Here is a 57003-nt window from a genome sequence, read left to right on the forward strand (position 1 = left end):
GTTGGCGAACAGGATCTGCGCGTCGTGGCTGAACGTGGGGCCGGTGAACTCGCTGTCGTTGAGCTCGTTGCGCGCCAGCGTGTACGGCTTGCCCTGCTCGGTGACGCCGACCAGGTGGGACAGGCCCTCGCCGTCCTCGGCCAGGATGACGCCGCCGTACGGTGAGACGGTGATGTTGTCCGGACCGTCGTAGTGGGTGTCGGCCTCCGGGTCCGGGTTCACGCCGAAGATCGTCTTGAGCGTGATCGTCTCCGAGCGGGGGTCGTAGAACCAGACCTGCCCGTCGTGCTCGTTGCGGCTGCCGTCGTCGTGGCGGGCGTAGCTGGCGACGAAGTAGGCGCCGCCGTCGCCCCACCAGGCGCCTTCGAGCTTGCGGCTGCGGGTGATCTGGTCGTCGGTGAACTGCTTGCGGACCGAGACCGTCTCGGCGACCGGGTCGGGCACGTCCACCCACGTGACCTTGTAGCGCGTCCCAGGCGTGGTGGCCTCCGACAGGTCGCCGATGTGCCTGCCGCCCTTGGAACACTTCATGGCCTGCAGGGTGCCCGCGGTGTCGCCGCCCCTGCCGAGCGCGAGTTCCCGCAGTTCGCCCTTGCGGCCGTGGAAGTGCTTCGGGGGGAGCCAGCGGAAGTACAGCCCGTTCGGGCCGCTCGCGTCCTCGGTCAGGTAGATGGCCGAGGTGTGCGGGTCGACGGCGACCGCCTCGTGGGCGTACCGGCCGAGGAACTTCAGCGGGACCGGGTTCTGATTGGCCTTCCGGTCGAACGGGTCGACCTCGAAGACGTACCCGTGGTCCTTCTGGAAGACGCCGCCCACACGCTGCTCGGTCTCCTCACACGTGAGCCACGTGCCCCACGGCGTGATGCCGCCCGCGCAGTTGTTGTGCGTGCCGGCCACGCTGACGTACTCGCGGACGCGGTTGCCGTGCCGGTCGACCTCGATGGTGGTGGTGCCGCCCTGGGCGCCCGGGTCGTAGGTCAGGCCGGGGAGGGGCGGCACGCCGTACGGCTCGCCCCCGCCGATCTCGTGGTTGTTCACCAGGACGAAGCCCTTGGGCCCGCGGAAGCAGCCGGTGCCGTCGGCGTCGCTGGGCGTGGGGTGGCCCGACTCGAGGAGGGTCGTGCCCGCCTGGGCGACGATCTTGTAGGAGAAGCCCCGGGGGAGTGAGAGAAGGCCCTTCGGGTCGACGACGACGGGCCCGTAGCCGACGGTCCTGCCCGCGCCCGCCTGGGCGGCCTGTGCCGCCGCGGGCCCGGCGATCGCCTCGATGCTGCCGGCGATGGCGATGCCCAGACCGCCGACCGCGCCGGAACGGAGTAGGTTTCGACGAGAGATGGGAGAGTTCACACGTGCACCTTTCTGGACATAAAAGTTCAGATTTGTGATGCAGATGATGAAACCCAATTCCGTCTGACTTAACGGTTACTTCCGTGTTCGGTACACAAGGGTGAACGGGCGGCCAACGATCGGCCTCCGGAGGGCCGGGCCGGGTTCCGGCGGGTGAGGAAGGGTTCCCGGAAAGTCGCCGATTCGAACTGCCGGGAGTTCCTCGATATGGGCGCACGAGGATGCCTGTTTCAGGGAGCCCGTTGCCGGCGAAGCGCCCTACGGTGACGGATTCGCTCTGCCGTCGAACTCTGCGCGGGCCTCGTCGATCGCCTCGATGTTCTGGAGGCTCCATCGGACCAGGGGCCTCGTCGCGTCGAGGAGCGTCCGCCCCATGGCCGTGAGTTCGTAGGTGACGTTGGGCGGCATCACGGCATACACGGTGCGGGTGAGGATCCCGTCACGCTCGAGGCCGCGCAGTGTGACGGTGAGCATCTTCTGGCTGATGCCCACGATGGAGCGTTTGAGCTCACCGAATCTCATCGGGCCCGCTCCGAGCGTGTCGACGACGCCGAGAGACCACTTGTCGGCGACGAGGTCGAGGACCTCGCGGGCCCGGCAGCCTTGAGCGCCGGACAGCTGCCCGGGCGGCTTCCCGGGCGGTGTGGTCGCGGAAGCGGCGGACGCGCTGTCGGTCATCAGTTACCTCTGGGGAACCCGGGCACCGGAAGGTGCCTGATTGACGCGACTTCCGAGGTTACCTCAAGGTACTAGGGAACCTTTGGTAAGTACCCAGGTAGAAGGGGGTTCCCCGGATGAACGCAGACGAGGTCGCCGCCGATCCGGTGGTGAACGCATGAAGTTCGAGCTCGGCGTCTACAGCTTCGGTGTCGCGGGACGGGACTCCGCGGGCGACGTCGTCACCACCGCGCAGGCGGTGCGGAACGTCCTCGAGCAGATCCGTGTCGCCGAGCAGGTCGGCCTCGACTTCTTCGGAGTCGGCGAGCACCACCACGAGCAGGTGCCGGTGTCCTCGCCGACCTCGGTCATCAACGCCGCGGCGGCGATGACGTCGGCGATCACGCTGTCGACGGCGGTGAGCGTGTTGTCGACCGACGACCCGATCCGCCTTTACCAGCAGGCGGCCACCGCCGCGATCGTCAGCGGCGATCGGGTGGAGATCATCGCCGGTCGTGGCTCCTCCACCGAGTCGTTCTCGCTGTTCGGCCATGACCTGGACGACTACGACCGCCTTTACGCCGACAAGTTCGGCCTGCTGCTGGCGGTCAACGCCCGGGAGCGTGTCAGCTGGGAGAGCCCTCTTCGGCCGCCGCTGGAGGACGCGCTGGTCGTCCCGCGCCCCGACAGACCTCTCAAGATCTGGCTCGGCACCGGCGGCAGCCCCGGCTCCTCGATCCGCGCCGGTTCCTCCGGACTGCCCGTCTCCTACGGCATCCTCAACGGCACTCCCGAGTTCTGGGGCCGGATGGGCGAGCTCTACCGTCACAGCGCGCATGAAGCCGGCGTGGCCCAGGAACGCCTGGAGATCTCCGTCGCGAGTCACGGCTTCGTCGGCCGCGACGGCCTCACCGCCAAGCAGCGGTTCCACCGCCATGAGGCCGCGTCGTTCGCCCTCGCCGGTCGGTCCATACCGACGCGGTGGGAGCAGGTCCAGGCGAATTACTCACCCGGCGGGATGGTCTTCGCCGGCGACCCCGTCGAGATCGCCGAGCGGATCGTCGACCTCCACCGGCGCCTCGGCCACCGACGGCAGTTCTTCCAGATGGACGTCGGCGGCATGCCGCACCGCGAGGTGCTCGCCTCCATCGAGTTGCTCGGCGGCGAGGTCGCCCCGCTCGTGCGGGCCGAACTCAACGGCCGGGACGACTGACCGCCGAGCAGCGCCTGTCTCGCGCGGGCGGGCCCGACCGTCCCGGCCGGTGGTTCCGTCCAGTGTTTCTCGGCTGGTGGGAGCCTCGTCAGTCGGCGTCGCGGGCCTCGTCGGCCGCGAGGTTGGCGAGGGCCTCGTCGAGGTCTTCGTCCAGGGGGTCGTCGAGTTCGGCCTCGCGGTCCGCGTCCTCGTCCGTGACATGCACGGCCGCCTCCTCGGCGCTCGACGCGCCGGCGTCGATGCCGACGTCACGGCCCAGGAGCGAGCCGGACCGGTCGCCGTCCTCGCCGATCAGCCGTCCGCTGCGCGGCTCCGCCTCGTCCCAGCGCCCGGCGAGCAAGGCCGGGTCGGGCTCGGGCTCCTCCTCCGCCAGCAGCTGGTCGAGCGACTCGCCCTCCACCGCCTCGGCGGCCGTCGTGCCGAAGCGCTGACCGGCCGACCAGCGCTCGGCCGCGGTCAGGCCGGTGTCGAGCGGATCGTCGTCGAGGTCGTCGGTCAGCAAGGAGTCCGAGGGCTCCAGGACGCCGTCGTCCTCCAGAACGTCCTCCTGGAAGTCGTCGTCGAAGTCGTCGTCTCGGTCGGCCATCGGAAAGTCCCCTCCGCGCTGATGATCGGTGTAACCCTGGTCGGTGGCGGCCGATCATGTTCTAGTCGCCTGCGCGCCGCCGGACGCCGTCCGTGCCCGCGCGCTTTCCTTTCGTCTCGCAAGATAGTGCCGTCTCCGTCCGGGCCGACCGGCAGGTGCCGCCTGCGGGCGGGGTGATCTCCGGGAGGCGGCGCGCCTTCGCCGAGTTGTGGGGGAACCGGGGCGGGCCCGTGCCGTGCCGTACCGCCTCCGGGAGCGTAGGTGATCATAGGATTGCGCCGCAGGTCAGGGCAGGTTCTACGGAGGAGGGGCGGGCCCGATGAAGGCGAACCCGCGGATCCTGGTGACCGGTGCGGGCGGCGGAGCCGGGGGTGGCGGCGTCGGCCGCATGGTCGTCGAGACGCTGTGCCGGCGGGACGTCCCGGTGCGCGCGATGGTGCACCACGACGACGAGCGCGCCGCTCATCTGCGTTCGATCGGCGCGGACGTGGTCGTGGGCGACCTGACCCGGCCCGACCAGGTGGCCGAGGCGCTCGACGGCGTCAGCAGGATGTTCTTCAGCCTGAGCGTGTCCTCCTCCTACCTGGAGGCGACGGCGACCGTCGCCACCGTGGCCCGGGCGACGGGCGGCCTCGAGGCGCTGGTGAACATCTCCCAGATGACGGTGTCCCAGATGACCGCGGTGAGCACCGAGGAGTCCAGCCAGCAGCGGTTGCACTGGCTCTCCGAGCAGGTGCTGGAGTGGTCCGGGCTTCCGGTCGTGTACGTCCGGCCCACGGCGTTCCTGGACAACGTGATGTTCACGAGCCTGGTCGCGCGGCCCGTCGGGGAGAGCGGGATGCTGCCGCTGCCCTTCGGCGAGGGCCGAACGTCGCCGGTCGCCGCGGCCGACGTGGCCCGCGTGGTCCTGACGGTCCTGGACGATCCGGGCCGCTACATCGGCCAGGTGCTCGAGCTGACGGGGCCGCGGTCGCAGGACATGAACGGCGTCGCCGCCGAGTACGCCCGGGCGCTCGGCAGGACGGTCACCTACGTGGACGTACCTCCTGACGTGTGGGCGCAGCGGCTCGCGGCCCACCCGGAGTTGCCTCCGCACGTGACCCAGCACCTCATCACGATGGCCCGGCTGCATCGTGAGAACCGGTACGACCGGTCGACGGGCACCGTGGAGGAGGTCACGGGAACCCCCGCGCAGTCCGTGGAGCGGTTCGTCGCCGAACACGCCCACCTGTTCGCCGGGCCGGAAGGCCCGCGGAATGCACACTGAGCACACTGAGCCGCTCGACGGGCCGATCCGCCGGCACGTGCGGGTGGAGGGCGTCGTCCAGGGTGTCGGCTTCCGGCCCTTCGTGTACGGCCTGGCCACCCGGCTCGGCCTCGCCGGACGGGTGGGGAACGACGCGGGCGGCGTGTTCGTGGAGGTCGAGGGGATGCGCGCCGGGATCGACGCGTTCCTGGCCGCCCTCCGACGAGACGCTCCTCCGCTGGCCGAGATCGAACGGGTCACGGTCAGGCCGGGCGACCCCGACGGCGCCGGCGGGTTCACGATCGTGGACAGCGACGGCTCGGGGCCGCGGCAGGCCCTCGTCTCCCCGGACTCCGCGACGTGCGGCGACTGCCTGACCGAGCTCGCCGATCCCGCCGACCGCCGGTTCCGGTATCCGTTCATCAACTGCACCAACTGCGGCCCGCGGTTCACGATCGTGCGCGACGTGCCGTACGACCGCCCGAACACGACGATGGCGGCCTTCCCGATGTGCTCGGCCTGCGCCGCGGAGTACGGAGATCCGGGCGACCGCCGCTTCCACGCGCAGCCGATCTCCTGCTGGGACTGCGGCCCCCGGCTGCGGCTGACGGCCGCGGACGGGACCGAGCTTCCCGGAGATCCCGTACGGGAGGCCGCCGCGTTGCTGCGGGGGAGCGGGGTCGTGGCGATCAAGGGTCTCGGCGGCTACCACCTGGCGGTCAGAGTCGACGACGAGACGGCCGCCTCGACGTTGCGGGCACGCAAGCACCGCGAGGACAAACCGTTCGCCGTCATGGTCCCCGACGTGGAGACGGCGGCGGCCCTCTGCGAGGTCGACGAGAGCGCCGTGGCGTCGCTCACCGGCAGGGCCCGGCCCATCGTGCTGCTCCCGCGCCGGGACGCCCCGGCCGGACGGCGCCGGGTCGTCCCGTCCGTGGCCCGGGCGGTGGCTCCGGGCGACCGCCGGCTCGGGCTCATGCTGCCGTACACGCCTGTCCACCACCTGCTGCTCGCGGAACTAGGCACCCCCATTGTGCTGACCAGCGGGAACGTGTCCGACGAGCCGATCGCCTACGACGACGCCGACGCGCTGGGGCGGCTCGCCGGCATCGCGGACGCCTTCCTCGTCCATGACCGGCCCATCCACATCCGCACCGACGACTCAGTGGTGCGCCCCTTCCTCGGCCGGGAGTCCGTGCTGCGCCGCTCCCGGGGCCACGTGCCCGATCCCGTACGGCTCAGCCGGCCGGCCAGGAGGCCGATCCTCGCGTGCGGCGCCGAGCTCAAGAACACGTTCTGCCTCGTCAAGGGGAGGCACGCGTTCGTCTCGCACCACATCGGGGATCTGGAGAACTACGAGACGATGCGGTCCTTCGTCACCGGGATCGACCACTTCACCAGGCTCTTCGACGTCCGGCCCGAACTGGTGGCGCACGACCTGCATCCCGAATACCTGTCGACCAAGCACGCGCTGGCGATGACCGGCGTCGACTCCACCGGAGTGCAGCACCACCACGCGCACATCGCGTCCTGCCTCGCCGACAACGGGGAGGAGGGACCGGTGCTCGGCGTGGCCTTCGACGGCCTGGGCTACGGCGCCGACGGCACCATCTGGGGCGGCGAGTTCCTCCTCGCCGACCTGGTCTCCTTCCAGCGGCTCGGCCATCTCGCGCCGGTGCCGATGCCGGGCGGGACGGCGGCGATCCGTCAGCCGTGGCGGATGGCGGCCGCCTACCTCGACGCGGCGTACGGCGGGAGGCCGCCGCAGGGGCTGGACGTGGTCGGCCGCAACCAGGCGGCGTGGGCGGACGTCCTCATGCTCGGCCGGACCGGGATGAACTCCCCGGCGACCTCCAGCGCGGGGAGGCTGTTCGACGCGGTGTCCGCCCTGCTCGGCCTCCGCGACACGATCAACTACGAGGGCCAGGCGGCGGTCGAACTGGAGCAACACGCCGACCCCGCCGAACGCGGCGCCTACCACGCGGGGATCTCGGCCGGACGCCCGGTTGTCGTGGCCGGCGCGGATCTGGTCAGGGCGGCGGCGCAGGACGTGCTCACGGGTGTGGAGCCCGGGGTCGTCGCCGCCCGGTTCCACAACGGGGCGGCCGACGTCGTCGTGCGGGTCTGCGAGATCCTGCGCGAGGAGTCCGGCGTCTCGGTTGTGGCGCTCTCCGGCGGGGTCTTCCAGAATCAGCTGCTGCTCGTCCGGGTCGCCGGAGGACTCACCGCGAGCGGCTTCCGGGTGCTCACGCACGCCCGGGTGCCGCCGAACGACGGCGGGATCAGCGTCGGCCAGGCGGCCGTCGCCGCGGCGCGGGACCGTCTGGCGTAGTCCGGGCACGTGAGTCCGGGTGCGCGACCTCGGACGGGCGGTCGGCGCGGATCCTTTGCGCCGGGTGTCCGCCGCCCTACGGTGCGTGTATGGCGGTACCAGGACGACATCAACGGATCGGCCCCGACTACGGCACGCTGGTCCTGAAGACCTCGCGGCAGGGCTTCGCCGGGCGGATGGGGCACGACCTCACCATCGAGGTGACGCGGTGGACGGGTGAGGTCTTCATCGCGGAGGACGACCTCGCCGCGAGCACGGTGACCGTCACGGCCGAGATGGGATCTCTCCGGGTCGTGGAGGGCGAGGGAGGCGCCGTACCCCTCACGGAAGGGGACAAGCGGGAGATCGCGCAGACCGCCGGGAACCTGCTCGACGCCGAGCGGCATCCGGAGGCGAGGTTCGTCTCCACCGGGATCACCGTCACGGGTCCCGAGGAGGGCGTCATCGACGGCACCCTGTCCGTCCGCGGCGTGGAACGCCCCTTCCGGCTTGAAGTCACCCGGACGGAACTCGGTCGTCACCGGGCGACGGGGACGGTCGTGCAGTCCGAGTACGGCGTCAAGCCGTACAGCGCGTTCTTCGGCGCGCTGCGGCTGGCCGATCCCGTCGGCGTGGAGGTCGAACTCGACCTGGAGTGAGCGGCGAAACCCGGCCGGTGTTCCGGGGCAGGCACGGTGGCCCGGGGGTCAGTGTTCCGGGGGGCTCAGTGTTCCGGGGCGGGCATGGAGACGAAGGCGACGTCGTCCAACTCCACCGCGCCGCCCGACTCGTCGACGAACGCCACCGACAGTCGCCCGCCGGTGGTGCGGCTGCGACGTTCCGCGGACGGAGCGTCGTCGCCGAGACGGTGCCGGTCACCCCACTGTTGCAGCGCGCCGAGAACGAGGAGCAACTCCTCGCCCGTGGAGGTGAGGTGGTAGCTGTGCCGGGAGCGCCTGCCCGGCTCGGTGTACGGGCGTCTTTCCATGACACCGGCCTCGACCAGAGTCGTCAGACGGTCGGAGAGCAGATCGGTCGAGATGCCGAGGGCGGTCGCGAAGTCGCCGAATCTCGTGACCCCCATGAACGCCTCGCGCAGGACGAGGACCGTCCAGGGGTCTCCGATGACCTCCAGGCTGCGCTGGATCGAGCACGCGGAGTCCAGCAGGGCGTGCCGGGTGGTCCTTCTCACGCGTCCACCCTACCCCCTGACTTGATTTATCCAAGCAAGACTGGCTAGCTTTGGATTCCGGACCCAGTCGGTCGACTGCTTCAAGACGACCGGTCACCTTGGGCGTTACGCGTGGCCGAGTCGCCTGCCGGCGATCCGCGCCCGCACTATGAGAGGAACACGATGAAGATCGAGAATTCCGTGGCGATCGTGACCGGCGGCAATCGCGGGCTCGGCCGTCAGTTCGCCGCCCAGCTGATCGACCGCGGCGCGAAGGTGTACGCGGCCGCGCGCAGGCCGGAGACGGTCGACGTGCCAGGGGCCGTGCCGCTGCGGCTGGACCTCACCGAGCCGGAGTCGGTGGCGGAGGCCGCGCGGATCGCGACCGACGTGACGCTGCTGATCAACAATGCGGGCATCTCAACGCACACGCCGTTGATCGACGGTGATTTCGACACGATCCGGCTGGAGATGGAGACGCACTACTTCGGAACCCTCGCCGTGGCCCGGGCGTTCGCGCCGGTCATCGAGTCCAACGGCGGCGGCGCGATCCTCAACGTGTTGTCCATACTCTCGTGGGCCCACCCGGTGAACTACGGCGCCTACTCCGCCGGGAAGGCGGCGGGATGGGCGATGACCAACGTGATCCGGCAGCAGTTGACCCCGCGGGGCATCCAGGTCGCCGCCCTGCACGTCGGCTACATGGACACCGACATGGCCTCCTATGTGGCTCCGGGGGACAAGACGGACCCGGCCGTCGTCGCCGCGGCGGCCCTCGACGGGATCGCCGACGGCGCCGTCGAGATCATCGCCGACGAACCCACCCGGTTCGTCAAGCAGAACCTCTCCGCGCCGCTGACCGCCTGACCGCCTGACCGCCCGACCGCCGGTGGGCGGGCCCGGCCCTGCCCGCCCACCGATCGGCCGCGATCGGCTAGGGACTTTCCCCGCCCTCCTCGCGTTCCCCCGGGCCACTGACGATGCCGGAGGCCATCTTGGCGGTCAGCTCGATGACCGTGCCCTTGGGGAACCGGAGCGGGTGGGCCGGGTCGGAGTCGGGCGCGATGCCGGGCGGATGCGACGGTTCGGTCCAGTCCTCGGTGAAGATCGCACGGGTGCCCAGATACCGGTAGGTCCGACTGTCAATGATGATCTCCGACCGGACCGACTGGCTGTCGGTGATGCCGAACGCCTGGCCGTGCCGTCCGGCCGCGTCCGCGACGTCGTCGATCACCGTGACGCCGGGGATGTAGGCGAGCGCGCCGTACAGGGCCGCCTGCTGGCGAGGAGTGACATAGAAGCTCAACAGCACCTGCTTGACCAGGGTGAACGCCGCGACGTCCCGCCCCCGTGAGGTGTCCACGCCAATCTCGCCCCGGATCGTGTGGTCGCGCTCCCCCTGGATGATCCGGTCGACCTCGGCGTAGACGTGCCGCGCCATGCCCTCCGCGTCGTTCGGCGCGTCGAGGAGGAAGGCCTGCGACGGTACGTCCCGGAGGGGTTCACCATTGAACACGGTGATCCGGCCGCTGTCGTCCACGCCCGCGTAGTGCAGGCCGTCGAGGGTGTACCAGTCTGACAACGTCGACATCTCGTGCGACTGGCTTTCCCGCTGCAAGGTCTCCACGTACGCCCAGGCTGTCGGGTCGAGGCTGTCGGCGGGCTCTCTGTCGGCGACGGTGCGAGCGCGGTCCGCCACCGCGGCCACGGCGGGTTGGGCGGCCGACAGCATGCCGGTGAAGCCGGGGCCACGCCCGGGGCCCGGGCCGTCGCCTTCGGTGACGACGGTGCCCGTGACGATCGCGGCGGCGAGGGCCGCGACGAGTCCCGCTCGCCAGGCGACGGGCCCGACCTGTCGAGTCGGGCGTTCGGGTGTCTCCATCGCCTCGATCAGTCGTGCCCGGGCGGCCGTCGTCGCGGCCGGGCTGATGCGGGGCGTGTCCCTGCGCAGCTCGGCGAGCAGGTCCAGCTCATCCATCGCGGGCCTCCTTCATCGGGTCGATTCCGCCGAGTCGCTCGCGCAATTTGCGGCGTGCGCGGTTGAGGCGTGACCGTACGGTCCCGACAGGGACGCCGAGGGCCCGCGCCGCCTCCTCATAGGTCAGCTCGCCCCACACCACGAGCAGCAGGGTGTCCCGGTCGCCGCGGCCCAGCGTCGCCAGCGCCCCCGCCAGCTTGCGCATGTGGTCCTGTGCGGTGATCCGCTCGACGACGCCGTCCGCCGGGGACTCCGGCAGGGGGTCCACGCCCGTACGGCTCAGCGCCCGCAGATACCGCACCTCCGAACGGTGATGCCGGGCGACGAGCGTGGTGGCGATGCCGTAAAGCCACGGGCGGGCATCGGGACGCTCAGGGTCGTAGGACGACCGCTTGCGGAACGCCGTCAGGAAGGTCTCGGCGACGATGTCCTCCGCCGCGTCCGTCCCCACTCGCCGGGCGACGTAGTGGTGGATCCGTTCGGCGTGCCGGTCGAAGATGGCGGCGAAACGCTCGGTGTCCGTGAGGGACGCCACGATCAGCTCGGCGTCGTCCGCGGCGGGCGACGCCGTCGCGAGGTCGCTCGTCATCTCAGGTGGCACCAGTGGGGCTCTTTCGTCACGTCGGCCTCTTCTCGGTCGGGGATGCTTCAGCGGGTTATCTCCCGCAGGCCGCTGGAAGTTCGCACGAATCCGCGGCGGGTCTCCGGGTCGTGGCCGGCATCGGACCCTACCCGGCCGGGGTGTGTGCCGGGACCGACCCGATTCGCTGCCGGACGAGAACGGTGACGAGTCGTTCAACCCGGTCCGCGTCGGCCCGTCGCGGCTGAATGATCGCCGCGGTTGCGCAAAGGTGACATATCCCTAATAAGGGACATATTGAAATCGGATATAAATGACATTTCAGATCAAATGGATCTTTATAGGGCCAATAGAGTCAATAAAGCGATAAGTGCATGACAAAAGGCGATGTTCGTCGTTTGTTAGGCCGAGTGGTGCGGAAAATAGCCATTGCAGGCAGGTCCTATCGAAGGTCGTAAAAACGACATTTTCCGCTTCGCTTGGGAAACGTCAGAGCATGCATATAAGGGCGGCAGTCCTTAAAGGGAGAAATGAAATGCCCAACTTCAAGAGCCTCGTCGGCGCCCTCGCCATCAGCACCGCGCTCACCGGCGGGGCCGTCGCCCTCGGCGCGACCGTCACCACCAGCGCAGCGAACGCCTCGACCGTCATGGGCTGCGGCGGTGGATGCGGCGGCGGTGGATGCGGCCGGAGCCACAACCGCAACCACAACCGGAACCACAACCGGCAGTGGCAGCAGGAGCACCAGCGCCAGCACCAGAACCAGCACCTGATGCGCGACTTCACGCTCATCGTGTCGCCGTTCCAGAACGCCGACACCAAGGCCAACCCGTGGCAGAGGCAGGACGGCGACTCCACGGCCAAGGCGTTCGACTAGGGCGGGACCCTTTCCGGCGGAGGCCCCGCGCCGCATCCGGCGCGGGGCTTCGGCGTGCGGGCGAGCGCGCGGAAACGGCGGCGCCGGTTCACGCGTCGCTATCCGTGCTGCCCGCGAATCCCGGTGAGGTCGCCGTTCGCCACTGTTCGCAGTGCCTGTGTGCTCAAGGCGGTGAGCGTGATCCCGCTTGCCAGTAGCAGGGCGATTTGCAGCCCTCCGACGAGGTTGATCGTCTCGGTGATGGAATCGGCCGCACCGGGGTGCAGCGTGGCCGCTCGGGAGAGCACCGCAGGCACGGTCAGGATCGCTGCGGCCAACGCCGTCGGCCCCGACGTTCGGCGCCGGGCCAGACACCACACCGTCACGATGAGCAGCGAAACGCACGCGAGACCGGGGACGTCGACCCACAGCGATGCCTGTACCAGAAGCGTCACCGGGACGGTCGCGGCTCTGGAGAGCGAGCTGAGCGCAATGACGACCAGGGAGAGCAGGACGCCGGGAACGGCCGCAAGCGCGACCATGCGCAGGGCCTGCCCCCGAGGCAGGGGCGGCGGCAGTGCGTCGCGGTGGAATCCGATCACCAACGCCGGCACCGTCACCGCGGCCGGCAACACCATGCAGACCCAGCGGGCCACGATCTCCCACCCGCCGGGGAACACGGGGGGGACCAGCATGTGCGGCAGGACCAGTGCGGCCACGGCCACCGCCTTGGCCGTGCGGGGGCGGCCGAGGACGAGCGCGCCGAGGCTCCCCGCCCACAGCAGTGGCAGGAGATCCGCCAGCACGTGCCGCAGGCGATCAGCCGACCCGGCGTGGCCGATTCCCATGGTCACGTCGTCGGGCAGGGCATCGGCGAGGATGCCGTACGCGATCAGCGCCTGTGCGGCGGACAGGAAGCCGATCATCGTCCAGAAGACGAGGCCGAGCAGAGCGGCCCGGCGGACCGCCTCTCCCCAGAGGAACGACCTCGGCGGGGCCCCCGGACCCCCGAGTCGCAGCCGCACCGCGAGCGCCACCACGCTGGCGATCTCCATCCAGCGCGGGCGCTGGTCGTCGAGGCCCGCCTCTCCGTGCTGGGCGCCTTCGAGGAAGGCCGAGACCATCTCCTCCTCGCGCTCGGCTCGGTAGGGCGCGGGCAGCAGCCGCAGGACCCACCGGTAGCTGTCCTCGAGGACGCTCATGTCAGACCTTCCGCCCGCCTGAGGCGCAGCCGTTCGACGGCGCGGCGCGCGTTGTCGGCCAGCCGCACGGCCTCCTCCTCCAGGGCCCGCGCCCCCTCGTCGGTCAGCCGGTAGTAGCGGCGCAGCCGTCCCTGCCACACCTCCTCCCGGTCGGGCTCGACGAACGCGTCGGCCGCGAGCCGGTCGAGCACGCCGTACAATGTGCCGATCTTCAACTGGACCCGGCCGCCGGAGATCCGCTCGACCTCCTGCGCGATGCCGTAGCCGTGCCGCGGCTCGTCGACCAGTGCGGTGAGGACGAGGAACGCGGGTTCTGTCATCGCCCGCGGTGTCATGCGTCCATGATATATCGGCAGACATGATATTCAAGTTTGCAGAGTAACGATGCGCCGGAGTAGGCAGGCGGCCGTCCAGACCGGCGACCGCGGGTGATCGGGCCGGCTCTTTCGCCGCCCGGACTACGGCGAGGGAACGGAGGCGGCGCTCACCGCCTCGTCCCAGGTCGCCTGGGCCGAGATGCCACCCGCCGCCCGGGTCGACAGCGAACCGCAGGCCGCGGCGATCCGCAGCGCGGCGTCCAGCGGCAACCCGCGCAGTCGTGCCGCGACGAACCCCGCGTCGAGGCTGTCCCCCGCCCCCACCGTGTCGACCGGGTCGATCTTCATGGCAGGGGCGTGTACGGCTCCCGCGTCCGTCCACGCGAGCACGCCGTCCCGCCCGAGCTTGACGACGGGAAGCACCCCCCGCGCGCCCAGAGCGCGCGCGGCCGCCTCGACGGGGGAGCCGGCAGGGGAGACGTGCGGTGAGGGGCCGGAGGGTGTGCCCCCGGCGCCGGCGATCGCCAGCACTTCGGCCTCGTTGGGCAGCAGCACGTCGGTCACGGCGACGACCTCCGCCAGCCCCTCCCAGCGGCCCGCCGGGTCGTCGTTGGTGTCGAGCGACGTGGTCGCCCCGTGAGAGCGGGCGGCGGAAAAAAGGGAAGGCAGGTCGGCGGCAAGGCGAGGCTGGAGGAAGAACGACGCCGCGTGCACGTGACGGGCCGAGGCGAGCAGGGCGCGGGGGACGTCCGTCCCGGACAGAAACGGCAGGCAGCCGGGAGCGGTCAGGATGGCCCGGTCACCGTCCCCGTCGACCAGGACGACCGTCAGCGCCGTCGGCAGCGTGGGGTCCACGACACAGGCCGACACGTCGACCCCCCGTGCCTCCAGTGAGGTCAGCATGAAGCGGCCCGCCTCGTCGTCGCCCACCCGGCCGACGAACGCCGTGCGCAGACCGAGACGCGCCGCCCCGCACGCCATGATCGCGCCGGAGCCGCCGACGGTGAGGACGCCGGCGTCGACGAGTTCCTCACGCTGGCCGTACGCGGGACGCCGGGGCGCGCTCGCGAGGATCACATCGGGGTTCGCGTCGCCGAGGACCAGGAGATCGAACATCCGGACTCCCATACCGTGCGAATTTGTGCTCGAAAGCATTGCGAATCGAGCTAAAACGCGCAACTCTTGAGCCAGCCGGGAGGAAGGAAGCCGATCGAGGCGTGCTGACATGGTCCTGCTGATCACTATGGGTCATGTCACTCCCACCGCATCGTGGGCCGGGCGGCGAGGAGAGTGAGGAACAGCACGCATGACGCCCCTTGCCTGAACGCCAGTCATGCGAGGAGTGCACATGCGCCGTCTCAAGGCGTTGTTCGCCGCCGTCTTCACGGTCGGCCTGCTCGTCACCGCGAGCCCCGCGCAGGGCGCAGCCCTGCCCGCCCCCATTGCCTGCCCCGACTGCCGGCACCCCGATCTGCGGACCAGCTGGCAGTGGCAACTGTCGTCGCTGCCCACGGCTCCCTATCTAAATGTCGATATGTACGACATCGATGGGTTTGATGCCTCGGCCGGCCTGGTCTCCGACCTGCACGCCACGAAGCAGGGCCGCATGGTCGTCTGCTACATCAGCGCCGGTTCGTACGAGGACTGGCGGCCCGACGCCGCTCAGTTCCCTGCGGCGGTGCTGGGCAGGAACCTGGACGGCTGGGCGGGCGAGCGGTGGCTGGACATCCGCCAGTACGGCGGGCCGCTCGGCGCGATCATGCGGGCCCGGCTCGACATGTGCAAGGCGAAGGGCTTCGACGCGGTCGAACCGGACAACGTCGACGGCTACACCAACAAGACGGGTTTCCCCCTCACCAAGGCCGACCAGCTCGCCTACAACGCATGGCTGGCGAACGAGGCGCACAAGCGAGGTCTCTCCGTGGCCCTCAAGAACGACGTCGCGCAGATCCCCAAGCTGCTGCCGTACTTCGACTGGGCCCTCAACGAGGAGTGCTTCACCTACGAGGAGTGCACGACCGCGGACAACGGGTCCTACGGCTACGACCAGTTCATCGCCGCAGGCAAGGCCGTCATGCAGGTCGAGTACACCCTCGCCACGTCCAGGTTCTGCGCGAAGGCCAACGCGCAGAACTTCAACTCACTCAGGAAACACCTGGAACTGGACGCCTACCGCGTGGCCTGCCGCGGCGTCTGAACCCCCCGGGGTGGGCCCTCATCAGGGCCCACCCGCAAGGAGCGACCCATTGAAGATTGTTTTCATCGGCGCCGGCAGCGTCGTGTTCACCCAGGGCCTGATGGCCGACCTGGCGAGCCTCCCGGAGCTCGCGGGAAGTGAGATCGCCCTCCACGACATCTCGGCCGAACGGCTCGCGGTCGCGGAGACCGGCGCACGCCGGATCGTGGGCGGGAGCCGTACCGGTCTGGTCGTCACCACCCACCTCGACCGGCGCGCGGCGCTCGCCGGAGCCGACTTCGTGATCAACATGGTGCAGATCGGCATGCACGCGGCGACGGTGACCGACTTCGCGATCCCCGCGCGGTACGGCCTGCGCCAGACGATCGGCGACACGCTGGGCGTCGGCGGCGTCTTCCGTGCGCTGCGCACCTTCCCCTTCCTGGACGCGCTGGCGGACGACATCACCGACGTCTGTCCCGGCGCCTGGCTGCTCAACTACACCAACCCGATGGCCATGAACATCACGTACCTGGCCCGCAGGCTGACCCGGGTGGTCGGCTTGTGCCATTCGGTCCACTGGACGATGGACGGCCTGGCCGACCTGGTCGGGGTGCCGTTGGACGAGATCGACTACCTGTGCGCCGGAGTCAACCACCAGTCCTGGGTGCTGCGCTTCTCCGCGGACGGCGAGGACCTCTACCCGCGCCTGGACGCCGCCATCGACAAGGACCCCGGGCTGCGGCGGCGCGTCCGGGTGGAGATGTACCGGCGGCTCGGCTACTACCCGACGGAATCCAGCGAGCACTCCTCCGAGTACGTGCCCTGGTTCCTGCGCCACGACGAGGAGATCGAGCGGTTCCGGCTGGACGTCGGAGAGTATCTGCGGATCAGCGCGGACAACGTGGCCGTCTACGAGCGCGCCCGCGCGGGGGAGTTCGAGCCGCCCGACGCCACGATGGAGTACGCCCCGCAGATCATCCACGCCATGGTGACCGGCCGGCCCCGCGTGGTGTACGGCAACCTGCCGAACCACGGGCTGATCTCCAACCTGCCCTCCGGCTACGCCGTGGAGGTGCCCTGCCTGGTGGACCGGCTCGGCGTCCACCCGATGGCCGTCGGCGACCTCCCGCCGCAGTGCGCCGCGCTGAACCGCTCATTCGCCGCCGTCGGCGAACTCACCGTCCGGGCCGCCGTGGACGGCAGGCCCGAGCACATCCGCCATGCCGCGATGGTCGACCCGAACACCGCGGCGACCCTCACTTTGGAGCAGATCTGGGATCTGTGCGACGAAATGGTGCGCGCACACTCCGACCTGCTGCCCGAGCCGCTCCGAGAGGAGATGAAGCCATGATCCGCAAGCTCGCCATCGTCCTTGCCATCGTCCCCGCGCTCGGCTTCGCGACAGCGTGCGGCGGCCAGTCCGGCGACGAGGGCGGCAAGGTCAAGGTCGTGTGGTGGCACGGCCAGACCGAGGCCGAGGGCCAGACCCTCAAGGCCCTCGCCGACGAGTACAACAAGACCCACCCCGGCGTGGAGGTCGACCCCGAGGTCGGCACGACCAACGTCGACGAGATGCTGCAGAAGGTCCAGGCCGCGCTGGCCGGCGGCGAACCGCCGGACGTCGCCTACATGTACGGCTCCTGGTCCTCGACGCTCGCCCAGACGCCCAAGGTCGTCGACCTGTCCTCCATGGTCAACGACCCGTCGTTCGGCTGGGACGACTTCTGGCCCGCCGCGCGTGAGGCCGCCACGGTCGACGGCAAGGTCATCGGCGTCCCCTCGGTCGTGGACAACCTCGCGCTGATCTACAACAAGAAGCTCTTCGACGCCGCCGGCCTGCCGTACCCGACCAAGGACTGGACCTGGGACGACTTCCGCGCGGCGGCGAAGGCGCTGACCGATCCCGGCAAGGGCGTCTTCGGCACGTCGTACGTGGTCACCGGTGACGAGGACACGGTGTGGCGGTTCTGGCCGATGCTCTGGCAGCAGGGCGGGTCGATCCTCGGCGCCGACGGCAAGACCGCCGCCTTCTCGACGCCGCAGGCCGTGCAGAGCCTCGACCTGTGGCGGGCCATGGCCGTGGAGGACAAGTCGGTCTACCTCGACCAGAACGGCGAGAAGTTCCTGCCGCTCTTCTACAGCGGCAAGGTCGGCATGGAGATGGCCGGCCCCTGGGCGATGCGCGACCTCGCCGACCACCAGGTCGACTACGGCGTCGTGCCGCTCCCGGGCTACGGAGGCGACCACCAGACGATCTCCGGCCCGGACAACTGGGTGGTGTTCGACAACGGCTCCAAGCGGGCCCAGGCCGCCAAGGACTTCCTCGCCTGGCTGACCAAGCCCGAACAGGACGCGCGCTGGTCGCTCGGCTCGGGCAACCTGCCCATCCGGCAGGCGACCTCGAAGCTGCCCGCCTACGAGAAGTTCGCCGAGCAGTTCACCGGGGCGGACGCCTTCCTCGCCAACCAGGACAACGCGGAGCAGGCCCGCCCGGCGATCGACGGGTATCCGGACATCTCCGCCGAGGTCGGCGACGCGATCGACAAGGCGCTCCTCGGCCAGGCGACGGCACAGCAGGCGCTGACCGACGCCGCCGCGGCGGCCGACAAGATCCTGGCGAAGGGCTGACGTGCGGGCCGACGTGAGGGCTGACATGGCCGCCGGTGCGCTCACGGTGCGCACGCGGCACGCCAGGCCCCGGGTACGGCTGATGCCGCAGCTGACCGGGTGGGGTTTCGTCGGGCCGGCGACGCTCGTCATCGTCGGCCTGTCGATCTTCCCGGCGGTCTGGGCGCTGATCCTCTCGCTGCGGGACGACAACCTGCTCGCCCCCGGCTCGTTCGTGGGGCTGCAGAACTACAGCGACCTGCTCGACGACCCGGACCTGCGGGCGGCGACCCTGCACACCCTGCTGTACTCCGTCCTGTACGTCCCCGGCTCGCTCGTCATCGGGCTGCCGATCGCGCTCGCGCTGAACCGGCCGATCCGGTTCCGCGCGTTCTACCGGACCTGTCTGTTCGTGCCGTACGTCGTCTCGGCGGCGGCCACGGGCATCCTCGCGAACTTCATCCTCGATCCGCAGTTCGGGATCGTGAACGACCTGCTCGCCGGCGCGGGCATCGCCCGGCAGGGATTCCTGCAGGACCCCTCCCAGGCGTTGCTCACCCTGGTCGTGGTGTCGTTGTGGGGCTCGGTCGGCCTGCCCATCGTGGTCTACCTGGCCGCGTTGCAGGACATCCCGCGCGAGCTGGTCGAAGCGGCCCGGGTGGACGGCGCGGGCGCGCTGCGGGTCTTCCGAGCGGTGACCCTGCCCCAGCTCAGGCCGGCCACCGTGTTCCTGGTGATCTGGCAGACGATCGACGCGCTGCAACTGTTCGACCTCGTGTACACGACCACCAAGGGCCAGCCCCTCGACTCCACCACCGTGATCGTGTTCTACCTGTACCAGCAGGCCTTCCAGCTGTTCCACGCCGGATACGGGGCGGCCGTGGCCTACGCGCTGTTCGTCGTCACTCTGATCGCGTCGGGCGCCGCCCTCTGGCACGCCCGGCGAGGGGAGGCGCCCTCATGAGACGTCAGTGGCCCTACCACCTGGTCCTCATGCCGCTGTCGTTGTTGTTCGCGGCGCCGCTGGTGTGGATGCTCATCACGTCGTTCATGCCGGACGCCGAGATCAACGCCTACCCGCCGCGCCTGTGGCCGAGCCACATCGACTTCGGCGGCTACCTCAAGGTCCTCACCGAGGACAGCTATCCGCGCTGGTTCGGCAACACGCTGCTCGTCACGGCCGTCGCCGTCGTCTCCCACCTGGCGTTGTGCTCGCTCGCCGGGTACGGCTTCGCCCGGCTGCGCTTCCGCGGCAAGGGCGTGGCCTTCGTGGCCATCATGGCGACCGTCATGGTGCCGACCCAGGTGCTGATGATCCCGACGTTCCTCGTCTTCAAGAACCTGGGCCTCATCGACACGCTCTCCGCGGCGTTCCTCCCGTGGCTGGCGACGGCCTTCGGGGTCTTCCTGATGAGGCAGTTCTTCCTCAGCCTGCCGCGGGAACTGGAGGAGGCGGCGCGGATCGACGGCTGCAACCGCCTCGGCGTGTTCTTCCGGGTGGTGCTGCCGCTCGCCCGTCCCGCGCTCGCCACGCTGGCCGTCTTCACGTTCCTCGGCGCGTGGAACGACCTGATCTGGCCGCTGATCGCCATCAACTCCGAGGAGACCTACACCCTGCAGGTGGGCCTCACGACCTTCGCCGGAGCCCGGCACACCCAGTGGTCGGCGCTGATGGCGGGCAACGTGCTCGCGACGTTCCCGCTGATCGTGGCGTTCGTCGTGGCCCAGCGGCACTTCATCGCCACCATGTCGTTCAGCGGGCTCAAGGGGTGACCCGCGGAGAGGAGCCGTCATGAACCGGCCGGTCACACTGGTCGTCGTCGGAGCGGGCATGCGCGGCACGGTCTACGCGCGGCACGCCGTCGCCGCGGGCGCCCGCGTGGTCGCCGTCGCCGACCCGGATCCGCGGCGCAGGGAGGCCTTCGCCGCCGAGCACGGGCTGGCGCCGGAAGACGTCCACGCCGACTGGACGGCCCTGGCCGCCCGGCGGTCGGCGGACGCCGCCGTCATCGCCAGTCCGGACGGCGAACACGCCGACCAGGCCGTGGCGTTCGCCCGCGCGGGCCACCACCTGCTGCTGGAGAAGCCGATGGCCACCTCGGAGGCCGACGCGCTGCGCATCGTGGACGCGGTGGCCGAGGCCGGAGTGATCCTCGCGGTCTGCCACGTGCTCCGCTACACCGTCTACACGCGCGTGCTCACCTCGCTTCTGGCGGCCGGCCGGATCGGCGAGATCGTGAGCGTGCAGCACCTCGAGCCGGTCGGCTGGTGGCACCAGGCCCACTCGTTCGTCCGGGGCAACTGGCGGCGCGAGCAGGACGCGCCCATGTTGCTCGCCAAGTCGTGCCACGACATCGACTGGCTGCTCCACATCACCGGCCGGCCGGCCGGAAGCGTCTCGTCGTTCGGGTCGCTGAAGCACTTCACCCCGGCCAACCGGCCGGACGGCGCGGCCGACCGGTGCCTCGACTGCGCGGTGGAGCCCGCCTGTCCGTATTCGGCGCCCCGGCTCTACCTCGACTGCCTGAACGACCCGGACCGCACGTTCTGGCCGCTGAGCGTCGTGACCTCCGACCACACCGAGGAGGGGGTGCGGCGTGCCCTGCGCGAGGGCCCGTACGGCCGTTGCGTCTACGCCTGCGACAACTCCGTCGTCGACCACCAGGTCGTCTCCTGGGAGTTCGCCGGAGGCGGCACCGTCACGTTCACCATGACCGCCTTCACGCCGCTGGAGCAGCGCAGGACAAGGATCTTCGGCACACACGGGTACCTGGAGGGCGACGGGACCCTGGTGAAGGTGACCGACTTCCGTACCGGCAGGGAGGAGGTCGTCGACACGAGCGCCGAGAGCGGGGCCGCCGCGGCCGACGGGCACGGCGGGGGAGACGGGGCACTCGTGGACGCGTTCCTCGGGGCGGTGGCCGCGGGCGATCCCTCCCTGGTCTGCACGGACGCCGCCACGAGCCTCGACTCCCACCGCGTCGTGTGGGCCGCCGAACGAGCCCGCCACACCGCCACCGTCGTCAAGTTGTGATCACGCACAGGTTCACCCGCGCCCCCGCCCCCGCCGCAAACCCTTGCCGTGATCATGCACGGATTCGGCCGCGCATGCCCTGGCCTGCGCATCCCTCAGTCGTGATCATGCACAGGTTCGTGCGCGGCCATGCTGACCTGCACGTACCTCCGTCGTGATCATGCAGAGTCCTGTCCAACCATCCGATGGAGCAGCTATGGGCAGAGGGTCGGATCGTGACGGTGCCCGCCAAGGGCAGCCTTGTGGCTGAGAACCTTCCCGGCCGATCCCGCTGGCGCCGAAGACGAGTGAAGGCCCCGGGTCGGAACCCAAGGCCTTCGGCCTTCAATCGAACTGTGTCAGCAAGAAACGAAGGAAGGGCGAGCCCAAGGGTACGGCGTCTTGGCTGTGCGACTGCTCACCAGGAGTATCCCTGCCTGGCGATCAACACTCTTCCGAAACGGCAGTTGCCTGGTCCGGCCAGGCGGTCCAGTTGAACGGCTCTCGCCACCCCGGCAAGCGATACAGCCACATCGTGAAAACCTGAGTCATCAACCGCAAGTCACGGCAGGACGTGCGGAAATGGGCATCGGCACTGCCTTCGCGGTACTCCAGCCAGAAGGACCCGTCAGTGCGAAGGTGCGCCTGCATGTAGTATTCGTCGTTCTCGGCGTCCAACCGCTCAACAATCACGAACTGGTTAGAGGACGAGAGGCCATAAACCAAAGCCCGTACATCCTCCGAGGTCAGCACCTCGATACTCTCTCCGCGTTGATTGGACGCTCGTGCCTTCAGACTCATGGCTCCAACCCCTGTCGATACCATGCACAGGTTCGCGTGCGCCCATGCTGACCTGCACGTAGTTCTGTCGTGATCATGCACTCATCCGCGCCGTACGGTGAACGCCCGGCTCACAGGCCGAGCGACAAGGGCCTGGACGGAACTCCGCCGGCGATCAGCGCCGCCAGTGGCGTGGCCAGGTCGCGTGGTGAGAACAGGTCGGTGCCGCAGTACTCCGCGATGTCCGGCAGCCGCCACCAGCGGAAGGCGAAGATGTTCTCGGCGGCGAGTTCGTCATCGGACATCGCGCCGAGGGGGCGGAACGATGCGGCGCGGACCAGGAAATAGTCATTGATCACCCCGTCATGGCCCACCGCGAATCCAGGACCGACGACCTCCTGATGCCAAACATGCGGCGGGTCGGCGTCAATGGTGAGTCCCACCTCCTCGTGCAGCTCCCGGCGCAGGGCGGCAAGGACGGCTTCGCCATGCTCGACGCCTCCACCGGGCGCCGCCCACACGACGATCGTCCCGGTCGGCTTGGGAATGACGTGCCGACACAACAGGATGCGGTCGTCCTCGTCCAGGACGATCGCGCGGACCGAATGACGCAGATGCACCACGGGCATCCGCGCATGCTAGCCGCCGTGGACGTAACCCGTTGAAGGACGCCTGCACGACCTATTCCGCCGCTGGTTCGATGTCGCTGATCGAATAGGTCGCGACGATGAATTCCCGTAGTCGTGCGCGTGCCGCGTACAGGGCGCGCGTCGTCACCGCGGCGTCATCGACCAGAGCTCTGTACTCTTCTTCGGATTTCGGGATGGCGGCGACCTGCGCCTTGTATCGAAGAATCCACTCAGCGCGATCCTCGGTCGCGTTGACGACCTGATCGAACAGATCGGGGCAATAGATCTTGAGGAGGGTCCGAAGGCTGCGACGGGCCGCTTGGCGGCGCTTCGACGCCCGCCAGCGCAAGAGTATCGGCGCCTTCTCCGCGTAGACCCTGTCTATATCACCGAGGATGCTCGGGAGGACCTCGCGGTGCATTTGCCGGGGACCGATACGCAGATCCCGGGGATTAGTTCCCGGTGCGAGGAAGACGCTCGTCTCCTCCGCCATTTCGCACCAGTCGTCGAGAATCGCGAAGAGCTCCATGAGCGATTCGCGTACGTCTCGCCTTAAACGTTGGTCGGATTTTCCTACCGCGCCGAGAATCGTGGACCCGGCACGGGCGATCGCCTCCACGTCGGCCAGCCCAGGAATCAATGCCCTCTCCGTCCAAAGTGTCGGGCCAACATTCAAGAGCGATTGGCCGGGCCGTGCAAGGCACGGCTTCCATAACAGAGTGCTCCGCGGACACGGTCATCCAGGTACTGAACCGGATCCGTCTGCGAGGACGCCGAGCAGGTGCGTGACCTCGCGGGCCACGGCGTCGCGCCCGGCCCTGACGTACGCCCGGGAGTCCACGGCCGCCAGGTGGGCGTCGAGGTGCCCGCGTACGGCCTCGGTGAAGGCCTTGTTCAGATGCGTGGCGATGTTGATCTTCTTCATGCCGTGCCGTACGGCCGCGCGGAGGGTGTGGTCGGGCACGCCAGAAGAACCGTGCAGCACGAGAGGCACCGGTACGGCGGCGCGCAGTTCGGCGATGAGGCCGAGGTCGAGCACGGCGTCCTTGGTGGTCATCGCGTGGGAGGTGCCGACGGCGACCGCCAGGGCGTCGACGCCCGTCCGTGTCACATAGTCGGCGGCCTCGCCGGGCTTGGTGCGGGCGCCCGGCGCGTGCACGCCGTCCTTCCCGCCGACCTCGCCCAGTTCGGCCTCCACCCATACGCCGCGCTCGTGACACCAGGCGGCGACTCCGGCGGTGGCCGCCACGTTGGCCTCGTCGTCGAGCGCGGAGGCGTCGAACATGACCGAGCCCAGCCCGAGCGTGACCGCCTCCTCGACCAGGACGCGGTCGGTGGCGTGGTCGAGATGCACCGCCACGGGGACGGCGGCGGCCCCGGCGACGGCGAGTGAGGCAGCCGCGAGCGGGGCGAGGGCGCCGTGGTAGCGGACCGCGTTCTCGCTGATCTGCAACACGACGGGAGAGCCCGCGGCCTCCGCTCCCGCGACGATCGCCTCCGCGTGCTCCAGCAGGATGACGTTGAAGGCGCCGACGCCCGCCGGAGCGTCACGAATGATGTCGCCGATTCTGGCGAGAGGCATGGGGGGCCTCCGTTTCTCTGGTGGTCGGGGGGTCAGGAGACGGGCTCGATGCCGATCGCGGGGTGGAGGGCCAGGTAGACGTCGGGGTCGACGTCCCCGGCGAGAGGAGCCGCGACGGCGGCGGCGCCGAGTGCGGTCGCGCGGCGCAACCGATCCGGCCAGGGGGTGGCCTCAACGAGGCCGAGGGCGAGCCCGGCCACGAGGGCGTCTCCCGCTCCGGTGGGGTTGCCGGTGATCTCGCGCGGCATTCGGGCCCGCCAGGATCCGCCGGGGGTGACCGCGAGGGCCCCGCGCGCCCCGAGTGAGACCACGACGGACTCCGCGCCGGCGCTCCGCAACGCCTGCGCCCGGTCCGCGAAGGCCGACCGGTCCGCGTCGGCCCCCCGTTCCGTGTTGGCCGACCCGTGCGTGTTGGCCGACCCGTCCGCGTCGGCCGATCGGGGCCGCGACGCCGTACGGGGCGGGGCTTCGCCGGAAGCGGCGCGGGCGAGTTCGTCCGCGTTGGGCTTGATGATCGCGGGACGGCCGCTCAGGGCATGACGGAGAGGCGCGCCGTCGGCGTCCACGATGGCGGGCACGCCTCGCTCGGCGGCCATGGCCGCGAGCCCGGCGTAGAAGTCCGGGGGAGTGCCGGGCGGCAGGCTCCCTGAGATCACGACGGCGTCCGCATCGCGGAGGAGACCCGCGAAGTGGCGGGTGAATCGCGCGAGGTCGTCCTCGGCCACCACCGGGCCGGGCTCGTTGAACAGGGCGTTCCGCCGGGATCCGGACGCGCCGGCTTCGGAGACCACGAGGGTGGTGCGCGACTCGGCGGCGATCGGCGTGAAGTCGGCGGTGACGCCCGCGAGGGCGAGGTCGGCCAGGACGGCGTCGCCGGTACGGCCTCCGGCGAGACCCGTGGCGAGGACCTCGTGGCCGAGGGACGTCAGCACGCGGGCGACGTTGACGCCCTTGCCGCCCGCTCGGCGATGGGCCGAGCCGACGCGGTTCATGCCGTTCCAGTCGACATCGCCGACCACGTAGGTCACGTCGAGGGCCAGGTTGAGGGTGACGGTGAGGATCATCGCGCGGACGACCGGGGGCGTGGGGGCACGGCTCGCCTCCGAAGGGGATGGTTCATTTCTGCATCTTTCATAGCACTAATGCGCAGTTCTGTGCAGAGTGCCCTATGTCATGAAAGATCGCTAGGGTGTGCGCAGGCGAAGCCGTAGCGCAGAGGTCGTCGTGCCCGACTGCTCATCGGGAGGACGCCGGTTCGAATCCGGTCGGCTTCGCCGTTTTCTCCCGATGCATAGCAGATCGCTAAGCTTCCGCCCGGCGGGGCCGTAGCGCAGAGGTCGTCGCGTCCCTTTGGCAAAGGGGAGGACGCCGGTTCGAATCCGGCCGGCCTCGCCGCCCGTTCGTGAGGAGAGCCGATGGCGTCGTTCGCCCCGGACGCGGCCGGGGTCGCGGACACCCTCGCCGAACCGGACGTCGAGACCTGCCTGCGGGTGCTCGAGCACGCGCGTGCGGCCGACCCCGGCGACCCGCGGTGGGCGCCCGTGCGCGAGGCCGCCGCGCGTCTGTATCACGCGGGGAAGAAGGCCAAGAAGGCGGCCAGGTACGCCGAGCGCCGGCGGCACGATCTGGAGGCCATGGCCGCGTCCGAGCGCTTCGCGCAGCAGGACCCCTCCCCTGAGCCGGCTTCCCCGGAGCAGGCCCCGGCGAGCCTGCGGCCGCTGGTCGGCACCCGCCGGTGCTACGTGTGCAAGACCCCGTACGGCCAGGCCCACTCCGTGTACCACCTGCTGTGCCCGGACTGCGCGCGGGAGAGCCTGAGCCGCCGCGACGCCCGATGCGACCTGGGCGGCAGGACGGCCCTCGTGACCGGTGGCCGCATCAAGATCGGCTTTCACGTCGCACTGAAGATGTTGCGCGACGGAGCCGAGGTGCTGGTCACCACCCGGTTCCCCCGCGACGCCGCCCGGTGCTTCGCCGCGGTGCGCGACTCCGCGCTCTGGCTCGACCGGCTACACGTGCACGGAGTCGACCTGCTCGATGTGGCGGGCGTGGCCGGACTGCTCGACACGGTGCACGAGCGATTCGCGCACCTCGACATCCTGGTCAACAACGCGGCACAGACGATCAGGCGGCCGCCGGCGTACCACCAGGAGGTGCGCGCGGCCGAGGAAGAGCCGCTGAGCGGGCCCGCGGCCCGGATCGCCGTCACGGGATCCGCGTCGCGCCCGGCGCCCACGTTCCCCGGGACGATCGCGCTCCCCGACACGCTGACGGCGGCGTACGAGCCCGCCGGGCCGCCCTTCCCGGCCGATCGTACGGACGAGCATGCTGGGCCGCTCTTCCCGGCCGGCCGCACGGACGAGACCGGGCAACCTCTCGACCTGCGCGAGCGCAACAGCTGGAGCCTGCGCCTCCACGAGGTCGACCCCGCCGAGTGGCTGGAGGTGCAGTTCGTGAACGCCTTCGGGCCCTTCCTGCTCACCTCGCGGCTGCGGGGGCTGATGGAGGCCTCGCCGTACCCCGACAGATACGTCGTCCAGGTCTCGGCCATGGAGGGCAGCTTCTCGCGGGTGAACAAGACCGTCAGGCATCCGCACACGAACATGGCGAAGGCGTCGCTGAACATGCTGACCCGTACGGCGGCCGCCGACTACGCGGCCTCGGGCATCCACATGAACAGCGTCGACACCGGCTGGGTGACCGACGAGCGGCCCCATCCGGAGAAGACGGCGCAGCGGCGGTCGGGGTTCCGGCCGCCGCTCGACGTCATCGACGGCGCCGCGCGTGTCTACGACCCGATCGTGCGGGGCGTCGGCGGGCAGCGGATGTCCGGGTTGTTTCTGAAGGACTACCGACCGGTGGAGTGGTGATGACCCAGCCGACCCCCGTGCGCTGCCCCGCGATCGAGCATCCGGACGTGCCGTTGACCGATCCCGAGACGCTCGGACCACTCCTGGCCAGGCTCGCCGCCACCGACCCGGTCGAGGCCGACGAGACGTTCCCGGTGGGAACCGTACGGCAGGACGGGCGGGTCGACCTGTGCAAGCAGGGGCTCGGCCTGGCCGGCGCCGCCCGGCTGCTGCCTGTGGCGACCGCCTCGCCGCACGCGGTTCACCTGCTGCTCGGCACCAACGCCATCGGCTCGGAAGGAGCCCGGATGATCGCCGGTGCGCTCGTCCCCGGGCACGGGCTGCGCACCCTGTATCTGGGCTGCAACCGCATCGACGCCGACGGCGCCGCCGCGCTGGCCGACCGGCTGGCGGACGACGACACCGTCCGCGCGTTGTGGCTCAAGCGCAACCCGATCGGCGACGCGGGAGTCCGCGCCCTGGCCGCCATGATGCGCCGCAACACCTCGCTGCGCACGCTCGACCTGGTCAACACCGGTCTCACCGCCGAAGGGCTCGGTGCGCTGCTCCACGCGCTGACGGTCAGGCCCCGTCCGATCGAACGGCTTTACCTCGGCGGCAACGGCCTCGACACCGCTGCGGCGCCCCTGCTGGCCGCGCTCATCCGCGACGCGGGCGTGCGCGAGCTCTATCTGCCCGCCAACCACCTCGGCGACGAGGGCGCGGCCATTCTCGGCGGCATCGAGACGCTCGACCTCGGCCGGCCGCCGTCGGAGCGAACCCTGGGTGCTTCGCCCAACGCCACCGGCGACGCCGGGGCACAGGCGCTGGGCGAGGCCCTCGCCGGGAGCCCCCTGCGCCGCCTGGAGTTGCGGCACACGGGTGTCACCGGCAGGGGCGCCAAGACGCTCCTGTCGGGCATCGTGGCGGGCACGCGGCTGGAACACCTCGGACTCGGTCCCGGCGTGCCGAGGAAGGTGAAGCGGTCCATCGCGCCGCTGCTCCGCCCGGCCGAGCCGAGCCACCCCGATGTGGCCGCCATCGGAAGCGTCTACCGATGACGAAGGCCGCCCGCGGCACGAGGTCGTTCCGCGGCGAGGAGGCGGCGGCCTGGCAGCGCGTACGCCGTCACGCGGTGCCCCGCTGGATGATCGAGCAGGCGACGGAGCGCCGGCTGGCGGGAGACTGGCGGGGCGCCTGCGCCGTGGCCGGCGTCGACGTCGCGTTCGACCCGGCTGCCGTCGCGGAGCGGCACGGCGCCGAAGTGGCGGCCGCGGTCGAGGACGACCTCGCGCATTTCGCGCCCGACCTGCTGCGCTGGCATCTGCCCCGGACGACTCCGTGGAACGGGACGCTCGCCGTCGGCCGGATCGTGGTCCTGGCGGAGTACAGGACGCGCCTCGGCGGCCCGGGACCCGCCCTGTACGTCACGACGCCCCCGGTCCTCGACGGAACGCAGCGGCTCACCCTGCATCTCGGCCGGCCGGATGCGAAGCACGACGCCCGCCGGTGGCGGGACGGCCGCGCCTGGCTGACGTCGCGTCACCTGTGGGACGTGCGGCACGCCGGCGAACTGCGCCTGCGCGTGGGCGGAGGCGAACGGGCCCCGTTCTTCACCAGGGACGGAAGGCTGCTCGCCGAGGGTGACCTGCCCGCGGCCGACCCCGGCCGTGACGACCCCGTCGCGCACGCGGAATGGGTGACGCTGCTGCACGAGCGCGGTCAGGTCGAGGCGGCCTTGGCGGCCGCCGGCATCCACCTCGACCGGCGAGAACAGGTCGTTCGCGGCTGGGCGTGGGGCAGCCTGACGTACTGGCTGGAGACGCTGCCGCTGAATCTGGCCATGCTCGAGCGGGAGACGGCCCACCTGGCCGAGGCGACGGGCGAGCGGCACTTCGAGATCGTCCACGGGTTCGGCTCGGGAGTGGCGCTGGAGCGCGCCTCCGGCGAGGGAACGCTGCGCGTCAGCACCGCCCGGGCAGGCGGGGGCGTCCGGCTCCCCGACCTGTGCTGGCGCCGGCCGCCCGACCTCGACCTGCTGCGGCACGGCCGCATCACCGCCGACCGCCTCCACCCTCTGGTCAGTGCGGCGCTCTTCCCCGACCTGGCACCCGGGGCGGGCCCGGCCGGGCCGCCCGATCCCGAGCCGCCCGCCCCCGTGCGGGTCCGGTGCAGGGGCGAATGGCACCTGGTGTCCTCGGGCGAAGGCGTGCTCCGCATGCCCCACAGCGACGCGGAGCGGCGGCGGGAACGGGCCATGCGGGCCTTCGGCGGCGCGGTCGCGGGCTGCTTCGCCGTGGGAGACGCGTGGACGTCGGGGCGGGGACGGCTGCCCAAGGAACTGCGCCGCCAGCGGCGCGACCTGTTCAGGCGGGTCCAGTACGGCGACACCCCGGGGGTGCTGCGCATGCTGGACGCCGGGATGGACCCGCACGTGCGCGACGGCGACCTGCGCACGTTGCTGCACGGGCTGGCCTCGCTCGACCACGTGCCGTTGCTGCCGCGTCTGCTGGAGGCGGGGGTCGACCTGGAGGCCCGCGACGACCGGGGACGTACCCCGCTGATGGCGGCCGTCTACGGGCACGGGCCGGAACCGCTCGTGCGCGCGCTGCTCAACGCGGGCGCGCGCACCGACGTGGTGGACGTGGACGGCTGGTCCCTGAGCGACGTGATCCGGCGGACGCGTCGAGGAGATCTGCGTTTTCTGCGCGACCAGGTCGATCGTGAGCATCCCGGCATCGGCCGTCCGCAGGACGACTGGTGAAGGACGACCGGTGAAGGACGACGAGGACTGATGGACATCGCAGACGCCCCGCTGGCCGCGGCCGACGACCTCAACCGCCGCGCCAGGTCGTCCCGGACGGAGCGAGGTGAGAACCCGCAGCTCGAGGCACTGGCCCTGGCCGTGTCGGCCAACCAGCCCGTGCTTTTGTGGGGTGAACCCGGCATCGGGAAGTCGGCGGGCCTGGAACGGCTCGCCTCCGGGCTCGGCGTCCCGCTGGAGACGGTCATCGCCAGCGTGCACGAGCCGTCCGACTTCGCCGGGCTGCCCATCGTCGGAGACGACCCGGGCACGACCGGTGTGCCCATGGCGCCGCCCGACTGGGCCGTGCGACTGGTGCGGGCGGGGCGTGGGCTGGTCTTCTTCGACGAACTGTCCTCCGCTCCGCCGGCCGTGCAGGCGGCCCTGCTGCGCGTCGTCCTCGAACGGCGCGTGGGCAGCCTCGTGCTTCCCGAGCAGGTGCGGATCGTCGCGGCGGCCAACCCCCCGTCGAGTGCCGCCGACGGCTGGCATCTCAGCCCGCCGCTGGCCAACCGCTTCATCCACCTGCGGTGGACCCATGACCCGCGCACCGTCGCGCGCGGCATGGCGGGGGTCTGGCCGCAGGTGCCGATCCCCGTCGTCGAACCGGCGAGGGTCAACGGCGCCCTCGCCCGTGCGCGCGGCGCCATCTCCGGCTTCCTCACCGCGCGCCCCGGACTGGTGCATCTCATGCCCGAGGACGCGGAGGGCAGAGGTGGGGCCTGGCCGTCACCGCGCACGTGGGAGATGGCCCTGCGGCTCCTCGGGGTCGGGCACGCGTCCCGGGCCGGGAGGGAGGCGCTGGCGACCGCGCTGGTCGGGGCCGTCGGTGAAGGCGCCGGCATCGAGTTGCTGTCCTATCTCGAGCACCTGGACCTGCCCGACCCCGATCGGGTCCTGGCCGACCCCGATGCCTTCGACCTGCCCGAGCGCGGCGACCGGCAACTGGCCTTCCTCACCGCGGTCGTCGCCGCCGTGCACACGGACCTCACCCGGCCACGGTGGGAGGCGGGGTGGGCCGTGCTGGCCAAGGCCGCCGAGGCGGGCGTCCCCGACGTCGCGGCCCGAGCGGCCGTCGACCTCGCGGCGCTGCGCGACACCGACTGGCCTGTGCCGATCGGCATCGACGCGTTCGTCGACCTGCTCCAGTTGTCAGGCGCATTGCCGGCCGATGGGTGACCGCGACGTCGCCGGGCTCGACCGGGTCAAGCTGCTCGCCGCCCGCTACCGTGCGGCCGTCGACCGCCCCTACCTCGCCTCCGCGCTGTACGCGTTGTCGATCGTGCCGAGCGTGACCGTGCCGACGATGGCCGTGGACCGGAGGTGGCGCTGTTACGTGTCGCCGGGCTTCGTCGACTCCACCCCGGTGGAGGAGCTCGCCGGCGTCTGGATACACGAGGTGGCGCATCTTCTGCGCGACCACCACGGCCGCGCCGACCGGCTGCCCGCCGCGGAACAGGCCGACCGGCTGCGCGTCAACGTCGCCCAGGACTGCGAGATCAACGACGACCTGGTCGCCGACGGCGTTCCACTGCCCGAGGGTCGGCTGGTGCCCGGCCTCTTCGGTCTTCCTCCCGGCCGGCTGTTCGAGGCGTACCTGCCTCGGATACCGTCCTCGCCGCAGGTGCACGACTGCGGCTCCGGCGCCCACGGAAGGCATGTCTCCTGGGAGCCGCGGGACACCGACGGGGGGATCGGCCCGGTGGAGGTCGGTGCGCTGCGCCGTACGACCGCGCAGGCGATGCGGGCTCACCTGCGCGGCCGCGGCGACCTGCCCGAGGGGTGGCGGCGATGGGCGGACCAGGTCCTCGAACCGGTTGTGAACTGGCGCAGGATGCTGGCGGGGGCGGTCAGGGAGGCGGTGGCCTGGGCCGCGGGCGCGGTCGACTACACCTACCGCAGGCCGTCCCGCCGCACGCCCGCTCTGCGTGGAGTCGTGCTGCCGAGCCTGCGCCGCCCGCTGCCCAGGGTGGCGGTCGTGGTCGACACCTCGGGGTCGATGGGCGAGGGCGAACTGGCGGCGGCACTGGCGGAGATCACCGGCGTGCTGCGCGAGGTCGGCGTCCGGGGCAATCGCGTCACGGTGCTCGCGTGCGACGCCGACGTCCGGGCGGTTTCGCGGGTGACCGACGTCACGCAGGTCACGTTGACCGGAGGAGGGGGCACCGACATGCGCGCCGGCATCGCGGCCGCACTCGCCGTACCCGACCGGCCGAGTGTGGTGATCGTGCTCACGGACGGCCTCACCCCCTGGCCCGCAGAAACGCCCTCATGCCGGGTGATCTGCGTCCTGATCGGTGACGCCGCCTCCTCCGGCCGTCCTGATCCGCCCGCCTGGGCGGAGACCGTACGCGTCCCCGCCGTGTGACCTGTCAGGACTCGTCGGCGGGGAAGTCGGCCGACCGGCTGACCTCGGCCCACTTCTCGGCCTCCGCCGCGCGTACGCGGGACGCCTCCGCGGCCATGTCGACCGCGCGTGCGCCGAGCAGCAGGCGCAGGGGCGGTTCCTCCAGACGCACGATGTCGGTGATGATCCTGGCCGCCCTGGCGGGGTCGCCGGGCCACTGGTGGACGGTCGACTCGCGGTAGCGGTTCATCGCGCCGACCGTCTCCTCGTAGTCCGGGCTCACCGGCGGCGTCCGCATGGAGGAGCCGCCCCAGTCGGTCCGGAAGCCGCCCGGTTCGATGATGGTCACCTTGACCCCGAACGGCTTCGCCTCGTTGCTGAGCACCTCGGAGAAGCCTTCGACGGCCCACTTGGCGGTCTGGTAGGCGCCCATGCCGGGCGTGCCGCCGACGCGTCCGCCGATGGAGGAGAACTGGATGAAGTGGCCCGAGCGCTGCCCGCGCAGCACGGGCAGGGCGGCCTTGGTGACGTTGACCACGCCGAACAGGTTGGTCTCGATCTGCTGACGGAAGTCGTCGTCGGTGAGGTCTTCGATGGAGGCGCTGTTGGCGTAGCCGGCGTTGTTCACGACGACGTCGAGCCGCCCGAACTCGTCCACCGCCGTCCGCACGGCGGCGTGGGCCGCGGCGGCGTCGGTCACGTCGAGCGCGATCGCCCGTACGGAGTCGCCGTACTCCTTGACAAGATCGTCGAGCTGCTCCGGCGTGCGGGCGGTCGCGACGACCTTGTCGCCGTCCTCAAGGGCGGCCTCGGCCAATTCGCGGCCGAAGCCGCGTGAGCTGCCGGTGATGAGCCAGGTCCTGGTCACAGGTGTTCCCTCTTCAGTAACTAACTGACTGGTTGGATACATGGATAGAGAAGCACCCGGGGAACGGATGTGTCAACTGACCGGTTAGTTGTACGGGTGGTAGGCTCCCGGAATGGCACGCGACGCGGATCAGACGAGGAAACGGCTGCTGGAGGCGGCGGCCGCCGAGTTCGCCGCGTTCGGCATCGCGGGAGCCAGGGTCGATCGCATCGCCGAGGCCGCCGGGTGCAACAAGGCGATGATCTACGCGTACTTCGGCAACAAGGACCAGTTGTTCGACGCGGTCTTCACCGCCCTCGTCGCCGCGACCATCGAGCACGTGCCGTTCGACGCCGAGGACCTGCCGGGGTACGCCGGACGGCTGTTCGACCGCTACGAAGACGACCTCGCGACCGTACGACTGGCCACCTGGTACCGGCTGGAGCGCCCGCATGGCGCCCCACTGCAGGCCATTGTGGCGTCAAACACGACCAAGCTCGAGAAGGTGGCGCGGGCCCAGCGGGACGGCGTGGTGCCCGATCGCTACTCGCCCGCCGAGATCTTGACGCTGGTCATCGCCACAGCTGGGGCGTGGGCCTCGGTCACCCCCGAACTGGGCAAGAACGCCCCCGCCGACCGCGCGCGCCGCAGGTGGACCGTCGTCGACGCCGTACGGCGGCTGCTCGCGGAAGAGGCGGCCGCGTCCACCTGAGACGCGGCCGCGTGCGCCGTCAGGCGGGGAGGATGACCGACCGGGTCAGGTGCATCGGCCGGTCAGGATCGAGGCCCGCGGCGTGGGCGCGGGCGACGGCCACCCGCTGGACGCGGACGAGTTCGGCCATGGGGTCGAGGGCCGATTCCAGGAGCGTGCCGCCGGTGGCCTCGACCTGGTCGCGCAACCCGCTCGGAGCGGTGCCGAGCATCCAGGTGATCCGGCCCGGCTCCGCGATGGCGATCGGGCCGTGACGGTATTCCATGGCGAGGTAGGCCTCGGTCCACGCTCGGCACGCCTCCCGCATCTTCAGCGCCGCCTCCTGCGCGATGCCGTACGTCCAGCCGGTGCCGAGGAAGGAGAACTGCTCGGCGGTGAGGAGCGCCTCGGGGAGCGGCTCGGCCAGCGCGCGCTCGCCGTCCGCGATGACGGAGGTGAGGTCCTCGCCGAGATGCATGCGGAGCAGGGCGAGTTGGGTCGTGGCGAAGCGGGTCTGCACCACGGACTGCTCGTCGGCGAAGCCGAGGACGATCGTCTCGTCCGCCAGCCCGGTCACGGGCGTGTCCGCGTCCGCCGTGACGGCGGTGGTCCTGGTGCCGGATTCCTTCGCCCGGCGAAGGAGATCGAGGACCTCGGTGGTGGTCCCCGACCGGGTGAGGGCGACGACGCGGTCGTACGGACGCCCCAGCGGCGCCTCGGAAGCGGCGAAGGCGTCGGTCTCGCCGTGCCCCGCCCGTTCACGGAGGACCGCGTAGCTCTGGGCGACGAACCACGAGGTGCCGCAGCCGACGACGGCGACGCGTTCGCCCGGGGCCGGCAGGGCCTGGACCGGAACGGAGGCGGCCGTACGCCAGCAGTCCGGTTGTGAGGCGATCTCGGCCTCGGTGTGGGTGGTCATGCCGCCTCCAGATATGGTTCGTTTCTGCATATTTCATAGCATTAATGAACAACTTTGTGCATAGCTCGGGGTGGGTCTCCGGCGTGTGCCAGGCTGGTGCGCGCGAGCGCGCGAGCGCGCGGGAGTCGGGGGGCGGGCGCGGTGCCGCGGATAGTCGGGGCTGACGAATGAGCGGGTCTGGTGAACGGCCGGCCGCCTCTGGTGAACGGTCGGCGGACGGGTGAGGGTGTGGGGCGGCGTTGAGTAGGCAGGGTGAGGCACGGTGAGCAGGTACGAGCGGTGGAACGCCATCCTGGAGCTCCTCGCGGAGGAGGGCCGGTTGTCGGTCGAGCAGGCCGCGCAGTCGCTGGACGTGTCCACCGCGACGATCCGGCGCGATTTCGACGAGCTGGCGGGCCAGCAGCTGCTGATGCGGACGCGCGGCGGCGCCGTCACCCAGAGCGTGAGCTACGACCTGCCCCTGCGGTACAAGACGGCCCGGCACGCGGGGGAGAAGCAGCGGATCGCCAAGGCGGCCGCGGCCCTGGTGGAGCCGGGCGCGGTGGTCGGAATGAACGGCGGGACGACCACCTCCGAGGTCGCGCGGGCGCTGGCCACGGTGGCGGATCCGGAGATCGGCTTCACGATCGTCACCAACGCGCTGAACATCGCGGCGGAGCTGACCGTCCGTCAGCACGTGAAGATCGTGGTGACCGGGGGAGTGGCCCGGCCGCAGTCCTACGAGCTGATCGGCCCGCTGGCGTCGGGCGTGCTGGACCAGGTGGCGATAGAGATCGCCTTTCTCGGGGTGGACGCGATCGACGTCGACGCGGGGGCCACCGCGCATCATGAGGGAGAGGCGAGCGTCAACAGCCAGCTGATCGAGCGGGCCGCCCGCGTGGTGGTCGTCGCCGACGCGTCCAAGGTCGGCCGCCGGGCGTTCGCGCGGATCTGCCCGATCGGGTCGATCGACACGCTGGTCACCGATGACGGCCTGCCCGATGACGCCGCGGTTCGTCTCACCGAAGCCGGCGTAACCGTCCTCCGCGTCTGAATGGTGTGTGGGTGTGGGTGTGGGTGTGGGTGAGGGGGGTGTGAGTGTGAGTGTGAGGGGGGTGTGAGTGTGAGGGGGGTGTGGGTGTGGGGTTTGTGTGATCATGCACAGGTTCGGTGGGAGGGCCCGTGAGCAGCCCTGATCCCGGCCGTGATCATGCACAGGTTCGGTGAGACCTCCCTGACGTGGGGCTTCGCCAGTCGTGATCATGCACACTTTCGATTGAACCTGCCTTGACATGCCCACTTGCGGTTCGTGATCATGCGCGGATTCGGGGAATGCGGCGCTGGCCTGGGCTGGATAATCCCGTGATCATGCACGTGTGTACGGCGGGCACGGCCTTGCATGATCACGGAAGGGTTTTGGCAGGTCGGGCGGACTCGCGCCGAGTCTGTGCATGATCACGGACGGGTTTGGCCGGGCCATCGATGCCGCGACCGAAAGTGTGCATGATCACGACCGGGATCGGGGCCGGTCGGGGGCCCTTTCGCCGAATGCGTGCATGATCACCAACGGGCGCGGCCCAGGTGGCGAAGGGTGCTGCCGAATCCGTGCATGATCACGCCAAAGAGGCGTTCAGCGGCCGGCCTCGTGGGCGTCGACGAGCTGTTTGGGGGCCGTCAGACACCAAGCCTCGGTGACGAGCTCGAACAGTTCCTCGCGGTCGATCTTCGCCAGATGTACGACGACCCATCCGAACCGGCCCGCGGTGAACTGGACCTCGAACACGTCAGGGCGCTCCGCCACGAGCGCGATCTGTTCCTCGATCGTCGCCTTGAGGCCCACGGTCTCGGTGCGCTCCCACAGATAGCCGAAGCCCTTGCCGCGCACCTTCAACGCGATCCAGCTGTCGCTGTCGCTCAACTTGACCTCGGGAAGGTCGTTCAGCATCTTGAGGAACTCGTCGACGGTCACACCCATGGCCTACATGTACCAAAGCCGTCCGACATTTCTCAGGGATCGCCTCAATCTCGTATTCCGTCATGCAGCGGGCCACGGTCTTGTGCATGATCACGGCAGGTGTCTGCGCAGGTCGATGACGCTGTCGCCGAATCCGTGCATGATCACGCTCGGCGTTGGGCCAGTTCGGCGCGGCTCCGGCCGAATCTGTGCATGATCACGCCTAAGGGGGGGCAGGTCGCGCGGGCCTTCGCCGAGCCTGTGCATGATCACGCCTAGGTCAGGGGTGTTTTTCTGCGTGGCCGCCGAACTCGCTGCGCATGGCGGACAGGGCGGCGTCGGTGAAGTGCCCGAGCCCACGAGACTCGAAGCGCTCGATGAGCGCCGCCGTGATGACCGGGGCGGGGACGCCCTCGTCGATCGCCGCGTCCACCGTCCAGCGGCCTTCGCCGGAGTCGGAGACGCGCCCTTCGAAGCCGTCCAGCCGGGGCGAGCGCGCGAGCGCGTCGGCGAGCAGGTCGACGAGCCACGACGAGATGACCGAGCCGCGCCGCCAGACTTCGGCGACCTCGGCGACGTCGATGTCGTACTGGTAGGCCTCGGGATCGCGCAGCGGCGCCGTCTCGGCGTCGGCCTCCCGGCCTTCCTTGCCCACGTTGGCGTGCCGGATGATGGACAGGCCCTCGGCGATCGCGCCCATCATTCCGTATTCGACACCGTTGTGGACCATCTTCACGAAGTGCCCGGCGCCGCTCGGGCCGCAGTGCAGGTAGCCCTCGGACGCGGTCCCGTCTCCCTGTGCCCGGCTAGGCGTGGGCACGACGCCGCCGGAGCCGGGCGCGATCGTACGGAAGACGGGGTCGAGCCGCGTGACGGCGGCGGCCTCGCCCCCGATCATGAGGCAGTATCCGCGCTCGAGCCCCCAGACCCCGCCTGACGTGCCGCAGTCGACGTAGTGGATCCCCTTCGCCGCGAGCCGCTTGGCCCGGACGATGTCGTCGCGGTAGTAGGAGTTGCCGCCGTCGATCACGACGTCGTCCTCGTCGAGCAGGTCCGTGAGCTTGCCGAGCATCGGCTCGACGACGGCCGCGGGCAACATGAGCCAGATCGCCCGCGGCCTGTCCAGCTTGGCGGTGAAGTCCTGCAGGGAGGTGGCGCCGGTCGCGCCCTCGCCCTCGAGTTCGCGGACCGCGCCCTCGTTCACGTCGTAGACGACGCAGCGATGGCCGTCACGCATCAGTCTCCGGACGAGGTTGGCCCCCATCCGGCCGAGGCCGATCATCCCGAGCTGCATGGGCTTGTCGGTCGCCATTGCTCCTCCCGTTCCGCCCGGCCTTCCCCGGGCTCAGGTGAGGCCTACTTCAGCCCCCTGTACCGGCGGATGAGGGTGTCGGTGGACGAGTCGTGGGCGAGCTCGGGCTCCTCGTCGCTCATCAGCTCGGGTGCGATCTGCCCGGCGAGCACCTTGCCGAGCTCCACACCCCACTGGTCGAAGGAGTCGATGCCCCAGATCGTCCCCTGGACGAACACGATGTGCTCGTACAGCGCCACCAGCGCGCCGAGCACGTTCGGGGTGAGCCGCTCGGCGAGCAGGACGTTGGTCGGGCGGTTGCCCTGCATGACCCGGTGCGGGACGACGTCGTCCGGGGTGCCCTCGGCCCTGACCTCCTCCTCGGTCTTGCCGAAGGCGAGGGCCTGCGCCTGCGCGAAGACGTTGGCCATCAGCAGGTCGTGGTGGTCGCCCAGCGGGTTCAGGCTCTTGCCGAAACCGATCAGGTCGACGGGGATCAGCCGCGTCCCCTGGTGGAGGAGCTGGTAGAAGCTGTGCTGACCGTTGGTGCCGGGCTCGCCCCAGTAGACGGGCGCGGTGTCGTAGCCGACGACCGTGCCGTCGAGCGTCACGTGCTTGCCGTTCGACTCCATGGTGAGCTGCTGCAGGTAGGCGGGGAACCGCTTCAGATACTGCTCGTACGGCATGACGCCGACGCTTTCCACACCGAAGAAGTTCACGTACCACACCGACAACAACCCCATGATGACCGGCAGGTTCTCCGCGAGCGGCGCCGTGCGGAAGTGCTCGTCCATCTCGTGGAAGCCGGCCAGCATCTCGCCGAAGTGCTCGGGCCCGATGGCGAGCATCGTCGACAGGCCGATGGCCGAGTCCATGGAGTAGCGGCCGCCGACCCAGTCCCAGAAGCCGAACATGTTGGCGGTGTCGATGCCGAACTCCGCGACGCGCTCGGCGTTCGTGGAGACCGCGACGAAGTGCCGCGCCACCGCCTCGTCGGTGCCCAGTTGGGCGACGACCCACTCACGCGCGGAGTGGGCGTTGGTGAGCGTCTCCAGCGTGCCGAACGTCTTGGAGCTGACGATGAACAGCGTCTCGTCGGCGAACAGGTCGTGCGTCGCCTCCGCGAAGTCGGTCGAGTCGACGTTGGAGACGAAGCGGAAGTTCAGGTCCCGCTTGCTGTAGTGGCGCAGCGCCTCGTAGGCCATGACGGGCCCGAGGTCGGAGCCGCCGATGCCGATGTTGACGATGTTCCTGATGGGCTTGCCCGTGTGGCCCTTCCACTGTCCCGACCGGACGTGACGGGCGAACTCGGCCATCCGGTCGAGGACCTCGTGGACCTCCGCGACGACGTCGGCGCCGTCGACGGACAGCGTGGCGCCCCGCGGCATCCGCAGCGCGACGTGGAGCACCGACCTCTTCTCGGATGTGTTGATCTGCTCGCCGCGGAACATCATGTCCCTGCGCCGCTCCAGCTCCGACTCCCGCGCGAGGTCGTTCAGCAGGTTCAGCGTTTCGCCCGTCACCCGGTTCTTCGAGTAGTCGAGGTACAGCCCCGCCGCCTCCGCGGACATGCGCTCGCCACGCCCCGGGTCCTCGGCGAACAGCTCGCGCAGGTGGCGTCCGCTGATCTCGGCGTGGTGCCGCTCGAGCGCCTTCCATGAGGCGCGGTCGCGGAGCGGGGTCGTGGGCATCGGTGAATCCTCCGGTCGCTGGCGAGGTGGCCGCCGCGCGGCGGTCAGACCTGCAAAGTGTCAGTGGTTGCATCCTTCCCCATGCGTCCGGTTCACCGTTCACCCGGGACCCGGATCGGGCGCGTGCGCGCCGGTCACGAGCTCGCGGGCGATGCCCGCCACCCGTTCCGGTGTGAAGCCGAACTTCGTGAGCAACTGCTTGAGCGGCGCGGACGCGCCGAACGTGTGCATGCCGACGACGGCGCCCCCGTCGCCGACGTAGCGGTCCCAGCCGAGGGTCGACGCCTGCTCGATCGCCACCCTGGCCTTCACGGACGGCGGCAGGACCAGGTCGCGGTACTCCCTCGGCTGGCGGTCGAACAGCTCCCAGCACGGCATGCTCACCACGCGGGCGTCGATGCCTTCGCCGGCGAGGTCGTCGCGGGCGGCGAGGGCGATCGACACCTCGGAACCCGTGGCGAGGAGGATGACGTCCGGGTCGCCCGAGGGCGCGTCCGCGAGCACGTACGCGCCCCTGGCCACCCCGGAGGCTGCGGCGTAGCGCGACCGGTCGAGCGTGGGCAGCGCCTGCCTGGACAACACCAGCGCGGCCGGCTCGTGCCGCAGCCCGGCCACCACCCGCCAGGTCTCCACCACCTCGTTCGCGTCGGCGGGCCGGAACACCAGCAGGCCGGGCGTCGCGCGCAGCGCGGCGAGCTGTTCGACCGGCTGGTGCGTCGGCCCGTCCTCGCCGACGCCGATCGAGTCGTGCGTGAAGATGTGCAGCACCGGGATCTCCATCAGCGCCGACAGCCGGATGGCTCCCCGCGCGTAGTCGGAGAAGATCAGGAAGCCCGACCAGAACGGACGGAGCTTGGTGAGGGCCAGGCCGTTCGCGGCGGCGGCGGACGCGTGCTCCCGGACGCCGAAGTGGAGGTTGCGCCCGCCCGGCTCGTCAGGCTGGAAGTCGCCCGCGCCCTCGAAGGACAGATGCGTCTTCGTCGAGGGGGACAGATCGGCGGAGCCGCCGACCAACCACGGGATCGCCTGCGCGAGCGCGTTGAGCACGCGCCCGGAGGAGTCGCGGGTGGCGAGTCCCTTGGGGTCGGGCGGGAAGACGGGCAGCGCGTCCTCCCAGCCGTCGGGAAGCTCCCTGCGCTGGATCCGGTCGAGTTCGTCCGCGAGACCCGGGTGGGCCTGCCGGTACGCCTGGAGGGTCACCGCCCAGGCGGCCCGCGCCTCGCCGCCGCGTTCCTTGACGCCCCGGGCGAAGCAGTCGTAGACCTCCGGCGGGACGTGGAAGTCGACGTCCTCCGGCAGGCCGAAGAAGCGTTTCGCCGCCCTGACGCCGTCGGGTCCCAGCGGCTCCCCGTGGGCCTTCGGAGTGCCCTCGACGGGGGAGCCGTAGCCGATGTGGCTGTGCACCACCACGAGGGTGGGGCGCTCGTGCTCGGCCCTGAACGTGTGCAGCGCGCGGCTCACCTGGTCGAGATCGTTGGCGTCCGCCACCGTCGTGACGTTCCAGCCGTACGCGATGAACCGGGCGGCGACGTCCTCGGTGAAGGTGATGCCGGTGTGGCCCTCGATGGTCACCCGGTTGGAGTCGTAGATCCAGCACAGGTTGTCCAGCCCCAGATGGCCCGCGAGCGAGGCGGCCTCCGACGAGACGCCCTCCATCATGCAGCCGTCGCCCGCCAGCGCGTACACGTCGAAGTCGAACAGCCGGAACCCCTCCCGGTTGTACCGGGCGGCGAGCCACCTGCCGCCTATGGCCATGCCGACCGAGGTCGCCACGCCCTGGCCGAGCGGGCCGGTGGTCGACTCGACGCCGCTGGTCAGGTGGTATTCGGGATGCCCCGGAGCATGCGAGCCGAGCTGGCGGAACGTCTTCAGGTCGTCGAGCGTGACGGCCTGGTGGCCGAGGATCTCGTAGTCCGGGTCGACGGCCCGTACGCCGCTCAGGTGGAACAGGGACCACAGCAGGGCCGAGGCGTGGCCCTCCGAGAGAACGAAACGATCGCGGTTCGGCCAGATCGGGTCGTCGGGGTCGAACCGCAGGAACCGCTGCCACAGGGTGTACGCCACGGGGGCCATGCCCAGCGGGGTGCCGGGGTGCCCGGAGTTCGCCTTCTGCACGGCGTCGACGCACAGGCCGCGGATGGTGTTGATCGACAGCGTGTCGAGGTCGGTCATGATCGGCGCGCCTCCCTTCGATGCCGGGACCCGGCCCGGCCCGCCCTCGGAAGCGGGGCCCCGGCGTGTCCCGGCGGCACGGCCGCGGGCCGGGCGGCCGCGGTCATGCGCGGACCTCGGTGGGAATCCAGCGGCCGCCGGGGGCGAGCCGGTCCGCCGAGTCCGGACCCCAACTGCCCCGCGCGTACGGCTCCGGCGCGTGCTTGGCGTCGAGGATGGGGTCGACGATGCGCCAGGCCTCCTCGACGGTGTCCTCACGGGCGAAGTTCCGCGGGTCTCCGGACAACGCACCGGCGAAGATTCGCTCGTAGGCGCTCTCGGTGTAGCCCAGCTGACTCGCGAAGTCGACGGAGACCTTCACCTCGCGGGTGCCCGCGGTCGTCGCCGGATCCTTGGCGAGCAGGTCGAACGTCACCCCCGGACCGGGCTGGAGCCGGAACCGCACGATGTTGGGCGGGGGACGGTCGCAGTCGGGGGACAGGAACAGGGTGCGCGGCGGGCGGTGGAACTCGACGGCTATCTCGGTCGTGGTGACCGCGAGGGCCTTGCCCGCCCTGATGAGGAAGGGGACGTCGGCCCAGCGCCAGTTGTCGATCCATAGCCGCATGGCCGCGTACGTCTCCGTCGTCGACCCCGCGGCGACGCCCGGCGTGTCCAGGTAGCCGTCGTACTGGCCGCGTACCGTCTCGCCAGGTTCGATGGCCCGGACCGCGCACAGCAGCCGCCGCTTCTCGTCGCGCTCGGCCTCCGCGCTTTCGTCGGACGGCGGGTCCATCGTGAGGTAGGCCAGCACCTGCAGCAGGTGGTTCTGCACGACGTCCCTGACGGTGCCGACCGCGTCGTAGAACCGGCCGCGATCGGCGACGTCGAACGACTCGGCCATCGTGATCTGGACGGAGGCGACGTGCGCCCGGTTCCAGACCGGCTCGAGGATGCTGTTGGCGAAGCGGAACATCAGGAGGTTCTCCACGGCGTCCTTGCCGAGGAAGTGGTCGACGCGCAGCAACCGCTCCTCGGGGAAGTGCCGGTGGAGTTCCTCGTTGAGGCGCTCGGCCGACTCGAGGTCGTCCCCGAACGGCTTCTCCACCACCAGTCGCGCGTCGGCCGTGAGACCCGCCGCGTCCAGCCCCTGGGCGATCTGCGCGAACAGGGAGGGCGGCACGGCCAGGTAGTGCACGGCGAATCCCCGGTCGCCGATCGCGCGGCCGACGCCTTCGTAGGTCGCGTGGTCGGCCAGCTCGCCCGAGACCAGTTCGGTCCGGGAGACGAGCGACTCGACCGCCGCCTCGTCGACCTGCCCGCACGCGGCCGCGACGCTGTCGTGCACGTGCCGGTGGAGCTGTCCGCGATCCAGGTGACCGTGGGCGACGCCGATGATCGGCACGTCGAGTTTCTTGCGGAGCGTGAGCCGGTACAGCGCGGGAAGAACCAGTTTCCTCGCGAGGTCCCCGGTGATGCCGTACAACACCAGGACCTGCCCCGGTCGCTCGTTCACGGTGCCCCCTCCACGCCGCCCGCCGGGATGAGAGGCGGGGCCTGCCCCGGACGTTCCCTTCCTCGCAGCTATACCCACATGTCACCCATATGGATATAAAGCACGCATACCGCTTATATGGCGTTAAAGCGCAGTGGGGTGTCGTCGCTTCAAGGCGAGAGGACGAGCCAGGAGCACAAGGGAGACCCGGTCACGACACATCTGCGGAACAGCGGGCTGGACGCGACCATGATCACCGGAGAGGGCCGGGCGGCTCAGAGCGCGGTCTTCGCCAGCCAGCGGGCGAGCAGGTCGCGGTCGCCGAACACCTCGAAGCCGCCGCCGAACGGCTCGCGGCGGCCGTACAGCAGGAGCAGGAGGTCGCTCACGGGCCCGCGCACTGCGACGTCCCCCTTGCCGTGGCCGTGCGTCCAGGTGAACATGCCGGGGCTGAGGGTGATCGTCCACTCCCCGGACAAGTGCGGGCGGTCACCGGCGGCCGGGACGTCGGTCGCGTGGAAGTGGAGGATCTCCCCGGCCCCGCCCAGCTCCCGCAGGGGCTCGGCCATCCACGGGGCCGTCTCGATGAGGGCGAGGAACTCGTCGACGCCGTCGGCGGCCGTGCCGGCCTCGATGTGAGGATCGCGACCGAGGGCCAGTTCGGCGTCGGCGCGGTGGACCGTGGTCTCGTGCAACATCCGCCGAGCCCAGAAACCCGCGTCGGGCCGTGCGCTCCACGACCACACCGGAGTGCCGGGATCGGCGGCCCGCAACGCGGCGACCAGCTCGGCGCCTCCCTCCGCCAGCCAGTCCGGGTACGCGCCGGGGTCGCCGGGCATGGCGACCGGGACCTCGCGGGGCCACAGGGGCTCGGTGACCCGCTCGGCGACGAGATGGCGCACCCAGCGGTGGACGACGCCGACGTGCTTCAGCAGCCTCAGCAGGGTCCACCCGGGGCAGCTGGGGACCTCGGCCGCGGGGTCGCCGCCCCGCACGCCGTCCACCAACCGGTCGATCTCGGCGCTGAGGAGCGCGCAGTTGTCCTCGTGCGATCGGCCGCGTTCGCCTGAGCTCATGGGCTCGAGCATAGATCGACAACCGGAGGGCAGGGAGTCTCGAGCACGGATCGCCCGCCGGGATTCCCCGGCGTCAGGATCGTTCGGCGGTCTCGTCCACGAGCATCTCGAGGATCGGGATGGCCGCCGCCAGCGCCTCGCGCTGCCGCTGGTCCAGCCTGTCGATGCGCCGGGCGAGCAGCGCAGACCGCTCCCTGCGGATGCGCGCGAGCGCCCTCCTGCCGGTCGCCGTGATGGCCACCAGGAACGACCGGCCGTCGTCGGGGTCGGGCGCCTTGCCGATGAGCCCGGCCGCGGACAGGGGAGTGATGGTCCGGGTCATCGAGGGTGCGGAGACGCCTTCCCGCGTGGCCAGCTCGCCCAGCCGGATCGGGCCGCGCTGCTCGATCCGCGCGAGGGCGGACAGTTGCGCGAAGGTGAGGTCCTGGCTGCCGGACGCCTGCGCCATCTGGCGGTGCAGCCTGGCGATCACCAGCCGGAGCCTGCCCACCTCCTCCGGGTCGAGATCCCCACCCGTGGCCTGCCGGGTGTCCTGCCCGGTCGGGTCACCCATCGTTCCTCCGGCTCTTCCGCTGACCTGCCGCAACCATCTCTACCGTACGGGCCGGGACTTCGCGGTCCCACCCCGCGACGGGGGGCGCCGGACGCCCCGCCGTGCGGGCGGGACCGTGACGGTCCGTCAACTCCGGTGTGCCCACCGCACACGCGGGGGCCCCAACGTTATCGGGTGGGGGCCGCGGCCTCCTCGCGGCCGCGGATGAGGGACGCGACCGCCGCGACGAGCGAGATGACGATCGCGAGCCAGAACACCACCACGAGCCCGTCGTGGAAGGGGCCGGTGATGAGGTTCGGGAAGAACTCCCGCCCGGTGAGGGTGTGCGCGTTGGTTGCGGGAAGCTGCCCGAGCACCTGCGGCCCGAGGAGTTGCTGGATCGGGTTGTAGCCCAGGAACGCGGCGAACAGGGTGCCCACCGGGGGCAGCGCGGCGATCGCGTTCGCCGATGCCGCGGGGACTCCCTGGGCGGCGAGACCCGTGCTGAGCGTGTGCGGCAGCGAGCTCGCGAGACCGGCCACCATCAGCGAGAAGAAGACGCCGATCGACAGCACCATGCCGGCGTTCTGGAAGGTGGCCCGCATGCCGGAGGCGGCGCCGCGGGCCTCCGCCGGCACGGCCGACATGATCAGGGACGTGTTGGGCGCGGCGTACAGGCCGCCGCTGAGGCCGTTGAGGAAGATGAGCGCCGCGAAGGCCCAGTAGTCGAAGTCCGTCGGCAGCGCGAGCAGCCCGAGGAACGACACCGCCATGAGCACGAGGCCGCTCGCGGCGAACAGGCGGGCGCCGAACCTGTCGGACAGGTAGCCGGCGAGCGGACCCGCGGCCAGGAACCCGACCGTGAGCGGCAGCAGGTAGATGCCGGCCCACAGGGGAGTGTCCTCGTAGTTGTAGCCGTGCAGGGGCAGCCAGATGCCCTGCAGCCAGATGATGAGCATGAACTGCAGGCCGCCGCGTCCGATCGACCCCAGCAGGGTCGCGGCGTTGCCGCCGGCGAAGACCGCGTTGCGGAACAGCTTCAGCGGGAACATGGCGTCGGTGACCCGGGTCTCGATGTAGCAGAAGAGCGCGAGCAGGACGACGCCGCCGATCAGGCCCGTGAGCACCCACGGGCTCGTCCACCCCATCGTGTGCCCGCCGTACGGCTGGATGCCGTACGTGATGCCGGCGAGCAGCGCGGTGAGCCCGACGGCGAAGGTGACGTTGCCCCACCAGTCGATCTTCGCGGGACGGCGCACGCCGGTGTCGTGCAGGGAGCGGTAGGCCCAGATGGTCCCCACCACGCCGATCGGCACGTTGATCCAGAAGATCGACCGCCAGTTCCACTCGGCGAGCAGGCCGCCCAGCACCAGGCCGATGAACGAGCCCGCGATGCCGGCCACGATGTTCACGCCGAGCGCCATGCCGCGCTGCCGGGCGGGGAACGCGTCGGTGATGATCGCCGCCGAGTTCGCCATCAGCATGGAGCCGCCGACGGCCTGCGCGACCCGCCAGCCGATCAGCCAGAGCGCGCCGGCGCCTCCCTGGTACGGGTCGAACGACAGCGCGATCGACGTCAGCGTGAACAGGAGGAAGCCGGCGTTGTAGATCTTGATGCGTCCGAAGATGTCGCCGAGCCTGCCCAGGCTGACCACGAGCACGGCGCTGACCAGCATGTAGCCCATCAGCATCCAGAGCAGGTAGCTGACGTTGCCGGGCTGCAGGGGATCGAGCCGAATCCCGTTGAAGATCGCCGGAAGCGAGATCAGCACGATCGAGCTGTTGATCGTGGCGATCAGCGTGCCCAGGGTCGTGTTGGACAGTGCAACCCACTTGTAGTGGGGGTGATCGGAGTCGATCCGCGGCGTACCACCCCACCTGCGCTTCGACGTGGTCTCGAGTGTTCCCTCGGCCGCCATTCGGCCAGCCCCCTCCGGGTGTTTAGTTAATTTAGGTCAACTAACTATATGGGAGCCGTCCGGAGTGGCGCCGCCCAGATCCGGCATGCCTTGTGTAGATCGTCCGCCACCGATGTGCTCTGTCCGCGAATGGCCTGGTGGCCTCGTCTCCGGGGGAGGACGTGCCGTCGGCCCGGCCGGTGAGTTCGGTGATCTTCGACGAACCTTCGGCTTCTGTTCGGATTCGATTCACCGGATCCGCGAACAGGGAACTTGTCCAACAAGAACGCCACCAGTAAAGTCCCGAACGGCCTGATTCGGGCTGTCTGGAGATATTCGCGTCACGACCTGATGCGGAGCGTGAACGCGAATTGAGGCTCGGATGACCTGACCGCCGGACGTTTGCCGGACCACGTCTGGACCACGTCTGTGCCGGTCTTCCCTTACCGTCGCCGCCCGGAGCGCACGTTCGCGCTCACGGGAACGTGCCAAGGTCGCTCGATCCGGACCTGTTCCCCGGATGCCGCGAATCAAGAAATTCTCGAATGGATGAGACTATGAGCTCCCCCGTACCGCCCCCCGCCGGTCACCCCGGTCAGCCTCACGGCGAATTCCCCGGTCAGCCGGGTCAGCCCGGTTACCCCGGTCAGCCCGGTTACCCGGGTGGTGATCCGTACGGATACGGCGCCGTGCCTCCGGCGAAGTCCTCGAACGGCGTCGCCGTCGCCGGATTCATCCTGGCGTTCCTGATCTCCCCGATCGGGTTCATCCTGAGCATCGTCGGCCTGGTCCAGGCCCCCAAGCGCGGCGGGAAGGGCAGGGGCCTGGCGATCGCCGGCATCATCATCTCGCTGCTCGTCACGGCGGGCTGGACCGGGCTGACCATCGTCGTGGTCAACACCGTCGGCAAGAACGTCGCGACCGTCCTCGACCCCGGCTGCGTCTCCGGGCAGAAGGTGCTCGTCGACGACGCCCTCAAGCTCTCGTCGGAGCCCACCGCGCTCAAGAAGGAGCTGACGTCGATCGTCTCGAAGCTCAACGCCGCCGCGGACAAGTCCGAGAAGGACGAGGTGCGCAAGGCGATGACCACGCTGGCGGGCGACTACGACGAGCTCCTCACGGCGCTCAACGAGCAGACCGCGCCGTCCTCCGACATGGAGGCAAGGCTCACCAAGGACGCCAACGCCGTCATCTCCCTGTGCACCTTGGGCGCGCAGACCCAGTAGAAGTCCGGGACGCTCCCGCGCGTGGCTGTCGCGACGCGCGGGGCGTGCGGCGGACCGTCCCGGGTCTCGAGCACAGGGACAGCCCTCGTGCGGCTGCGTCAGGACGCCTCGGCCATCCGGCGGGTGAGCAGGGAGTCGCGGATCTCGCCCGCCCGGACGGCCGTCGTGGACAGCAGGGTGGAGGCGAGGCCGTGGCTGTGCTCGGTCCCGCCCTGGAGGTAGATGCCCGCCGTCACGCCCGGGGTCAGCTCAAGGCGATGGTCGCGGGCGACGCGGACGGCGTCCTCCTCGTCCCGCAGGCAGAGCTTGGCGGCCTCGCCCAGCACCGTGCCGATGTCGTGCGGACGGTAGCCCGTCGCGTGCACCAGCACGTCGGAGCTGAGCACCTCGCGCTCACCGGTCGGCAGGAACTCCACGGTGACGTCGAGGCGGCTCTCGACGGGCCGGACGTCCCTGATGCGCGAGACGTTGAGCATGCGCAGGCGCTCCCGCCCCTGAACCTTCTCGCGGTACATCGCCGCGTACAGCGACTCGATGAGGTCCATGTCGACCACCGAGTAGTTGGTGCCGCGGTGGTAGTCGACGAGTGACTGCTTCACGCCGGGCGGCGAGTTGAAGTACACGTCGACGGCTTCCGGATCGAAGATCCTGTTCGCGAACGGGCTGTCGTCCGCGGGGGTGTAGCCGTACTTGGCGAACACCGCGCAGACCTCGGCGTCCGGGAAGGTGCGGTGCAGGTAGTCGACCGCCTCGGCGGCGCTCTGCCCGGCGCCGAGGACGATGGCCCGCCGGACGGGCACTCCGGCGCCGGACAGTTCCGCGACGCGCGGGATCAGCTCGCTGTTGTGCCACACGCGGTCGGACAGGACCGTGCCGGGCGGCAGGTGGGGTTCCAGCCCGACGGCCACGGAGACGTTGCGGGCCCGCCGGACGACCGTGCCCCCGACGGCGGACCGGTCGCGGCTGACGACGTCGAACCAGCGGACCTCGCCGTCTTCCGACGTCACCGGTTCCACGGCCACGACCTCCGCGGAGTACTCGACCAGGTCGTCGACCCGCGCCGCGGCCCACTCGAAGTAGTCGTGGAACTCGACGCGCAGCGGGAAGAGCGTCTTCTGGTTGAGGAAGTCCACGAGCCTGCCCTGTTCCCGCAGGTAGGACAGGAAGCTGTAGTCGCTCGTCGGGTCGCGCATGGTGACCAGGTCCTTCAGGAAGGACACCTGCATCGTGGCGTCGTCGATGAGCATCCCCCGGTGCCAGCCGAAGCGCGGCTGCTTCTCCAGGAACCCGGCACGGATGCGCTCACCTGCGGGCAGTGCTGCGTTGTGCTCCTCCACGGCTATCGCGAGCGCCAGATTCGACGGCCCGAAGCCGATCCCCAGGACGTCGTAGATGGTGTCCGGACCACTCTGCAGTGTCTTCACCGCGGCATCGCCTCCCTCAGCGGGCCACATGCTAGATAAGGTTAGCCTTACCTTGCAAGAACGGGTTTCGACCGAGAGGATCCACACCATGCGGGTCGCCATGTTCGGCTACCAGACCTGGGGCCACCGCACGCTGCAGGCTCTGCTGGACTCCGGCCACGAGGTGGTGCTCGTCGTCACCCACCCCAGGAGCGACCACGCGTACGAGAAGATCTGGGACGACTCCGTCGCCGACCTCGCGGCCGAGCACGACCTGCCGGTGCTGCTGCGCAACCGGCCCGACGACGCCGAACTCCTCGCGGCGATCCGCGACGCGGCGCCCGACATCATCGTGGCCAACAACTGGCGGACCTGGCTGCCCCCCGAGATCTTCGACCTCCCGCCTTACGGCACGCTCAACGTGCACGACTCGCTGCTGCCCGCCTACGCGGGCTTCTCCCCGCTGATCTGGGCGCTCATCAACGGGGAGAAGGAGGTCGGCGTCACGGCCCACCGCATGAACGCCGAACTGGACGCCGGCGACGTCCTGCTGCAACGGGCCGTGCCCGTGGGGCCGTCGGACACCGCGGCCGACCTCTTCCACCGCACGGTCGACCTGATCGGGCCGATCGTGCGCGAAGGGCTCGACCTCATCGCGGCGGGCCGTGCCGAGTGGGTGCCGCAGAACCGCGCCGACGCGAGCTTCTTCCACAAGCGGTCGATCGAGGACAGCCGGATCGACTGGACCTGGCCCGCCGAGGACCTCGAGCGCCTGGTGCGCGCGCAGTCCGACCCGTACCCCAACGCGTTCACCTACCACCGCGGCGAGCGCATCCGGATCGTGTCCGCCACGATCTCCCAGGCGCGTTACGGGGGCACCCCCGGGCGCGTCTTCATCCGCGAGGGTGACGGCGTCGTCATCGTCGCCGGCGCCGACGCCAGGAACGGCAGGCGGCACGGATTGGCGGTCCGGCGGCTGCGCACCGACGACGGCGTCGAGCACGCGGCCGCCGACTACTTCAGCGCCATGGGCGGCTACCTCACCGCGCGGCCCTGACCTCGGCTGCGCTGACCTCGACGGCCCTGAGCTCGGCGGCGCCGTCCGCCGTGTCCGCGCCCGCCCCGTCGTGGTGGCGGCCCATCGGGATGACGAGAGGCGTGCCGCTGACCGGGTCCGTCATCACCTGGCAGCGCAGGTCGAAGACCTCCTCGACCGATCGGGCGGTGATGACGTCGGCGGGCGCGCCCTCGGCGACGATCCGCCCCGCCTTCATGGCGACGACGTGGTCGGCGTACCTGCAGGCATGGTTGAGGTCGTGCAGGACCATCACGACCGTGCGGTTCTCCCGCCGGTTGAGGTCGGTGACGAGGTCCAGGACGTCGATCTGATGGGCCAGGTCCAGATAGGTGGTCGGCTCGTCCAGGAGCAGCACCTCGGTGCCCTGGGCGACGGCCATCGCGATCCAGGCACGCTGACGCTGGCCGCCGGAGAGCTCGTCGACGGGACGGTCGGCGAGGTCGGTCAGCCCCGTCGCGGCCAGCGCGCCGGCGACGGCGCGCTCGTCGGTCTCCGACCACTGCCGCCACCATGTCTGATGGGGAGACCGGCCCCGGCTGACCAGGTCGATGACGGTCAGCCCCTCGGGGGCCACCGGGGACTGCGGCAGGATTCCGAGCCGCTGGGCCAGTTCCCTCGTCGACACCGACTGCAGGGCCCGCCCGTCGAGCCGTACGGCGCCGCCCCTGGGCGCCAGCAGGCGGGCGAGGGCGCGCAGCAGTGTCGACTTGCCGCAGGCGTTGGCGCCGACGATGGCGGTCACGCGGCCGGGCGGGACGGCCAGGTCGAGGTCGTCGACGATCAGCCGGTCGTCGTACGCCAGACGCAGCCCGCTCGCCCGCAGGTCCGGGCTTGTGGTCGACATCCGTTCAGCCTCCTGAGCCCGCGCGGTTGGCGCGGATGAGTAGCCAGAGCAGAACCGGCGCGCCGAGCACGCCGGTGACGATTCCCACCGGCAGCTCGGTGCCGGGGATGAGCGTGCGCGCGATGAGGTCGGCCGACAGGACGGCGAGCGCCCCCGTCAGTCCCGACGCGACCAGAGGCGGCCAGGCCGTTCCCGCCAGGCGCTGCGCGATCTGCGGCGCGGCCAGCGCGACGAACGCGACCGGGCCGGCCGCCGCGGTGGCGAAGGCGACCAGGCCGACGCCGACCAGCAGCAGCGCGAGCCGGACCCGTTGCACCGGAGTCCCGAGACTCGTGGCCAGGTCGTCGCCGAGCTGGAGCGTCCGCATCCAGCGGCCGAGCAGCAGCGCGGCGGGCACCAGGACGGCCACGGCGACGGCGAGCGGGCCCACCTGCGGCCAGTCGCGGCCGTTGAGGTTGCCCACGAGCCAGCCCATCGCGGCCTGCGCCTGGAACCGCCCGCCGCGCGCTATCAGGTAGTCGGTCGCGCTCGTGCACATCCACGCGACGCCGACGCCCACCAGGACGATCCGGTAGCCGGTGGTCCCGCGGCGCCAGGCCAGCACGTAGACGACGAGTGCGGTGGCGAGCGCGCCGAGCAGGCCGAGCGCCTGGCTGCCGAGCCCGCCGTCCCAGCCGAGGACGATGCCGGCGACGACGGCGGTCCCCGCGCCCTCGATGATGCCGATCATGTCCGGGCTGGCCAGCGGGTTGCGGGTCATCGTCTGGAACAGGGCGCCGGAGACGGCGAACGCGACGCCGGCAAGCAGGCCCACCACGGCGCGCGGCAGCCGTAACTCCCTGACGACCAGCAGAGTTCCCGGGTCGCCCGAGCCCGTGAGGGCCTTCATCACCTCGCCCAGGCCGATCGGGTAGTCGCCGATCGTCACCCCCCAGCAGAAGACCAGGAAGGTGCCGGCTGCCAGTGCCGCGCAGACCGCGGCGAGCCTGGGCCGCAGGACGCCGGAGACGGGCGGCACGGCGAGCCGGAACGTGCGGCGGGAGGAGCCCGTGACGGCGGTGGACGAGGGGGAGGCTGACGATGCGGAGGTGGGCGACGCGGAGGGGGACGGTGTCACGCTCACACCTCCGCGAGCCTGCGACGGCGCACCAGGGCGATGAAGAAGGGTGCGCCGATGAACGCGACCAGGATCCCCGCCTGGATCTCACTCGGCCGCACGACCAGCCGCCCGATGATGTCCGCCGCGAGGACCATGCAGGGCGCGAGCACGGCGGACAGCGGCAGCAGCCATCGGTGGTCGGGGCCGACGCCGGCCTGCTGCGCGAGGACCCGCGCGACGTGCGGGACCACCAACCCGACGAACACGACGGGCCCGATGGCCACCACCGCCGCACCCGTCAGCAGGGTGACCGCGGCCACCCCCTGCAGCCGCACCAGGCCGAGCCGCCGCCCGAGCGAGGCGGCCACGTCGTCGCCGAGGGCGAGGCTGTTGAGCGCGGGCGCGCTCGACAGCGCGAGTACGGCGCCCACGACGAGGAACGGCAAGACCTGGAGCACCACACTGGCGTCCCTGTCGGCGAGCGATCCCGCGTTCCAGAACCGGTAGCGGTTAAGCGCGTCGGGATCGGTCAGCGCGACGGCGCCCGTCAGGGAGGTCAGCAACGAGGTCACGGCGACTCCGGCCAGCGCCAGCTTCACCGGTGTCTGTCCCGAACGTCCCAGTCCGCCGAGAAGGTAGACGACCACGCTCGCCACGAGCGCGCCCGCGAAGGCGAACCAGATGGACCCGAGCAGCGACCCGACGCCCAGGAACGCGATCGACACGACGATCGCGAATGCGGCGCCCGCGCTGATCCCGAGTATCCCCGGGTCGGCGAGCGGGTTGCGGGTCAGGGCCTGCATGAGCGCGCCGGCCAGGCCGAGCGCCGCGCCGGCCGTGAGGCCGAGGGTCGTGCGCGGGATCCGCACCGACCAGATGACGTTGTCCACGCGTGCGCTCCCCGGCTGACCGAACAGCGCGCGCACCACCTCGTCGAGCGGGATGCTCAGCGCGCCGAGCGCAATCGACAGCAGGCAGAGCACCACGAGGAGGGCGGTGAGCACCGCCACGAGAAGGACGGGCCGAAGGGCCCTGCCCCGCGTCACCGGGCTCTCTCCAACGACTCAGCTTCCTTAGGTTAGGCAGGCCTTAACTCTAGCCCGGCACGGTCTTGTGTAGTTAGGTAACCCTTACCTTAGTATGTCGGGCGGTCGCGGCTTGCCGTGTCCCGTTCTGTTGAGATTGGGAGGCTTGGTCACCTGTGTCCGGTAAGGCAGAAGTCACTGAGGAAGCGACGGCGTATTGGCACAGGCGGCTCTCGCCGCTCCCGCAGGAATCGGCTCTTCCGGCGGACCTTCCGTACGGGCTGGACGACACGGGGGAACGCGACACGCGTGAACTGGCGCTCGACGCCGGGGCCGGCGTCCCCGAGCCGGAGTTGCTCGCCGCGTACGTCACGTTGCTGCACAGGTACGGCGGGGTGGAAGACGTCACCGTGGGGTTCGACGGGCTGCCGCTGCGCGTCGCGGTGAGCGGCGGCACGAGCTTCGGCGAGCTCACGCGGACGGTGGACGCCGCCGTCGCCGAGGCGCGTGCCCACCGGCTGCCGCTCGCCGCGCTGGCCGGCACGTTGCGGCCCGAGCCCACACGCGGCGGCGGGGTCTTCTTCAACACGGCGTTCGCCATCGGCCCCGCCGGGGAGCCCGGTGCCGAGCCCGTCCCGGACGAGAGCGTGGGGTCGCTGGACCTGGTCCTGCGCGTCGTGGACGGGCGGGCGCGGGTGACCTACCGGCCCGACCTCTTCCTGGCCGAGACCGCCGAGCGGCTTCTCGGCCACTACGCGGCCCTGCTGTCCGGCGGCCTCGCCGACACGGACGCCCCCATCGGCGCGCTGGAGATGCTGGGCGGCGGTGAACTCCACCGGATCCTCGTGGAGTGGAACGCCACCGATCACTCCGTGCCTTCGCTGACCTGGCCCGAGCTGTTCGCCGAGCAGGTCAGGCTGCGCCCGGACGCCGTCGCGCTGGTCTTCGAGGACACCCGGCTGACCTATGCGGAATTGGACGAGCGGGCCAACCGGCTCGCGCACGCGCTGATCGCCCGCGGCGCGGGACCCGAGCGCGTGGTCGCGCTGGCCGTGCCGCGCTCAGCCGAGCTCATCGTGGCCGAGGTGGCGGTGCTGAAGTCCGGCGCCGCCTACCTGCCGATCGACACCGACTACCCGGCCGGCCGCATCGGCTACATGCTGGCCGACGCCGCGCCCACCTGCCTGGTGGCCGTCGCGGAGACCACCGCCGACCTCCCCGTGCGCGACGACATGGAGGTGCTGGTCCTCGACGCGCCGCGGGTCGTCGAGGAACTCGCGGCACGGCCGGGCCACGATCCCGGCGAGGCCGACCGCGGGCTGCTCTCGCTCCGCCACCCGGCCTATGTGATCTACACCTCGGGCTCGACCGGCCGTCCCAAGGGCGTCGTCCTGTCGCACAGCGGCGTCGCCAAGCTCGTCGCGACCCAGAGCGAGCGCTTCGGCGTCGGGCCGGACAGCCGGGTCCTCCAGTTCGCCTCACCGAGCTTCGACGTGGCCTTCTGGGATCTGTGCCTCGGCCTGCTGTCGGGCGGCCGGCTCGTCGTCGTCCCCGCCGAGCGCCGCGTGCCCGGCGCGCCGCTGGCCGACTACGCGAACGCCAACGGCGTCACCTTCATGATCCTTCCGCCCGCGCTGCTCGCCGCCATGCCGGACGACGTCGAACTGCCGCCGTCCGCCACGCTGCTCGCCGGCACGGAACGCGTCTCGCCCGAACTGGTCGCCCGTTACGCGCGCGGCCGCATGATGTTCAACGCGTACGGGCCGACCGAGGCGACCACCAACTCCACGCTGGGACTGTGCGACCCGGACATTCCGTCCGGCTCCCTCGTGCCGATCGGCGGCCCCGACCCGGGCACCCGCGCCTACGTCCTTGACGCCCGGCTCGGCCCGGTCCCCGTGGGAGTCGCGGGGGAGCTCTATCTCGGCGGCGCCGGGCTCGCGCGCGGCTACCTCGGCCGGCCCGACCTGACCGCAGAGCGGTTCGTCGCCGACCCCTTCGGGCCGCCCGGCGAGCGGTTGTACCGCACGGGCGACCTGGTGCGCTGGAAGGCCGACGGACGCCTGGAGTTCCTCGGCCGGGCCGACGCGCAGGTGAAGATCCGCGGTTTCCGCATCGAGCCCGGGGAGATCGAGTCCGCCCTGCGGCGGCATCCCGCCGTCGCACAGGCAGCGGTCGTCGTGCGCGAGGACAGGCCCGGAGACCGGAGGCTCGCGGCGTACGTCGTGCCCTCACTGGACGCGTCGGCGGCGGGCGAGACCGACCGGGTCGGGGAGTGGAAGGACCTCCACGAGCTTCTCTACGCCGCCGCGGGATCGGACGGTTTCCGCGAGAACTTCGCGGGCTGGAACAGCATGTACGACGGCCTGCCCATCCCGCTGGAGGAGATGCGCGAATGGCGTGAAGCCACCGTCGAGCGCATCTGCGCGGAGCGGCCGCGCAGGGTGCTGGAGATCGGCGTCGGCAGCGGGCTCGTCCTGTCCCGCGTCGCCCCGGACTGCGAGGCGTACTGGGGCACCGACCTGTCCGGGGAGGCGGTGCGCGCCCTCCGCGCCCAGGTCGACGCCCTACCCGGCCTCGCGGGACGGGTCGAGCTTCTGACCAGGCCCGCGCACGACGTCGAGGGCCTGCCCCAGGGGTTCTTCGACACCGTCGTCGTCAACTCGGTCGCCCAGTACTTCCCGAGCGCCGCCTACCTCACCGACGTGCTGGGCAAGGCCGCGACGCTGCTGGCGCCCGGCGGGCGGCTCTTCGTCGGCGACGTGCGCAACCTGCGCCTGCTCCGGTGCCTGCGCGCGGCCGTCGAGACCGGGCGCGGGACCGACCCCGGCGACAAGCAGGCGCTGCGCGCCGCCGTCGACAGGTCCGTGACATGGGAGGGCGAGCTACTGCTCGACCCCGGCTACTTCGCGGCGCTGGAGGGTTTCGAGGCCGACATCCGCGTCAAGCGCGGCTCCCACCACAACGAGCTCACCCGCTACCGGTACGACGTCGTGTTGCGTAGGCGGGCGGACGCCTCCGCCGGCGACGATCACGCGCCGGGCGCCGGGGGCGCGCCGGGAGCAGGGGACGAGCCCGCGCCCGATGCCGTGCCGTACGGCGAGCAGGAGGTGCGGTGGGCCGACCTCGGAGGCATGAAGGCGCTCGGCGCCCTCCTCGCCGCCCGCGCCGCCGAGGGCGGGCCCGTTTCCGACGAGGTGGCCTTCGCGGGCGGACGTCCGGCCTCCCGGCTGCGGGTCACCGGCATGCCCAACGCCCGGCTCTCCGGCGACCTTGCGGCACTGGACGCCCTCGGCGACGGCAGCCGCCCGGCCGCGCCGGCGGACGCCGTCGACCCCGAGGCCGTGCACATGCTCGCCGCCCGCCACGGCCACCGCGTGGCGGTCACCTGGAACGGCCACGCCGACGACGGCGCGCTCGACGCCGTCTTCGTCAGCGGAGACGGTGCCCGCGACGCCGACGCCCGCGGCCACGCCGTCGCGTTCTCCGGACGGCTCTACCGCCCGGCGGCCGGACCCGCGCGGGACCTGCCTGGCGAACCGTCCGGAGAA

50 protein-coding genes and 2 tRNA genes (2 of these 52 only partly in view) are annotated in these 57003 nt (G+C 70.8%); 24 read left to right on the forward strand and 28 right to left on the reverse strand.

The window, feature by feature from the left end; genetic code table 11:
- Both Pka01_RS28715 and Pka01_RS28720 read right to left on the reverse strand, forming a co-directional pair.
- Nucleotides 1-1347: the 5' portion of an alkaline phosphatase PhoX gene (locus tag Pka01_RS28715; protein WP_239115472.1), read on the reverse strand. 90 nt of this gene lie to the left of the window's left edge; only the first 1347 of its 1437 coding nucleotides appear in the window; the start codon lies at nt 1345-1347; its stop codon lies beyond the left edge, outside the window.
- A 258-nt stretch (nt 1348-1605) separates the two neighbouring features.
- Nucleotides 1606-2025, reverse strand: a complete 420-nt coding sequence (locus Pka01_RS28720; RefSeq protein ID WP_203886035.1) for a winged helix-turn-helix transcriptional regulator — start codon at nt 2023-2025, stop codon at nt 1606-1608.
- 157 nt (nt 2026-2182) lie between these two features.
- On the opposite strand from Pka01_RS28720, the gene Pka01_RS28725 reads away from it, so the two are divergent.
- A complete protein-coding gene (locus tag Pka01_RS28725) occupies nt 2183-3217 on the forward strand; it encodes an LLM class flavin-dependent oxidoreductase (protein ID WP_203886036.1) in 1035 nt (344 codons plus the stop codon).
- Between the two features lie 88 nt (nt 3218-3305).
- On the opposite strand, the gene Pka01_RS28730 is transcribed toward Pka01_RS28725, so the two are convergent.
- Entirely contained in the window at nt 3306-3803 is a 498-nt protein-coding gene (locus Pka01_RS28730) for a DUF5709 domain-containing protein (RefSeq protein ID WP_203886037.1), read from the reverse strand.
- 319 nt (nt 3804-4122) lie between these two features.
- On the opposite strand from Pka01_RS28730, the gene Pka01_RS28735 reads away from it, so the two are divergent.
- From Pka01_RS28735 to Pka01_RS28745, 3 genes are all read left to right on the forward strand, one after another.
- The gene (locus Pka01_RS28735; RefSeq protein ID WP_203886038.1) at nt 4123-5070 is read left to right on the forward strand and encodes an NmrA family NAD(P)-binding protein; all 948 of its coding nucleotides are present in this window, start codon (nt 4123-4125) and stop codon (nt 5068-5070) included.
- Nucleotides 5060-7381 (forward strand): carbamoyltransferase HypF, encoded by a 2322-nt coding sequence (gene hypF, locus Pka01_RS28740; RefSeq protein ID WP_203886039.1) that lies wholly within the window; start codon nt 5060-5062, stop codon nt 7379-7381. The genes Pka01_RS28735 and hypF overlap by 11 nt, the downstream gene beginning before the upstream one ends.
- Before the next feature lie 89 nt (nt 7382-7470).
- On the forward strand, nt 7471-8019 hold the full coding sequence (locus Pka01_RS28745; RefSeq protein WP_203886040.1) for a YceI family protein: 549 nt from the start codon (nt 7471-7473) through the stop codon (nt 8017-8019).
- A gap of 65 nt (nt 8020-8084) precedes the next feature.
- Here Pka01_RS28745 and Pka01_RS28750 read toward each other — a convergent pair whose 3' ends face one another.
- On the reverse strand, nt 8085-8552 hold the full coding sequence (locus Pka01_RS28750) for a winged helix-turn-helix transcriptional regulator (RefSeq protein ID WP_203886041.1): 468 nt from the start codon (nt 8550-8552) through the stop codon (nt 8085-8087).
- A 162-nt stretch (nt 8553-8714) separates the two neighbouring features.
- Between Pka01_RS28750 and Pka01_RS28755 the strand changes: the two genes are divergently transcribed.
- Nucleotides 8715-9398 (forward strand): SDR family oxidoreductase, encoded by a 684-nt coding sequence (locus Pka01_RS28755; protein ID WP_203886042.1) that lies wholly within the window; start codon nt 8715-8717, stop codon nt 9396-9398.
- A 67-nt stretch (nt 9399-9465) separates the two neighbouring features.
- Here Pka01_RS28755 and Pka01_RS28760 read toward each other — a convergent pair whose 3' ends face one another.
- Nucleotides 9466-10509, reverse strand: coding sequence for a CU044_5270 family protein (locus Pka01_RS28760; RefSeq protein ID WP_203886043.1), 1044 nt, complete (start codon nt 10507-10509; stop codon nt 9466-9468).
- The gene (locus Pka01_RS28765) at nt 10502-11110 is read right to left on the reverse strand and encodes an RNA polymerase sigma factor (RefSeq protein WP_308442292.1); all 609 of its coding nucleotides are present in this window, start codon (nt 11108-11110) and stop codon (nt 10502-10504) included. The genes Pka01_RS28760 and Pka01_RS28765 overlap by 8 nt, the downstream gene beginning before the upstream one ends.
- Nucleotides 11111-11624: 514 nt before the next feature.
- On the opposite strand from Pka01_RS28765, the gene Pka01_RS28770 reads away from it, so the two are divergent.
- The gene (locus Pka01_RS28770) at nt 11625-11966 is read left to right on the forward strand and encodes a hypothetical protein (protein WP_203886044.1); all 342 of its coding nucleotides are present in this window, start codon (nt 11625-11627) and stop codon (nt 11964-11966) included.
- 98 nt (nt 11967-12064) lie between these two features.
- Here Pka01_RS28770 and Pka01_RS28775 read toward each other — a convergent pair whose 3' ends face one another.
- The 3 genes from Pka01_RS28775 to Pka01_RS28785 all read right to left on the reverse strand — a co-directional run bounded on the left by Pka01_RS28775 (nt 12065) and on the right by Pka01_RS28785 (nt 14580).
- Nucleotides 12065-13147 (reverse strand): hypothetical protein, encoded by a 1083-nt coding sequence (locus Pka01_RS28775; protein ID WP_203886045.1) that lies wholly within the window; start codon nt 13145-13147, stop codon nt 12065-12067.
- Nucleotides 13144-13482, reverse strand: a complete 339-nt coding sequence (locus Pka01_RS28780; RefSeq protein ID WP_239115475.1) for a PadR family transcriptional regulator — start codon at nt 13480-13482, stop codon at nt 13144-13146. Before Pka01_RS28780 ends, Pka01_RS28775 begins: the two co-directional genes overlap by 4 nt.
- A gap of 123 nt (nt 13483-13605) precedes the next feature.
- Nucleotides 13606-14580 (reverse strand): carbohydrate kinase family protein, encoded by a 975-nt coding sequence (locus Pka01_RS28785; RefSeq protein WP_203886046.1) that lies wholly within the window; start codon nt 14578-14580, stop codon nt 13606-13608.
- Nucleotides 14581-14812: 232 nt separating this feature from the next.
- On the opposite strand from Pka01_RS28785, the gene Pka01_RS28790 reads away from it, so the two are divergent.
- From Pka01_RS28790 to Pka01_RS28815, 6 genes are read left to right on the forward strand one after another with little or no spacing between them, the layout of a single operon-like run.
- The gene (locus tag Pka01_RS28790; RefSeq protein ID WP_203886047.1) at nt 14813-15661 is read left to right on the forward strand and encodes an endo alpha-1,4 polygalactosaminidase; all 849 of its coding nucleotides are present in this window, start codon (nt 14813-14815) and stop codon (nt 15659-15661) included.
- A 49-nt stretch (nt 15662-15710) separates the two neighbouring features.
- Nucleotides 15711-16994 (forward strand): alpha-glucosidase/alpha-galactosidase, encoded by a 1284-nt coding sequence (locus Pka01_RS28795; RefSeq protein ID WP_203886048.1) that lies wholly within the window; start codon nt 15711-15713, stop codon nt 16992-16994.
- Nucleotides 16991-18271 (forward strand): ABC transporter substrate-binding protein, encoded by a 1281-nt coding sequence (locus tag Pka01_RS28800; RefSeq protein ID WP_203886049.1) that lies wholly within the window; start codon nt 16991-16993, stop codon nt 18269-18271. The genes Pka01_RS28795 and Pka01_RS28800 overlap by 4 nt, the downstream gene beginning before the upstream one ends.
- A gap of 13 nt (nt 18272-18284) precedes the next feature.
- Nucleotides 18285-19214, forward strand: a complete 930-nt coding sequence (locus Pka01_RS28805) for a carbohydrate ABC transporter permease (protein ID WP_203886050.1) — start codon at nt 18285-18287, stop codon at nt 19212-19214.
- Nucleotides 19211-20023, forward strand: a complete 813-nt coding sequence (locus Pka01_RS28810) for a carbohydrate ABC transporter permease (RefSeq protein ID WP_203886051.1) — start codon at nt 19211-19213, stop codon at nt 20021-20023. The genes Pka01_RS28805 and Pka01_RS28810 overlap by 4 nt, the downstream gene beginning before the upstream one ends.
- 19 nt (nt 20024-20042) lie before the next feature.
- Entirely contained in the window at nt 20043-21284 is a 1242-nt protein-coding gene (locus Pka01_RS28815; protein ID WP_203886052.1) for a Gfo/Idh/MocA family protein, read from the forward strand.
- A 423-nt stretch (nt 21285-21707) separates the two neighbouring features.
- Here Pka01_RS28815 and Pka01_RS28820 read toward each other — a convergent pair whose 3' ends face one another.
- The 5 genes from Pka01_RS28820 to Pka01_RS28840 form a co-directional block, all read right to left on the reverse strand.
- Nucleotides 21708-22064: a hypothetical protein gene (locus Pka01_RS28820; protein ID WP_203886053.1), complete on the reverse strand. Its 357-nt coding sequence runs from the start codon at nt 22062-22064 to the stop codon at nt 21708-21710.
- A 110-nt stretch (nt 22065-22174) separates the two neighbouring features.
- The gene (locus tag Pka01_RS28825; protein ID WP_203886054.1) at nt 22175-22672 is read right to left on the reverse strand and encodes an NUDIX domain-containing protein; all 498 of its coding nucleotides are present in this window, start codon (nt 22670-22672) and stop codon (nt 22175-22177) included.
- A gap of 52 nt (nt 22673-22724) precedes the next feature.
- Nucleotides 22725-23291, reverse strand: coding sequence for a hypothetical protein (locus Pka01_RS28830; RefSeq protein WP_203886055.1), 567 nt, complete (start codon nt 23289-23291; stop codon nt 22725-22727).
- Nucleotides 23292-23408: 117 nt separating this feature from the next.
- Nucleotides 23409-24254, reverse strand: coding sequence for a class II fructose-bisphosphate aldolase (locus Pka01_RS28835; RefSeq protein WP_203886056.1), 846 nt, complete (start codon nt 24252-24254; stop codon nt 23409-23411).
- A gap of 32 nt (nt 24255-24286) precedes the next feature.
- Nucleotides 24287-25318, reverse strand: a complete 1032-nt coding sequence (locus tag Pka01_RS28840; protein ID WP_203886057.1) for a 1-phosphofructokinase family hexose kinase — start codon at nt 25316-25318, stop codon at nt 24287-24289.
- 137 nt (nt 25319-25455) lie between these two features.
- Between Pka01_RS28840 and Pka01_RS28845 the strand changes: the two genes are divergently transcribed.
- From Pka01_RS28845 to Pka01_RS28875, 7 genes are all read left to right on the forward strand, one after another.
- A tRNA-Ser gene (locus tag Pka01_RS28845) sits at nt 25456-25528 on the forward strand.
- Between the two features lie 45 nt (nt 25529-25573).
- Nucleotides 25574-25646, forward strand: a tRNA-Ala gene (locus tag Pka01_RS28850).
- A 23-nt stretch (nt 25647-25669) separates the two neighbouring features.
- Nucleotides 25670-27124 carry an SDR family NAD(P)-dependent oxidoreductase gene (locus tag Pka01_RS28855; protein ID WP_203886058.1) on the forward strand — a complete coding sequence of 485 codons (1455 nt, stop codon included), beginning with the start codon at nt 25670-25672 and terminating at the stop codon, nt 27122-27124.
- Nucleotides 27124-28164, forward strand: a complete 1041-nt coding sequence (locus Pka01_RS28860; RefSeq protein ID WP_203886059.1) for a leucine-rich repeat domain-containing protein — start codon at nt 27124-27126, stop codon at nt 28162-28164. The genes Pka01_RS28855 and Pka01_RS28860 overlap by 1 nt, the downstream gene beginning before the upstream one ends.
- Nucleotides 28161-29867: an ankyrin repeat domain-containing protein gene (locus Pka01_RS28865; protein ID WP_203886060.1), complete on the forward strand. Its 1707-nt coding sequence runs from the start codon at nt 28161-28163 to the stop codon at nt 29865-29867. Before Pka01_RS28860 ends, Pka01_RS28865 begins: the two co-directional genes overlap by 4 nt.
- Before the next feature lie 30 nt (nt 29868-29897).
- Nucleotides 29898-31085, forward strand: coding sequence for an AAA family ATPase (locus tag Pka01_RS28870; RefSeq protein ID WP_239115477.1), 1188 nt, complete (start codon nt 29898-29900; stop codon nt 31083-31085).
- Nucleotides 31078-32274, forward strand: coding sequence for a vWA domain-containing protein (locus tag Pka01_RS28875; RefSeq protein ID WP_203886061.1), 1197 nt, complete (start codon nt 31078-31080; stop codon nt 32272-32274). Before Pka01_RS28870 ends, Pka01_RS28875 begins: the two co-directional genes overlap by 8 nt.
- A 4-nt stretch (nt 32275-32278) precedes the next feature.
- Here Pka01_RS28875 and Pka01_RS28880 read toward each other — a convergent pair whose 3' ends face one another.
- Nucleotides 32279-33121, reverse strand: a complete 843-nt coding sequence (locus Pka01_RS28880) for an oxidoreductase (RefSeq protein WP_203886062.1) — start codon at nt 33119-33121, stop codon at nt 32279-32281.
- Between the two features lie 112 nt (nt 33122-33233).
- Between Pka01_RS28880 and Pka01_RS28885 the strand changes: the two genes are divergently transcribed.
- Nucleotides 33234-33812 (forward strand): TetR/AcrR family transcriptional regulator, encoded by a 579-nt coding sequence (locus tag Pka01_RS28885; protein WP_203886063.1) that lies wholly within the window; start codon nt 33234-33236, stop codon nt 33810-33812.
- Between the two features lie 19 nt (nt 33813-33831).
- Here the strand turns inward: Pka01_RS28885 and Pka01_RS28890 are convergent, their stop codons facing one another.
- The gene (locus tag Pka01_RS28890; RefSeq protein WP_203886064.1) at nt 33832-34710 is read right to left on the reverse strand and encodes an SIS domain-containing protein; all 879 of its coding nucleotides are present in this window, start codon (nt 34708-34710) and stop codon (nt 33832-33834) included.
- Between the two features lie 262 nt (nt 34711-34972).
- Between Pka01_RS28890 and Pka01_RS28895 the strand changes: the two genes are divergently transcribed.
- Nucleotides 34973-35743, forward strand: a complete 771-nt coding sequence (locus Pka01_RS28895; RefSeq protein ID WP_203886065.1) for a DeoR/GlpR family DNA-binding transcription regulator — start codon at nt 34973-34975, stop codon at nt 35741-35743.
- A gap of 576 nt (nt 35744-36319) precedes the next feature.
- Here Pka01_RS28895 and Pka01_RS28900 read toward each other — a convergent pair.
- From Pka01_RS28900 to Pka01_RS28935, 8 genes are all read right to left on the reverse strand, one after another.
- On the reverse strand, nt 36320-36664 hold the full coding sequence (locus Pka01_RS28900) for an MmcQ/YjbR family DNA-binding protein (protein WP_203886066.1): 345 nt from the start codon (nt 36662-36664) through the stop codon (nt 36320-36322).
- A gap of 259 nt (nt 36665-36923) precedes the next feature.
- Nucleotides 36924-37955, reverse strand: coding sequence for a phosphogluconate dehydrogenase (NAD(+)-dependent, decarboxylating) (gene gnd / locus Pka01_RS28905; RefSeq protein WP_239115479.1), 1032 nt, complete (start codon nt 37953-37955; stop codon nt 36924-36926).
- Between the two features lie 44 nt (nt 37956-37999).
- Nucleotides 38000-39625: a glucose-6-phosphate isomerase gene (gene pgi, locus Pka01_RS28910; protein ID WP_203886067.1), complete on the reverse strand. Its 1626-nt coding sequence runs from the start codon at nt 39623-39625 to the stop codon at nt 38000-38002.
- Between the two features lie 99 nt (nt 39626-39724).
- Complete coding sequence (tkt, locus tag Pka01_RS28915; protein ID WP_203886068.1) at nt 39725-41797, reverse strand: transketolase; 2073 nt, start codon at nt 41795-41797, stop codon at nt 39725-39727.
- A gap of 103 nt (nt 41798-41900) precedes the next feature.
- Nucleotides 41901-43292: a glucose-6-phosphate dehydrogenase gene (gene zwf, locus Pka01_RS28920; protein WP_203886069.1), complete on the reverse strand. Its 1392-nt coding sequence runs from the start codon at nt 43290-43292 to the stop codon at nt 41901-41903.
- Nucleotides 43293-43546: 254 nt separating this feature from the next.
- Entirely contained in the window at nt 43547-44347 is an 801-nt protein-coding gene (locus Pka01_RS28925; protein WP_203886070.1) for a maleylpyruvate isomerase family mycothiol-dependent enzyme, read from the reverse strand.
- A gap of 73 nt (nt 44348-44420) precedes the next feature.
- Entirely contained in the window at nt 44421-44900 is a 480-nt protein-coding gene (locus tag Pka01_RS28930; RefSeq protein ID WP_203886071.1) for a MarR family winged helix-turn-helix transcriptional regulator, read from the reverse strand.
- A 167-nt stretch (nt 44901-45067) separates the two neighbouring features.
- Nucleotides 45068-46798 (reverse strand): MFS transporter, encoded by a 1731-nt coding sequence (locus tag Pka01_RS28935; protein WP_203886072.1) that lies wholly within the window; start codon nt 46796-46798, stop codon nt 45068-45070.
- A gap of 536 nt (nt 46799-47334) precedes the next feature.
- Between Pka01_RS28935 and Pka01_RS28940 the strand changes: the two genes are divergently transcribed.
- Nucleotides 47335-48003 (forward strand): DUF4190 domain-containing protein, encoded by a 669-nt coding sequence (locus Pka01_RS28940; RefSeq protein ID WP_203886073.1) that lies wholly within the window; start codon nt 47335-47337, stop codon nt 48001-48003.
- A 98-nt stretch (nt 48004-48101) separates the two neighbouring features.
- On the opposite strand, the gene Pka01_RS28945 is transcribed toward Pka01_RS28940, so the two are convergent.
- A complete protein-coding gene (locus Pka01_RS28945) occupies nt 48102-49427 on the reverse strand; it encodes a lysine N(6)-hydroxylase/L-ornithine N(5)-oxygenase family protein (protein ID WP_239115482.1) in 1326 nt (441 codons plus the stop codon).
- A gap of 88 nt (nt 49428-49515) precedes the next feature.
- On the opposite strand from Pka01_RS28945, the gene Pka01_RS28950 reads away from it, so the two are divergent.
- Nucleotides 49516-50463 (forward strand): methionyl-tRNA formyltransferase, encoded by a 948-nt coding sequence (locus Pka01_RS28950; RefSeq protein ID WP_239115484.1) that lies wholly within the window; start codon nt 49516-49518, stop codon nt 50461-50463.
- Here the strand turns inward: Pka01_RS28950 and Pka01_RS28955 are convergent.
- The 3 genes from Pka01_RS28955 to Pka01_RS28965 are packed head-to-tail and all read right to left on the reverse strand — an operon-like array spanning nt 50447 to nt 53473.
- A complete protein-coding gene (locus tag Pka01_RS28955; RefSeq protein ID WP_203886076.1) occupies nt 50447-51328 on the reverse strand; it encodes an ABC transporter ATP-binding protein in 882 nt (293 codons plus the stop codon). The genes Pka01_RS28950 and Pka01_RS28955 overlap by 17 nt on opposite strands.
- Nucleotides 51329-51332: 4 nt before the next feature.
- Complete coding sequence (locus tag Pka01_RS28960) at nt 51333-52445, reverse strand: FecCD family ABC transporter permease (protein ID WP_203886077.1); 1113 nt, start codon at nt 52443-52445, stop codon at nt 51333-51335.
- Nucleotides 52446-52447: 2 nt separating this feature from the next.
- Nucleotides 52448-53473 (reverse strand): FecCD family ABC transporter permease, encoded by a 1026-nt coding sequence (locus Pka01_RS28965; protein WP_203886078.1) that lies wholly within the window; start codon nt 53471-53473, stop codon nt 52448-52450.
- Nucleotides 53474-53628: 155 nt separating this feature from the next.
- Between Pka01_RS28965 and Pka01_RS28970 the strand changes: the two genes are divergently transcribed.
- Nucleotides 53629-57003, forward strand: partial view of a non-ribosomal peptide synthase/polyketide synthase gene (locus tag Pka01_RS28970; protein ID WP_203886079.1) — the 5' portion only. It continues 19299 nt past the right edge of the window; the window shows 3375 of its 22674 coding nt (coding positions 1-3375); its start codon is at nt 53629-53631; its stop codon lies off the right edge, out of view.

The organism is Planotetraspora kaengkrachanensis, from assembly GCF_016862895.1.
Classification (GTDB): Bacteria; Actinomycetota; Actinomycetes; order Streptosporangiales; family Streptosporangiaceae; genus Planotetraspora; species Planotetraspora kaengkrachanensis.

Coding starts and splice junctions, on each gene's coding strand:
- Pka01_RS28720 (WP_203886035.1), bottom strand. CDS start 2,025: ATGACCGACAGCGCGTCCGCCGCTTCCGCGACCACACCGCCCGGGAAG.
- Pka01_RS28725 (WP_203886036.1), top strand. CDS start 2,183: ATGAAGTTCGAGCTCGGCGTCTACAGCTTCGGTGTCGCGGGACGGGAC.
- Pka01_RS28730 (WP_203886037.1), bottom strand. CDS start 3,803: ATGGCCGACCGAGACGACGACTTCGACGACGACTTCCAGGAGGACGTT.
- Pka01_RS28735 (WP_203886038.1), top strand. CDS start 4,123: ATGAAGGCGAACCCGCGGATCCTGGTGACCGGTGCGGGCGGCGGAGCC.
- hypF (WP_203886039.1), top strand. CDS start 5,060: ATGCACACTGAGCACACTGAGCCGCTCGACGGGCCGATCCGCCGGCAC.
- Pka01_RS28745 (WP_203886040.1), top strand. CDS start 7,471: ATGGCGGTACCAGGACGACATCAACGGATCGGCCCCGACTACGGCACG.
- Pka01_RS28755 (WP_203886042.1), top strand. CDS start 8,715: ATGAAGATCGAGAATTCCGTGGCGATCGTGACCGGCGGCAATCGCGGG.
- Pka01_RS28760 (WP_203886043.1), bottom strand. CDS start 10,509: ATGGATGAGCTGGACCTGCTCGCCGAGCTGCGCAGGGACACGCCCCGC.
- Pka01_RS28770 (WP_203886044.1), top strand. CDS start 11,625: ATGCCCAACTTCAAGAGCCTCGTCGGCGCCCTCGCCATCAGCACCGCG.
- Pka01_RS28775 (WP_203886045.1), bottom strand. CDS start 13,147: ATGAGCGTCCTCGAGGACAGCTACCGGTGGGTCCTGCGGCTGCTGCCC.
- Pka01_RS28780 (WP_239115475.1), bottom strand. CDS start 13,482: ATGACACCGCGGGCGATGACAGAACCCGCGTTCCTCGTCCTCACCGCA.
- Pka01_RS28785 (WP_203886046.1), bottom strand. CDS start 14,580: ATGTTCGATCTCCTGGTCCTCGGCGACGCGAACCCCGATGTGATCCTC.
- Pka01_RS28790 (WP_203886047.1), top strand. CDS start 14,813: ATGCGCCGTCTCAAGGCGTTGTTCGCCGCCGTCTTCACGGTCGGCCTG.
- Pka01_RS28800 (WP_203886049.1), top strand. CDS start 16,991: ATGATCCGCAAGCTCGCCATCGTCCTTGCCATCGTCCCCGCGCTCGGC.
- Pka01_RS28810 (WP_203886051.1), top strand. CDS start 19,211: ATGAGACGTCAGTGGCCCTACCACCTGGTCCTCATGCCGCTGTCGTTG.
- Pka01_RS28815 (WP_203886052.1), top strand. CDS start 20,043: ATGAACCGGCCGGTCACACTGGTCGTCGTCGGAGCGGGCATGCGCGGC.
- Pka01_RS28820 (WP_203886053.1), bottom strand. CDS start 22,064: ATGAGTCTGAAGGCACGAGCGTCCAATCAACGCGGAGAGAGTATCGAG.
- Pka01_RS28825 (WP_203886054.1), bottom strand. CDS start 22,672: ATGCCCGTGGTGCATCTGCGTCATTCGGTCCGCGCGATCGTCCTGGAC.
- Pka01_RS28835 (WP_203886056.1), bottom strand. CDS start 24,254: ATGCCTCTCGCCAGAATCGGCGACATCATTCGTGACGCTCCGGCGGGC.
- Pka01_RS28840 (WP_203886057.1), bottom strand. CDS start 25,318: ATGATCCTCACCGTCACCCTCAACCTGGCCCTCGACGTGACCTACGTG.
- Pka01_RS28855 (WP_203886058.1), top strand. CDS start 25,670: ATGGCGTCGTTCGCCCCGGACGCGGCCGGGGTCGCGGACACCCTCGCC.
- Pka01_RS28860 (WP_203886059.1), top strand. CDS start 27,124: ATGACCCAGCCGACCCCCGTGCGCTGCCCCGCGATCGAGCATCCGGAC.
- Pka01_RS28865 (WP_203886060.1), top strand. CDS start 28,161: ATGACGAAGGCCGCCCGCGGCACGAGGTCGTTCCGCGGCGAGGAGGCG.
- Pka01_RS28870 (WP_239115477.1), top strand. CDS start 29,898: ATGGACATCGCAGACGCCCCGCTGGCCGCGGCCGACGACCTCAACCGC.
- Pka01_RS28875 (WP_203886061.1), top strand. CDS start 31,078: ATGGGTGACCGCGACGTCGCCGGGCTCGACCGGGTCAAGCTGCTCGCC.
- Pka01_RS28885 (WP_203886063.1), top strand. CDS start 33,234: ATGGCACGCGACGCGGATCAGACGAGGAAACGGCTGCTGGAGGCGGCG.
- Pka01_RS28890 (WP_203886064.1), bottom strand. CDS start 34,710: ATGACCACCCACACCGAGGCCGAGATCGCCTCACAACCGGACTGCTGG.
- Pka01_RS28900 (WP_203886066.1), bottom strand. CDS start 36,664: ATGGGTGTGACCGTCGACGAGTTCCTCAAGATGCTGAACGACCTTCCC.
- gnd (WP_239115479.1), bottom strand. CDS start 37,955: ATGGCGACCGACAAGCCCATGCAGCTCGGGATGATCGGCCTCGGCCGG.
- pgi (WP_203886067.1), bottom strand. CDS start 39,625: ATGCCCACGACCCCGCTCCGCGACCGCGCCTCATGGAAGGCGCTCGAG.
- tkt (WP_203886068.1), bottom strand. CDS start 41,797: ATGACCGACCTCGACACGCTGTCGATCAACACCATCCGCGGCCTGTGC.
- Pka01_RS28925 (WP_203886070.1), bottom strand. CDS start 44,347: ATGAGCTCAGGCGAACGCGGCCGATCGCACGAGGACAACTGCGCGCTC.
- Pka01_RS28930 (WP_203886071.1), bottom strand. CDS start 44,900: ATGGGTGACCCGACCGGGCAGGACACCCGGCAGGCCACGGGTGGGGAT.
- Pka01_RS28935 (WP_203886072.1), bottom strand. CDS start 46,798: ATGGCGGCCGAGGGAACACTCGAGACCACGTCGAAGCGCAGGTGGGGT.
- Pka01_RS28940 (WP_203886073.1), top strand. CDS start 47,335: ATGAGCTCCCCCGTACCGCCCCCCGCCGGTCACCCCGGTCAGCCTCAC.
- Pka01_RS28950 (WP_239115484.1), top strand. CDS start 49,516: ATGCGGGTCGCCATGTTCGGCTACCAGACCTGGGGCCACCGCACGCTG.
- Pka01_RS28955 (WP_203886076.1), bottom strand. CDS start 51,328: ATGTCGACCACAAGCCCGGACCTGCGGGCGAGCGGGCTGCGTCTGGCG.